41 protein-coding genes and 1 other RNA gene (1 of these 42 cut by a window edge) are annotated in these 55,878 nt (G+C 65.7%); 24 read left to right on the plus strand and 18 right to left on the minus strand.

The features are described 5' to 3' along the window. Positions 1 to 558, minus strand: the start of a protein-coding gene (gene glyA, locus OO12_RS18115; protein ID WP_034160127.1) for a serine hydroxymethyltransferase. The gene continues 759 nt to the left of window position 1, outside the view; only the first 558 of its 1,317 coding nucleotides appear in the window; the start codon lies at positions 556 to 558; the stop codon falls past the left edge of the window. After that, positions 555 to 1,025, minus strand: a complete 471-nt coding sequence (gene rpiB / locus OO12_RS18120; RefSeq protein WP_034160128.1) for a ribose 5-phosphate isomerase B — start codon at positions 1,023 to 1,025, stop codon at positions 555 to 557. Before rpiB ends, glyA begins: the two co-directional genes overlap by 4 nt. Before the next feature lie 152 nt (positions 1,026 to 1,177). Between rpiB and OO12_RS18125 the strand changes: the two genes are divergently transcribed. The 3 genes from OO12_RS18125 (at position 1,178) to OO12_RS18135 (ending at position 3,210) form a co-directional block, all read left to right on the plus strand. Beyond that, positions 1,178 to 1,789, plus strand: coding sequence for a sigma-70 family RNA polymerase sigma factor (locus OO12_RS18125; RefSeq protein WP_082006624.1), 612 nt, complete (start codon positions 1,178 to 1,180; stop codon positions 1,787 to 1,789). Next, a complete protein-coding gene (locus OO12_RS18130; protein ID WP_034160129.1) occupies positions 1,786 to 2,529 on the plus strand; it encodes an anti-sigma factor in 744 nt (247 codons plus the stop codon). The genes OO12_RS18125 and OO12_RS18130 overlap by 4 nt, the downstream gene beginning before the upstream one ends. Before the next feature lie 126 nt (positions 2,530 to 2,655). Next, the gene (locus tag OO12_RS18135; RefSeq protein ID WP_034160130.1) at positions 2,656 to 3,210 is read left to right on the plus strand and encodes a fasciclin domain-containing protein; all 555 of its coding nucleotides are present in this window, start codon (positions 2,656 to 2,658) and stop codon (positions 3,208 to 3,210) included. 230 nt (positions 3,211 to 3,440) lie between these two features. Here OO12_RS18135 and OO12_RS18140 read toward each other — a convergent pair whose 3' ends face one another. From OO12_RS18140 to OO12_RS18165, 5 genes are all read right to left on the minus strand, one after another. Next, the gene (locus OO12_RS18140) at positions 3,441 to 5,441 is read right to left on the minus strand and encodes an AAA family ATPase (RefSeq protein ID WP_034160131.1); all 2,001 of its coding nucleotides are present in this window, start codon (positions 5,439 to 5,441) and stop codon (positions 3,441 to 3,443) included. 280 nt (positions 5,442 to 5,721) lie between these two features. Next, complete coding sequence (gene rtcA / locus OO12_RS18150) at positions 5,722 to 6,735, minus strand: RNA 3'-terminal phosphate cyclase (protein ID WP_034160133.1); 1,014 nt, start codon at positions 6,733 to 6,735, stop codon at positions 5,722 to 5,724. 17 nt (positions 6,736 to 6,752) lie between these two features. Beyond that, on the minus strand, positions 6,753 to 7,226 hold the full coding sequence (locus OO12_RS27065) for a hypothetical protein (RefSeq protein ID WP_052216019.1): 474 nt from the start codon (positions 7,224 to 7,226) through the stop codon (positions 6,753 to 6,755). A gap of 31 nt (positions 7,227 to 7,257) precedes the next feature. Further along, entirely contained in the window at positions 7,258 to 8,484 is a 1,227-nt protein-coding gene (locus OO12_RS18160; protein ID WP_034160134.1) for an RtcB family protein, read from the minus strand. Between the two features lie 721 nt (positions 8,485 to 9,205). Continuing rightward, positions 9,206 to 10,753 carry a TROVE domain-containing protein gene (locus OO12_RS18165; protein WP_034160135.1) on the minus strand — a complete coding sequence of 516 codons (1,548 nt, stop codon included), beginning with the start codon at positions 10,751 to 10,753 and terminating at the stop codon, positions 9,206 to 9,208. A gap of 323 nt (positions 10,754 to 11,076) precedes the next feature. On the opposite strand from OO12_RS18165, the gene rtcR reads away from it, so the two are divergent. The 10 genes from rtcR (at position 11,077) to OO12_RS18215 (ending at position 27,991) form a co-directional block, all read left to right on the plus strand. Beyond that, the gene (gene rtcR / locus OO12_RS18170; RefSeq protein WP_034160136.1) at positions 11,077 to 12,669 is read left to right on the plus strand and encodes an RNA repair transcriptional activator RtcR; all 1,593 of its coding nucleotides are present in this window, start codon (positions 11,077 to 11,079) and stop codon (positions 12,667 to 12,669) included. A 248-nt stretch (positions 12,670 to 12,917) separates the two neighbouring features. Further along, positions 12,918 to 15,632 (plus strand): TonB-dependent receptor domain-containing protein, encoded by a 2,715-nt coding sequence (locus tag OO12_RS18175; RefSeq protein WP_034160137.1) that lies wholly within the window; start codon positions 12,918 to 12,920, stop codon positions 15,630 to 15,632. Between the two features lie 36 nt (positions 15,633 to 15,668). Beyond that, positions 15,669 to 15,938 (plus strand): hypothetical protein, encoded by a 270-nt coding sequence (locus tag OO12_RS18180; RefSeq protein ID WP_034160138.1) that lies wholly within the window; start codon positions 15,669 to 15,671, stop codon positions 15,936 to 15,938. Between the two features lie 81 nt (positions 15,939 to 16,019). Continuing rightward, the gene (locus tag OO12_RS18185) at positions 16,020 to 19,337 is read left to right on the plus strand and encodes a family 78 glycoside hydrolase catalytic domain (RefSeq protein ID WP_052216020.1); all 3,318 of its coding nucleotides are present in this window, start codon (positions 16,020 to 16,022) and stop codon (positions 19,335 to 19,337) included. Then, entirely contained in the window at positions 19,334 to 20,875 is a 1,542-nt protein-coding gene (locus OO12_RS18190) for a carboxylesterase/lipase family protein (protein WP_082006626.1), read from the plus strand. Before OO12_RS18185 ends, OO12_RS18190 begins: the two co-directional genes overlap by 4 nt. Further along, positions 20,872 to 21,798 carry an alpha/beta hydrolase gene (locus tag OO12_RS18195; RefSeq protein ID WP_052216022.1) on the plus strand — a complete coding sequence of 309 codons (927 nt, stop codon included), beginning with the start codon at positions 20,872 to 20,874 and terminating at the stop codon, positions 21,796 to 21,798. Before OO12_RS18190 ends, OO12_RS18195 begins: the two co-directional genes overlap by 4 nt. After that, a complete protein-coding gene (locus tag OO12_RS18200) occupies positions 21,795 to 23,396 on the plus strand; it encodes a tannase/feruloyl esterase family alpha/beta hydrolase (RefSeq protein ID WP_052216023.1) in 1,602 nt (533 codons plus the stop codon). The genes OO12_RS18195 and OO12_RS18200 overlap by 4 nt, the downstream gene beginning before the upstream one ends. Before the next feature lie 7 nt (positions 23,397 to 23,403). Further along, positions 23,404 to 25,116, plus strand: coding sequence for an AMP-binding protein (locus OO12_RS18205; RefSeq protein WP_034160139.1), 1,713 nt, complete (start codon positions 23,404 to 23,406; stop codon positions 25,114 to 25,116). Next, on the plus strand, positions 25,113 to 25,433 hold the full coding sequence (locus OO12_RS18210) for a hypothetical protein (RefSeq protein WP_034160140.1): 321 nt from the start codon (positions 25,113 to 25,115) through the stop codon (positions 25,431 to 25,433). Before OO12_RS18205 ends, OO12_RS18210 begins: the two co-directional genes overlap by 4 nt. Before the next feature lie 8 nt (positions 25,434 to 25,441). After that, complete coding sequence (locus OO12_RS18215) at positions 25,442 to 27,991, plus strand: beta-glucosidase (protein WP_160296842.1); 2,550 nt, start codon at positions 25,442 to 25,444, stop codon at positions 27,989 to 27,991. A gap of 174 nt (positions 27,992 to 28,165) precedes the next feature. On the opposite strand, the gene OO12_RS18220 is transcribed toward OO12_RS18215, so the two are convergent. From OO12_RS18220 to OO12_RS18230, 3 genes are all read right to left on the minus strand, one after another. Beyond that, the gene (locus tag OO12_RS18220; protein ID WP_034160141.1) at positions 28,166 to 28,969 is read right to left on the minus strand and encodes a DeoR/GlpR family DNA-binding transcription regulator; all 804 of its coding nucleotides are present in this window, start codon (positions 28,967 to 28,969) and stop codon (positions 28,166 to 28,168) included. 82 nt (positions 28,970 to 29,051) lie between these two features. Further along, on the minus strand, positions 29,052 to 30,347 hold the full coding sequence (locus OO12_RS18225; protein WP_034160142.1) for a TIM barrel protein: 1,296 nt from the start codon (positions 30,345 to 30,347) through the stop codon (positions 29,052 to 29,054). Between the two features lie 28 nt (positions 30,348 to 30,375). Beyond that, a complete protein-coding gene (locus OO12_RS18230) occupies positions 30,376 to 32,493 on the minus strand; it encodes a bifunctional rhamnulose-1-phosphate aldolase/short-chain dehydrogenase (protein WP_034160143.1) in 2,118 nt (705 codons plus the stop codon). 111 nt (positions 32,494 to 32,604) lie between these two features. On the opposite strand from OO12_RS18230, the gene OO12_RS18235 reads away from it, so the two are divergent. From OO12_RS18235 to rhaT, 3 genes are read left to right on the plus strand one after another with little or no spacing between them, the layout of a single operon-like run. Beyond that, positions 32,605 to 34,014, plus strand: a complete 1,410-nt coding sequence (locus OO12_RS18235) for an FGGY-family carbohydrate kinase (RefSeq protein ID WP_034160144.1) — start codon at positions 32,605 to 32,607, stop codon at positions 34,012 to 34,014. Next, complete coding sequence (gene lldD / locus OO12_RS18240) at positions 34,011 to 35,171, plus strand: FMN-dependent L-lactate dehydrogenase LldD (RefSeq protein ID WP_034160145.1); 1,161 nt, start codon at positions 34,011 to 34,013, stop codon at positions 35,169 to 35,171. The genes OO12_RS18235 and lldD overlap by 4 nt, the downstream gene beginning before the upstream one ends. A 12-nt stretch (positions 35,172 to 35,183) precedes the next feature. Next, complete coding sequence (gene rhaT, locus OO12_RS18245; protein WP_034160180.1) at positions 35,184 to 36,251, plus strand: L-rhamnose/proton symporter RhaT; 1,068 nt, start codon at positions 35,184 to 35,186, stop codon at positions 36,249 to 36,251. A 573-nt stretch (positions 36,252 to 36,824) separates the two neighbouring features. Here the strand turns inward: rhaT and nagE are convergent. The 4 genes from nagE to OO12_RS18265 form a co-directional block, all read right to left on the minus strand. Next, positions 36,825 to 38,507: an N-acetylglucosamine-specific PTS transporter subunit IIBC gene (gene nagE / locus OO12_RS18250; protein ID WP_034160146.1), complete on the minus strand. Its 1,683-nt coding sequence runs from the start codon at positions 38,505 to 38,507 to the stop codon at positions 36,825 to 36,827. Next, positions 38,507 to 40,972 carry a phosphoenolpyruvate--protein phosphotransferase gene (gene ptsP / locus OO12_RS18255; RefSeq protein ID WP_034160147.1) on the minus strand — a complete coding sequence of 822 codons (2,466 nt, stop codon included), beginning with the start codon at positions 40,970 to 40,972 and terminating at the stop codon, positions 38,507 to 38,509. The genes nagE and ptsP overlap by 1 nt, the downstream gene beginning before the upstream one ends. Then, the gene (locus OO12_RS18260) at positions 40,969 to 43,230 is read right to left on the minus strand and encodes a family 20 glycosylhydrolase (protein ID WP_034160148.1); all 2,262 of its coding nucleotides are present in this window, start codon (positions 43,228 to 43,230) and stop codon (positions 40,969 to 40,971) included. The genes ptsP and OO12_RS18260 overlap by 4 nt, the downstream gene beginning before the upstream one ends. A gap of 78 nt (positions 43,231 to 43,308) precedes the next feature. Beyond that, entirely contained in the window at positions 43,309 to 46,002 is a 2,694-nt protein-coding gene (locus tag OO12_RS18265; RefSeq protein WP_034160149.1) for a TonB-dependent receptor, read from the minus strand. 289 nt (positions 46,003 to 46,291) lie between these two features. On the opposite strand from OO12_RS18265, the gene OO12_RS18275 reads away from it, so the two are divergent. Genes OO12_RS18275 through nagA form a run of 3 tightly spaced genes read left to right on the plus strand, consistent with a single transcriptional unit; the run spans position 46,292 to position 49,127 of the window. After that, entirely contained in the window at positions 46,292 to 46,969 is a 678-nt protein-coding gene (locus OO12_RS18275) for a GntR family transcriptional regulator (protein ID WP_082006629.1), read from the plus strand. Continuing rightward, complete coding sequence (locus OO12_RS18280) at positions 46,966 to 48,000, plus strand: SIS domain-containing protein (protein WP_034160152.1); 1,035 nt, start codon at positions 46,966 to 46,968, stop codon at positions 47,998 to 48,000. The genes OO12_RS18275 and OO12_RS18280 overlap by 4 nt, the downstream gene beginning before the upstream one ends. Beyond that, complete coding sequence (nagA, locus tag OO12_RS18285; protein ID WP_034160153.1) at positions 48,000 to 49,127, plus strand: N-acetylglucosamine-6-phosphate deacetylase; 1,128 nt, start codon at positions 48,000 to 48,002, stop codon at positions 49,125 to 49,127. Before OO12_RS18280 ends, nagA begins: the two co-directional genes overlap by 1 nt. Here nagA and OO12_RS18290 read toward each other — a convergent pair. Then, positions 49,124 to 50,938 (minus strand): arylsulfatase, encoded by a 1,815-nt coding sequence (locus tag OO12_RS18290; protein WP_052216026.1) that lies wholly within the window; start codon positions 50,936 to 50,938, stop codon positions 49,124 to 49,126. The two genes, nagA and OO12_RS18290, sit on opposite strands and share 4 nt — an antisense overlap. Next, positions 50,935 to 52,017, minus strand: coding sequence for an MBL fold metallo-hydrolase (locus OO12_RS18295; RefSeq protein ID WP_034160154.1), 1,083 nt, complete (start codon positions 52,015 to 52,017; stop codon positions 50,935 to 50,937). Before OO12_RS18295 ends, OO12_RS18290 begins: the two co-directional genes overlap by 4 nt. 102 nt (positions 52,018 to 52,119) lie before the next feature. Here OO12_RS18295 and OO12_RS18300 point away from each other — a divergent pair, with 102 nt between their 5' ends. Next, a complete protein-coding gene (locus OO12_RS18300; protein WP_034160155.1) occupies positions 52,120 to 52,509 on the plus strand; it encodes a DUF4345 family protein in 390 nt (129 codons plus the stop codon). A 46-nt stretch (positions 52,510 to 52,555) separates the two neighbouring features. Here the strand turns inward: OO12_RS18300 and ssrA are convergent. Further along, positions 52,556 to 52,904: a transfer-messenger RNA gene (gene ssrA, locus OO12_RS27580) on the minus strand. Between the two features lie 48 nt (positions 52,905 to 52,952). Between ssrA and OO12_RS18305 the strand changes: the two genes are divergently transcribed. Continuing rightward, positions 52,953 to 53,384, plus strand: a complete 432-nt coding sequence (locus OO12_RS18305) for an RrF2 family transcriptional regulator (RefSeq protein ID WP_034160182.1) — start codon at positions 52,953 to 52,955, stop codon at positions 53,382 to 53,384. Positions 53,385 to 53,536: 152 nt separating this feature from the next. Here OO12_RS18305 and mscL read toward each other — a convergent pair whose 3' ends face one another. Further along, entirely contained in the window at positions 53,537 to 53,965 is a 429-nt protein-coding gene (mscL, locus tag OO12_RS18310; protein ID WP_034160156.1) for a large conductance mechanosensitive channel protein MscL, read from the minus strand. A gap of 81 nt (positions 53,966 to 54,046) precedes the next feature. Between mscL and OO12_RS18315 the strand changes: the two genes are divergently transcribed. The 3 genes from OO12_RS18315 to OO12_RS18325 form a co-directional block, all read left to right on the plus strand. Beyond that, on the plus strand, positions 54,047 to 54,652 hold the full coding sequence (locus tag OO12_RS18315) for a LemA family protein (RefSeq protein WP_052216027.1): 606 nt from the start codon (positions 54,047 to 54,049) through the stop codon (positions 54,650 to 54,652). A gap of 5 nt (positions 54,653 to 54,657) precedes the next feature. After that, positions 54,658 to 55,161: a TPM domain-containing protein gene (locus OO12_RS18320; protein WP_052216028.1), complete on the plus strand. Its 504-nt coding sequence runs from the start codon at positions 54,658 to 54,660 to the stop codon at positions 55,159 to 55,161. Then, a partial coding sequence (locus OO12_RS18325) for a TPM domain-containing protein (RefSeq protein ID WP_052216029.1) occupies positions 55,158 to 55,878 on the plus strand: 721 nt, incomplete at its 3' end. The genes OO12_RS18320 and OO12_RS18325, both read left to right, overlap by 4 nt.

Below are 55,878 nucleotides of genomic sequence, written 5' to 3' on the forward strand. Positions count from 1 at the left end.
GGCGATGATCAGCTTGGGCTTATGCTCTTGCGCCAGCGCGCGGACCTGGTCGAAATCGATCAGATGCGTGACCGGATCGACGCCATAGGCCACCGCGTTGAACCATTTGCCCGACATCGCCGCCTTGGCACCGTGCGTCAGGTGGCCGCCGGCATCGAGGCTGAGGCCCATGATCGTCTCGCCCGGCTTGACCAGCGCAAGCATCACCGCGCCATTGGCCTGCGCGCCCGAATGCGGCTGGACATTGGCGAAGGCGCAGCCGAACAGCTGCTTGGCGCGCTCGATCGCCAGCGTCTCGACTTCGTCCGACGGGTGGCAGCCCTGATAATAGCGCTTGCCGGGATAGCCCTCGGCATATTTGTTGGTGAAGACCGACCCCTGCGCCTGCAGCACTGCCTTGGAGACGATATTCTCCGATGCGATCAGCTCGATCTGCGTCTGTTCGCGCGTCAGTTCATGCTCGATTCCCGCGAACACGGCCGGGTCGGCCTCGGCCAGGCCGCGGGTGAAGAAGCCATCGGGCTGAACATCGCTCAGGGTGCGCGGATTGGTGCTCATGCTGTGTGCTCCTCGGATGGGGATGGGGACGGAAATGGGGAATGGCCGAGTTTTGCGACCCGGTCGGTGTGGCGGCCACCGGCAAAGCCCGTGGTCAGGAAAGCGGTGATGCAGGCCTTGGCCATGTCCTCGCCGGTCAGGCGCGCGCCGAGCGCAACGACATTGGCGTCATTATGTTCGCGGGCGAGCGCCGCCGATAGCGGTTCGCCGACCAGCGCGCAGCGCACCGCCGGATTGCGGTTGACCGCGATCGAGATGCCGATGCCCGAGCCGCACAAAGCGACACCGCGTTCCGCGTTGCCGGCGGCGACCGCTTCGGTGAGCTTGTAACCGAAATCGGGATAATCGACCCGCGCGTCGCTGTCCGGGCCGAGGTCGATCACCTCATGCCCTTCATCGCGCAGCCAGGCGGCCAGCACGACTTTCAGCGCGAACGCGGCATGATCGGAAGCGATGGCAATGCGCATGAACGGTGCGCGCTCCTCTAGCGGGTGAAGCGGATGCGGCGGCTCTTACGCAATGCGTTCGCGGAACGCCACACCGGAAAACTCCTTGCGGCCGACATAAGCATTCGAGCGGACGTGGCGGCCATTGCGGTGGTCGGGTTTGGACCCTAGGCATGTCGTCTGTGACGGATTCACCATCAGCCATACGCGAGTCCGGGCCGGCGGCATCGTCCGTGGCGGATGCTGCGCGCGCGCAACTTGTCGAGATATTGGTGCGCACCGGCGATGAGGATCGCGCGGCGTTTCGCGACCTCTATTCGCTGACATCGGCGAAACTATTTGGCGTATGCCTCCGTATCTGCGGCGAACGGCAAGCAGCGGAAGATGTTTTGCACGACGTGTATCTCACCATTTGGAAACGGGCGGGTGCCTATGAACCGAGCCGTGCGAGTCCGATAACCTGGCTGTCGACGATCGCGCGCAATCGCGCGATCGATTGGCGCCGCGCCCAGACCATCCGGCGCTCTACCCCGATCGAGGATGCGCCGCCGATCGCCGATGCCGCGCCGCTGGCGAGCGACACGGTGGTCGCCGATCAGGAAGCGCACCGGCTGCATCATTGCCTCGACAGGCTCGAGGCGCGCCAGCGCGGCGCGATCCGTACCGCCTTTTTCGACGGGGTAACCTATGCCGACCTTGCCGAGCGGGAGAATGTGCCGCTCGGCACGATGAAGAGCTGGGTGCGACGCGGTCTGATGAAGCTCAAGGAGTGCCTCGAAAAGTGAGCGAGGACGCGATCCCGACCGGCAAAGATCCCGACGCCGCCGCCGCCGAACTGGCGCTGGGCCTGCTCGAGGGCGAGGAGCGCGTGATCGCTTTGCGTCGCGTGCTCGCCGAGCCCGGCTTCGCGCAGGACGTCGAGCGCTGGCGCGTGCATCTCGGGCAATTGTTCGACATCTGGCCGGAGGTCGCCGCGCCGCCGGGCATGATGGACCGCATTGACCTGGCGCTGGATGGTCCCGCTGCGCCGCCGCCGGTCACGCTGACGCGCACCGGCCGGTTGTGGCCGGGGATCGCGGCGGCATCGAGCCTGATCGCGGCGAGCCTGTTGCTGGTTGTGCTGATCCGGCCCATGCCGCCGGTGCCAGCCGCGATTCCGCCCAAGAAACAGCCGGTTGCCACGGCGCCCGCGCGCATGCTGGTCGCTTCGATCGACCCAAGCGCCGCGGGCAAGCCGGTGACCGTGGTGTATGATCCGGCGTCGGGCAGTCTGCGCCTGACCGAATCCACGCTTGCCGACGCCAATCGCAGTGCCGAACTGTGGGTGATCGCGGGGGATGGCGTGCCGCATTCGCTTGGATTGTTGCATATCAGCGGCGGCACGACCTTCACCGTCACCGGCGACAATCGCGCGCGGCTGTCGGCGGGCGCGACGCTCGCCGTGTCGCTCGAACCGGTTGGCGGCTCGCCGACTGGCCTGCCGACCGGACCGGTGGTCGCGACGGGCGCCCTGTCTCAGGTCTAACTGTCTCAGGTCTAACTGTCTCAGGTTTACCGTCCCGGATTTAACTGCGGCCGACTGCATCCGCAGGCCCGGGATCGCCGTATCTCCCACCGTGTCCGGACCCGGACCAACGTAGGAGAGTATCTCATGCCCCCCATATTCCGTGCGTCGATCGTCGCCATCGCGCTTGTCGCCGGCGGTGCCGCGCTCGCCGGCCCCTCCAAGAACCCGATGGTCGGCGGTGCTGCGATGTATCCGACCAAGAACATCATCGAGAATGCCGTCAATTCGCACGACCACACCACCCTGGTCGCCGCGGTCAAGGCAGCCGGCCTGGTGGAAACGCTATCGGGCCCGGGTCCCTTCACGGTCTTCGCCCCGACCAACGCCGCATTCGCGAAGCTGCCCGCCGGCACGGTCGATACGCTGGTCAAGCCCGAGAACAAGGCGATGCTGACCACCATCCTGACTTACCATGTCGTGCCCGGCAAAATCAGTGCGGCGATGATCGCCGCCAATGCCAAGGCGCATAAGGGTGTCGCAACCTACACCACGGTGCAGGGTGGTACGCTCAGCTTCATGAAATCGGGCAAGGGCTGGGCGATCAAGGATGCCAAGGGCGGCGTGGCGAAGATCACGATTGCCGATGTCAACCAGTCGAATGGCGTCATTCACGTCATCGATTCGGTACTGATGCCGTAGCGTCCGCAAGAAAAATCGAGAAAAATCGCATCGGCCATGCATCGGATTGCGGTGTGGTGCGTATATACGGCGGTCTTTCCCCCAAGCGGAAGACGTGTACGGGCGCCGGTCCCCCCTCCAAAACGGCGCCTTGGCGTAAAAAAGGACCTGCCGGCGCCCCAATGCCGGCAGGTCCTTTTCTTTTTCTCCCGACGCTCCGGACGCATCGCGACCCGAGGCGATCGATCGGGTCAAAAGCCGATCCTCCCCACCGCATCGGGCTTGCACGCCACCTCTCGCGCCAACCGGTCGACCACGGCGCGTGCGTCACTGGCGGGCATATGACGCAGCTGGCGGGCGACCACCGCGAAATCGCCCGGAGTCAGTCCCGACACGTCGGTCAACCCGGCCGGCGCGGGCATGCCGAAGAAGCGCTCGAACGCCCGTTCCGCCCGCTCGGGCCCGAGCGGGCGCAGGTCGAGCTTGAACACGAAACGCCGGAGCGTTGCCGGATCGAGCTTCCAGCCATGGTTGGTCGCCGCCACCACCGGCAAAGGATGGCGGTCGAGCCAGGTGAGCAGTTCATTGACCTGGCTCACTTCCCAGCTGGTCCGCGCGGTGCTGCGGTCGAACAGCAGTGAGTCCGCTTCGTCGAAGAACAACACCGCGCCACGCTGCCGCGCTTCGGCAAAGGCCCCGGCGATCCGCGCCTCGGTCTCGCCGACATAAGGAGACAGGAGATCGGACGCGCGCTTGGTAACCAAGGGTCGGTCGAGCCGCCGCGCGAGATGGTCGGCGAGTGCGGTCTTGCCCGTACCCGGCGGGCCGGTCAGCAGCAACGAGACATCGGTCGCCTCCCCCGCGCCGATCCGCTCGAACAACGGACCGAGCGGGGCGTCGGCCTCGTACAGCTCGAGATCGAGCGGACCGAAGCCGTCGAGCGGCAACTCCCCGCCGCGAAGCGCGCGCACCAGCGCTTCGGCCGAACGAACCCCGCCATCGGTCTCGCCCGCCAGCCGTCCGGCGCGCGCGGCGACCCGCAGGACCGTCGATGCTTCGGGCGCAGCGTCAAGCAACCGCTCGAAGCCATTGCCCGGTGCCACGCCCTCCTCGGTCGCGATGCGATTGAGCATACGCCGTCCCACGACGCGCGACGGCATGTCGAGCTTCAGCACGAAGCTCATTCGCCGCAGAATCGCATCATCGACATTGCCGATCGCGTTGCTGGTCCAGATCACCGGGACCGGGTTCGCCTCCAGCATGCGGTTGACGAAGATCTTGCTGCCCTGACGCCGCGCGACCCAGTCGCCGCTGCTCGGTTGCGCATCGCCGATCAGATCTTCCATCTCGTCGAACAGTAAGGCCGCGCCGCTGCCACGGGCAAGCAGCCGCTGGGCGAGCTGCAGCGCATTGACCCGGTCCCACCGCGTCGGTTCGGTGCCATCGTCATCGACTTCGCCGACCCCATGCAGCGCAAGACCCGCCGCGGCGGCGAGCGTGCGGGCGAGTTCGGTCTTGCCGGTGCCGGGCGGGCCATGGATCAGGATGTTGATCCCCGCCGCCTGCTCGCGCGCCGTGCCGCGCAGCAGGTCGACCATGAACGCGGCATCGGCGACATGCGCGAAGTCGTCCAGGTCGAGCCGCGCCGCCTGGCGGATGCCGATCAGCGTATCGATCATGGCGTCACCCTTGTCCGGCGCACGATCGAGCAAGCGTTCGAGTGTCCAGAAGACGTCGAGTTCCACTTCGCCGCGGCGATTGGCATAGAAGCCGGCAAGGCCGAGCCGCAGCACGGCGCTTTGCCGCACGACGCGCGCGGCCTCATGCGGTTCGGCTCCGGCCAGTTCGCCGAGCAGCGCCGGCAAGTCATGGCCATGGGTGATGGCGATCGATATCAGCCGCTCGACGCGCGGCAGCCGGTCGCACGCCACGACCAGGATCAGCAGCGCGCGATCGATCGGTTCCAGCGCGAGCAGGTCGGCAAGGCGATCGGCCAATTCCAGGACGTGCGGGCGCGCCTCTCCCGTTGGCCGCGCCGTCGCGACCGCCTTGAGCAACACCTTCCATTCCAGCGGCTTTGCTGGCTTGTCGGGCCCCTTCTTGCCTGACCCGGCCTTGCCGGGCTTCGTCGCGGTCAGCCAGGTTCGGTGTGGCTCGGCCCATGTCAGTACCGCCACTGCCAGCGGTGCGGACGCGGATATGCCGCGCCCGATCCGGAGCAACAGGCTCCGGACGATTTCATGTTCTTGCATGATCTTTTCCGTATTCCCGCCCGGACGGCGCGCAGGCGCAACGAAGCGCAGCGCGCGGCCGGGTCGATCGAATCTGTCGGTGTGGGAATACTGCGGCGGCGCGTGCTGCCCCGGCCGCAGCGCTTTACGGAAAAGCGCCTATGGCTGGGAGCGGTCAGCGCCGAACAGAACGCCCATCGTGGCGGTCATATTCAACAATGCATATCTCCGATGCACGACCGTCATTGGGATGTCGCGCGCAGCGGCCCCTAGCCGAAACGACCGCTGCGCGCAACTTGGGTTAGCGGATGTCGACCCGATGGGTGCCGGATGCGCTCTGTTCGAACACGCACTGCCGGCCGAGAAAACGGGCGATGATGTCCGCCGCCGTCAGGCTGTGCTGGCTCGGCTTGACCGTGGTGAACGCACCGCCGCCGGCAAGCGCGAAGGGCAGCAGCAACTGATCGGCGAGATAGGGCCCGGCAAACGCGTCCGATGCCTCATAGCCCGACATTCGCGCCGCCGCGCGCTTCGCGACCTGTTCGGCGGACACGCCGAGCTGGCCGAAACCGCTGACGATTTCGGTGACATGCTCATAGGCCGCCTCGAGCAGCAGAATATTGCCCGGCCCCTGTTCCTCGGGCAGTTGGCGGACCGCGAACGCTTCCTCCGGCCAGTCGAGCAGCGTCTTCGCGGTCACGATCTCGCGATCGGCCACCTCGAAGGGCAGGCCGGCAAACATCGCCAGCGCCGAGCGTGACAGCAATGCGCCCCGTTCGACACACTCGATCGGCCGCAGTGGCGCGGGCATGATGTCGACTTCGATCCGGCCACCGCCGCGCGGGTAGAAGCCGTGGCGCGTCAGCCGCGCTTCGACCCTCGGTCCCATGCGGTTGATCACCGGCAGGAAGGTTCGCGCGATGAAGTCGAACGGCGGCGCCATCATGTTATGCGTGCCGCCTTCGAGCACGAGCCGCGACGGCGCATCGGCGAGGATCAGCGGCATCAGGATCGTCTGCAGCACGAGGCCCGTGCTGCCGGCGGTGCCGACCGCGAAGCGATACTCGCCGGGCACGACCGTTCCAGGCCGGAAGGCGAGGTCGCTCGACCCGACCGCCAGCCCATCGCATTCCGCCCCGCCGATCGCGCACGCGGCCTCCACCGCGGTGACATGCTGGCGCATCAGCCCCGGCTTCGACCGCTTGCCGCGCACATTGCTGATCCGGAACGGCGTGCCCGTAACGAGCGACAGCGCGCACGCATTGCGCACCACCTGCCCCCCGCCTTCGCCTTCCGATCCGTCGATGATGATCACGTGTCTGTCTTTCTTATCTAAAATCGTGTTTTGCCCTGGCGAGGCATCCACCAGAACCATATCGGCGTGGCGGCCTTTTTGTCCTTGGGCCATAATGCGAAGTCGCCCCCGCCTGTGCTGACCTCGACAAAGGCGGATCGCAAATCAGGCAGTTCCTCCTCGCCCACCCTGAGGATCATTCGGCCGTCCGCGATTGACGGCTCGAAATCCGGATAGCCTGGCTCGTACGCTATGCGCAGCGTTCCTGGCTTTTCTCGGATTGGCTCTCCGAAGTTCGGCACACTGAAAATCTCGGGCGACGGGGCGTTCAGGGCAATCGTACGATGATGCCCGACTGCTTCGGCGCTCATCCGATCAAGTAAGTCGGCGATCGACGCACAGCCGTCCCCATCGGCCGTCATGTGCCAGCCGGCATGCTTGCTTCTGCGAGCCGAGTAGCGCCACAGATAGACGTGACCGACTTGCTTCCAGTCGTTGACCTTCAGGGTCATGATGCTCTCCGGTGGCGACGTGCGCCAAGGGCTAACCCTTGACGCACACCACTTGCTTCAGCGTGTGGACGATCTCCACCAGATCGGCCTGGGCGGCCATCACGGCTTCGATCGGCTTGTAGGCGCGCGGACTCTCGTCGATCACACCCACATCCTTGCGGCACGCCACGCCCTCGGTCGCGGCGATATGCTCGGCCAGCGACACCTGCTTCTTGGCCTCGGTACGTGACATCACGCGTCCCGCACCATGGCTGCAGCTGTCGAACGACTCCGCATTGCCCAGGCCCCGGACGATGAACGATTTCGCGCCCATCGACCCCGGGATGATGCCCAGTACGCCCTTTGCCGCGCGCACGGCCCCCTTGCGGGTAACGAGAACATTCTCGCCGAAATGAGTCTCCCGCGTCACATAATTGTGATGGCAGTTGACCGCTTCCAGCTCGGCATCGAACGGCTTGGCGATCACGCCCCGGACCGCGCGGATGACGTTGGTCATCATCATGCGGCGGTTGAGTGCCGCATAATCCTGCGCCCAGCCGACTGCCTCGACATAATCGTCGAAATGGTCGGTCCCTTCCGGGAAATAGGCCAGGTCCTGGTCGGGCAGGTTGATATGCCATTTGCGCATGTCCTGCTTGGCCAGTTCGATGAAGAACGTGCCGATCGCATTGCCCACGCCGCGCGACCCGGAATGAAGCATCAGCCACACCCGCTGCTCGGTATCGAGGCACATTTCGATGAAATGGTTGCCCGTGCCGAGCGTGCCGAGATGCACCAGGTTATTGGTGTTCTTCAGCCGCGGATATTTCGCCGTGATCGCCTCGAACCGGGCGAACAGAGTCGCCCAGGCCTCGACGATCGCCGGTGGCGGATCGCCCCATGAACCAGTGTCGCGGTTGCCGCGTCCGACCGAGCGGCCATGCGGCACGGCACGTTCGATCGCCGCGCGCACGCCCTCAAGATTGTCGGGCAGGTCGCTCGCGACGAGCGAGGTGCGCGCCGCCATCATGCCGCAGCCGATATCGACCCCGACCGCAGCCGGGATGATCGCGCCCTTGGTCGGGATCACCGAGCCCACGGTCGCGCCGATACCGACATGCACGTCCGGCATCGCCGCGACATGCTTGAAGATGAACGGCATCTGCGCCGCACGCGCGAGCTGCGCGCGCGCCTTGTCGTCGACCGGCACGCCGCGCGTCCACATCTTGATCGGCACGCCACCCTCGACATGCTGGTAATCGAAATTCGCTTCGGTCATCACGACCTCCTGTTGCTCTTCTTACTATGGCGCCGGTATCGGGCGACGAGGTATTGGTGAGACAGCGGCCCGTGTCCTGCCCCTCTAGACGACGATCCAATCGGCTGATGCCGCGCTGGATCGGCCGGAATCGAACCGGCGTTTCGGGCGTGCCATATAGTCCCACCGGCATTCGCCATGATCTCGGCAATGTCGGTCCCGGCGACGAGATGTGACGAGACATTTCCCTGAGCTATCCGGTTTCCCGGAGGCGGAGTTGGACCGCCGACCTCCTGCTTGAAGCAGGCGCTCTGACCTGTAGTCCCGCCGGCATTCGCCGGACGTGTCTTGTTGCTGACGACGAATTTTTGGGGGACGGTTTGTGCTCTACCCGCTGAGCTACCCGCTTGCGCGAGGCGGGAATCGAACCCGCGACACCATGTAGTCCCACCGGCATTCGCCAGCTTGAATTGGTTCACGGCGACGAAAAGAAAAGCGCGAGACGTTCCCGAAGGAACATCGTGACAGGATGTAGTCCCGCGCGGCATTCGCCGTGATGTATCGACAGGCCGTGGCGACGAAGAATGGCGAGACGTCAGCGTCCTTAAGCTACGTTCCAGCGGCGGGATTTGAACCCGCATCTCCCCAATCCATTGCTGGGTTGGGGCGCTTTACTCTTCGGACTATCTTGGAGGATGTAGTCCCGCCGGCATTCGCCACAGCCTGTTTCAACTGTTGATCATCATATCTCCGTCTGGTTGACGATGCTGACCCAATCGCGCGTCTCGCCGGTGGCGAATTTCGCGATCGTGTCGAACACCGCGTCGGAGAAGCCCCCGACATTGAGTATTTCCGGGCGGCCCGATGCCTGGGTCGTGCCATGCGTCTGGATGTCGACGCACACCAGCTTCGCTCGTGGATTGCGCCGCACGATCAGGTCCCATTCGCGCATCGTCTGGGTCGCGCCACCGCGAGTCGCATCGACCCACGAGGCATTGTCCGAGACGATCACGACGAGATCGACCGCCGCCCGTTCCGCATTGAGCATCGCCAGCGGCGCCGAGACATTGGTCCCGCCACCCCCGACCGCCGCCAGCTTCGCCGTATTCACGGCAAGGCGGGCAAAAGGATCGAGGTTGATCCGCACGACCTTTTCCTCGAACGGCAGCACCCGAGCGTCGCGGTTGGTGCGCAGCATCGCTGCGGCGACCAGTGCCGCCACGTCGTTGCACGTCACCGTCGACGTGGCGCCCTTGCGATAGCCCGTTGCCGGCGAGCGCATCGATCCCGACACGTCGGGGCAGACGACCACGCGGCCCGCCACTGTCGGCACGCTCGCGACCGAAGCCTCGAGCGCATCCTCCAGTGCGGCCTGCACCTTCAGCGGCACGCCTTCGCCGACCGAGCCCAGTGCCACCATCAGCTGATAGGGCAGGACTCGCGCCTTGGTCAGCGCGTCCGCATCGGACAGCCGGGCGGCAACCGTCGCGGTGACTCCCGTCACACCGAACGCGCCATTGCGCGCCAGCGTGTTGAGATTCATCCGCAGCGCCTGCCAGCCGATCGTGCCGGCGAGCTGCCCCCACTGTTCCGCGGTGAGCGGAACGGCGGTGAGCCATTCGAACGGCACCGGCGGCAGGGCACCCGAAGGATCCCGCTTCCACGCCTCGAACGCGGCGATCTCGATCGGCAGCGCCGCGACATCATAGGGCTTGGCGATCAGCCAGCCATAAAAGGCACGCCGCGCCGCATCCGCGGGCTTGGGGTGAACCATGCGCACGATATCGGCGAGCGACGGATCATTGCCCGTCGCGGCGGCCATCAGGTCGCGCATCGACGCCCGTTCCAGCCAGGTCTTGACCAGCCGCTTCGGCCGCGTGCCGAGTGACGTACGGCCAACCTGGCCCGAACGCATGATCTGCACGAAGCTGCGCAGCATGCGGCCATTATCGATCACCTGGCCGAACACCCGCACCGCGAGATCCGGATCGGCGACGGTCAGATAAGCGGCGAGCAATGCCGGCATATCCTTCATCGCGCCGGCCTTGCGGGCATAGACCGCGGCCTTGGCGACGAACCGCGGATCGACCGCTTTCGCCGCCGCCAGCACTTCGGTGAGGTGCGTCTCGGCCGTTGCATAGGCGCTGTCATTGAGTGTGCCCGTCGCCGCAAGCTGGGCGAGCTTCGCCTCCGCGCCATAGGCATAGGCCGGCGCGCCTTCGCGGTTCAGCGTATCGGCCGCCGGAAGCAGCCTGGCGATCGCCGATGCGAAAAGTCCCTTATTGGCCATCGTTCAACTCCTTCTGGTCGGGGCAGCCGGAGTCGAATCAACGACCCCGGTCTGCGCCTGATAAGAATGCCGTGCGATCCGGGGCGGCTGGCCTATTCCAGCCGCCCCTCACCGCGCCGCCCTGCTGGATGTTCGACGAACCAGCATGACGTGATGGCTATTGCAGTCGGCGTGCCAGTTCGGGCGAGCGCAGCGCGGAAACTGACAAGCTTATGTTATTAGAGGGAATAATTTCGACTTCGGCATTGAGGGAAGTGATCGCCTGATCTGTGCTGGCCGAAATATGGATAGACTGAGCGCGCTTTTTATCCCATGGTATAAACATGAGACCCTTGGTCGTGATCGGATTCCTCGGCTCGACACTCGATGCGAGCAAATATGGCCCGTCGCGCTGGAACCGCTGGCGACCGTCGGTCGGGCTGACCATGCATGAGGATCTGCGCGTCGATCGCTTCGTCATGCTGCACGGCACGCCGCATCGCAGCCTGGCTCAGTATATCGCCGACGATATTGCCAGCGTGTCGCCCGAGACGATGGTCGATCGCCATGTCATCGACTTTCGCGATCCGTGGGATTTCGAGGAAGTCTATGGCAAGCTGCTCGACTTCACGCGCGGCTATCCGTTCGATCCCGATGCCGAGGATTATCTCGTCCACATCACCACCGGCACGCATGTCGCGCAGATCTGCCTCTTCCTGCTGAGCGAAGCGCGCTATTTGCCTGGCCGTCTGTTGCAGACCCAGCCGCAGCGCGGTGCGCCGACCAGCGCGCCGGGCAGCTGGAATGTGATCGACCTCGATCTGTCGCGCTATGACAGTATCGCAACGCGCTTCGCGGCGGTCAGCGCCGAGAGCACGTCGTTCCTGAAATCCGGCATCGACACGCGCAATGACAAGTTCAACCGGCTGATCGACGAAATCGAGCAAGTCGCGGTGCGGTCGACCGCGCCGGTGCTGCTGATGGGCCCGACTGGCGCGGGCAAGAGCCAGCTGGCCCGGCGCATTTATGAACTGAAGCGGTTGAAGCATCAGGTGAAGGGGCCGTTCGTCGAGGTCAATTGTGCGACCCTGAAGGGCGATAGCGCGATGTCGGCGCTGTTCGGGCACCGGAAAGGGGCGTTCACCGGTGCCGCCGCCGATCGGCTCGGGCTGCTGCGGACCGCCGATACCGGCATGTTGTTTCTCGACGAGATCGGTGAACTCGGGCTCGACGAGCAAGCGATGATCCTGCGCGCGATCGAGGACAAGCGCTTCCTGCCGGTTGGGGCCGACAAGGAAAGCGCGTCCGACTTTCAACTGATCGCCGGCACCAATCGCGATCTTGGCCGCGCCGTGTCCGAGGGCCGGTTCCGCGACGACCTGTTCGCGCGCCTCAATTTATGGACCTTCGCGCTGCCCGGCCTTGCCGACCGGCGTGAGGATATCGCGCCCAATCTCGATTATGAACTCGACCGCTTCGCCGAGCGCGAGGGCGCGCGCGTGACGTTCAACAAGGAAGCGCGCGATCGTTATCTCGCCTTTGCGACCAGTCCGGCCGCCTTGTGGCAAGGTAATTTCCGCGACCTCGCCGCCAGTGTCACCCGTATGGCGACCTTCTCGCCCAAGGGGCGGATCGACGCCGATACGGTCGATGCCGAGATTGGCCGGCTGGCGCGGCTCTGGCGCGCGGATGGCGCAGCGCAGCGCGACGCGCTGGATACTCTGCTCGAGCCGGCGGTGGTCGAGGCGCTCGATCCGTTCGATCGGGTACAGCTTGCGCATGTCATTGCCGTCTGCCGGCGCAGTCGCTCCTTGTCGGACGCCGGGCGCAGCCTGTTCGCCATGTCGCGGACGCGGCGCGCGTCATCGAACGACGCCGATCGCTTGCGCAAATATCTCGCACGTTTCGGGTTGGACTGGTCGCAACTGGCGGACTGATCCACGGCCACAGGCCCTCAGACAGATTCTGGCGGTTTTGCGCCCCGGCGACGCAATGTCCGGACTTCCTTGCTCTCCCGTAATGATCGAAGATGATCGTTGACGTGATCGTGAAAGAGCAATAATGCTTGGAGCTGACAAGAGAGTGGTTGTCAGTTTGAGAATGCGTCGGCCGGACTCCGGGAAATCCGGCGCGGCAGTCAGCGAGAACGATCGGGCGCGATGGCCCGGCGATTGGGGAGGATTATATGATCAAGCGGCCTGAGAATAATTTGGTCCTGTCACCAGCGACTTACGCGTTCCGCGCTGGCGTTTCCGCCGCGGCCGTCGCGATCGCCGTGATGGCGGGGCCTGCCTTTGCGCAGACCACGCCCGCAACGCCGGTGGACAGCGCGCAGATCGATTCGGCTTCCGGGCCGGAAGTGATCCAGGACAATAGCGACATCGTCGTTACCGGCACCTTGCTACGCGGCGTCGCGCCGGTGGGCACCAATGTGGTCGGCCTCAACCGCGATGACATTCTGAGATCCGGCGTGGCGTCAGCCAATGATCTGCTCGCGGACATTCCCCAGGTTGGCAATTTCGGCACGCTTCCGGTCGGCACGGGATCGTTCGCGCTCCCGGTCGTCCGGCCCAATATCCGCAATCTCGCGGCTGCGGGCGGGAGCTCCACGCTGGTCTTGCTTAACGGCCACCGCATGGTCGGCGCCGGCGTCCTGCAGACCACGGTCGATCCCTCGATCCTGCCGCCGGAGGTGATCGACCGAGTCGAGATCGTGCCCGATGGCGGCTCGGCGATCTATGGTTCCGATGCGATCGGCGGCGTCGTCAACTTCATCACCCGCCGCCGGTTCAACGGCCTCGCTGCAAACGTCCGCTATGGCTTTGCCGACGATTATCAAACCGTCGATGCCAGCCTGACCGCCGGCAAGGACTGGGGCAGCGGTTCGCTGCTGCTCACCTATGCCTATGCCTGGCACGACAACATCCAGAACCGCGATCGTGCCTATACGGCGGCCGACCACACGGCACGCGGCGGGCAGGATTTCCGTTCGACGGTCTGCCCCGGCGGCAATTTCACCGATCTGTTCACCGGCCTCACCTTTGCCGGACCGACCTTCACGCCGGGATCGGTGAAGAAGTGCGATTCGAGCGCTTATTCCGATCTCTATCCGCGCGAGGAGCGCAACACGGTCTTCGCCTCGTTGACGCAACAATTGTCGGATGCGATCGAATTTTCGGCCACCGCCTATTGGTCGCGCCGCGATACCACGACCCTGAGTCAGACGCCCGGCGTCTCGGGAACAACCAATATCACGGCGATCAATCCCTTCTTCCGGCCGCTTGGCCCGTCGCCGGTACAGCTTGTTTCACTCTCGTTCGACAATGTGTTCGGACCGACGATGACGAGCAATGCCCGGTTCGAATCTTATGGCGTCACGCCCGGATTCAAGGTCGATATCGGCAAGGACTGGCAGGTTCGCGCAGAGGCCAATGTCGGGCGCAGCTATAATCTGGTGCTCGAAAATACGATCAATACCGGTGCAGTGGACGCAGCGCTCGCCAGCTTCAACCCGGCGACCGCGCTCAATCCCTATAATCTGTCGGCAACCAATCCGGCGGTGCTGGCCAAGATCGGCAATTTCCAGAATTACGGTCGCGCAATTCAGGAACTCGCCGAGGCGCGCGTGGTGGTTGACGGCTCGCTGGCCGAACTGCCGGGCGGCAATGTCCGCCTCGCGGTCGGCGCCGAATATCATTACGAAAACCTGGCGTCGCAGATCAGCTTCAATCCGCGCGGCGTGTTCACCAATTCGATCGCCTCCTTCGCGTCGCGTAACGTGAAATCGGCCTTTGGCGAACTGCTCATCCCGATCTTCGGGGAGGGGAATGGCGGCCCGGGCATGCGTGCGCTCTCATTGTCGGGGTCGGTCCGCTACGATGATTACAGCGACAATGGCGGCACGACCAATCCGAAGGTCGGCTTCACTTACAAGCCGGTCGATCAGCTGACGATCCGCGGCAATTACGGCACGTCGTTCCATGCGCCCAGCCTGGCCGACACCACCAGCACATCGGATTCGCGCGCGCAGATCCTTCAGATCAGCCCATTCCGGGCCCAAGGCAGCCTGCCCACTGATTTCAATCGTCCGACGATCATTCTGGCCGGCGGCAATCCCGCTCTCAAGCCGGAAAGGGCCAATACCTGGTCACTCGGCTTCGACTGGAAGCCGACGATCGTGCCTGGCCTGGTCGTCAGCGCGACCTATTATAATGTGCATTTCAAGGATGCGATCCAGGTTCCGCCGCTCACATCGCCGGTGCTGTTCTCGAATCCCGGCTATGCCAGCTATTATATCATCAACCCCACACTGGCTCAGTCGCTTGCCAAGGTCGGCAACCTGCTGCTGAACGGCGCATCGAGCATTCAGTCGCTCTATGGTCCCACGATCACGCCCTATGTGCTGATCGACGCTCGCCGCAGCAATATCGGTGCGATCAAGGTCGACGGGATCGATTTCAACATCAACTATCTGCGCCCAACCGGGTTCGGCTCGATCAATCTTGGGGTCAGCGGCACCTATACGCTCAACCGCACGAACCAGGCGGTGAAGGGTGATCCGTTCATTGATGAACTGAAGAACGGCACCGGGCGGCTGGCGATGGTGGCGACCGCCGGCGGCAAGGTCGGCGACTTCACCGCCCAGGCCAAGCTGAACTACCGGCAAGGCTTCCCGATCCTCGGTCTCGGGGCGCAAAAGCGGGTTGGGGCGTTCGCTCCGGTCGATCTGTTCTTCAGCTACGCGCTGCCGGACAAGGGCGTGCTCAAGGGTACGTTGCTGACGCTCAATGTCGACAATGTGTTCGATCGTGATCCGCCTTATGCCGACATACAGTCCGGCTACACCAATGGCGGCACGATCGGCCGGCTGGTCTCGGTCGGTCTGCGCAAGAAGTTCTGAAGAACGAAAACCGTGTGATTCAAGCAGGAGAGTGACATGAAGCTCGGACGTCTGATGAATGCGAAAAAACTGCCCCGGACATTCGCCGGGTTGATCGCGGCGCTGATGGTGGTTGGGGCTGGCCTTGTCCCGGGCACGGCGCTGGCCTTCAGCCCCCCATCGGTGGCGACGTTCAACTATGGCATGACCGCTTATGGCTATCAGCTGATTTCCATCGACACGGTCTTCTGTGACGGAACCTTTCAGCACGCGCCGCTCCTCTTCGGCGTGATCACTCATACCGAGACGCAAACCTATACGTGCTGACCTTTGCCCGGCCGCCATTCCAGCAATGGGATGGCGGCCGGTTTGATATATTGTTCGAGTTCAGTTTCTGAGGAGAGGCGAGTGCGGCGCCAGCCGGCCTATCGTGTAGCGCGCGGCAATCCGCATATCACCGGCGGCCGTCGTTACGGGTTGCCGGCGCTGTTTGTCCTGTGCGTTGCGCTGACCGGCGCGACGGGCCGGGCCAGCACGCCGGCAAATGTCCCCGACGCGTTGCGGGTCGAATATAGCGCCGCGCCGCTTGGTCTCGATGAGGGTGCGCCACGCCTGGCCTGGCACGCGCCGGTCGCGCGCCAGACCGCATATCGCATCCGCGTCGGTGAAAGTGCGGCGGCGCTGGCGAGCGACCGGGTGCTGTGGGACAGCGGCAAGGTCGCGTCCGCCAATAATGTCCAGATCGCCTATGCCGGTCCTGCGCTCGACTCCGGCAAACGCTATGTCTGGCAAGTCCAGGTCTGGGATCAGGACGGCAAGGCGAGCGGCTGGAGCGCGCCCGGCTGGTGGGAAATGGGTTTGCTCAAGCCCGCCGACTGGACCGCGCAATGGATCGCCGGGCCAAAGCGCACCGATCATGACTGGCGCGATTTCACCTTCACCAGCGAGCTGACCCTGACCGGCAAGTCGGTCGATCTGCTGTTTCGGGCTCAGCCGATCGGCAAGACCTATGGCGAGGCCTATGTCTGGACGCTCGCCCGCACCGACAAGGGGCCGGCGCTGATCGCGCAAGTCCGGCATTATCCCGGCGGCACTTCCTCGGCGGTCAAGGTGACCGAACTGAAGCGCGTGGCGCTGCCGGCCACCGCGCTCCGGGATGGACGGCATATCGTGTCGATCACCGCCAAGGGCGACCGGCTGACCACCGCGCTTGACGGTGTCACGGTCGATACGCTGACCGATGCGTCGGTCACGCACGGGACGGTCGGTTTTACCGCCAGGGATCCCGCCGCTGCGATCGTGCACCGCGTCAGCGTCACCGGCGCGGCGCCGTTCGACACGCGCTTTGCCGGCAATGATAATGCCTTCACCGGCGGTGATGTTACCCGGGATGGGCTGGTCGTACCCGGCGGCGTGCCCAAGGTCGACATTGTCCTGCCGATCGAGGCGCCCGCGCCGCTGGTGCGCCGCGCTTTCACCTTGCCCGCCAAGGCGATCGCGCGCGCGCGCCTTTATGTGGCGGGGGCCGGCTGGCCGCGCCTCAGCCTCAATGGCCAGGTGATCGGCGTCTCGGCGATGGCGAGCGGCTATACCGCCTATGACAAGCGCGTGCTGTACCAGACCTATGATGTGACCGCCGCGCTGCGCCCCGGCGCCAACGCGATCGGCGCGGAGCTCGGGCGCGGCTGGTACGGCCTGACCGATCCCAATGAATGGTATTGGCAACAGGCGCCGTGGCATGGCGATCCGGCGGTCCGCGCCCAGCTCCAGATCGACTTTACCGACGGATCAAGCCAGCGCATCGCGACCGATGCGAGCTGGCGTACCGCTTCCGGGCCGACATTGGCGGACTCGATTTATCGCGGTGAACGCTATGATGCGCGGGTGCATCCCGGCGGTTGGGACAAGCCGGGCTTTGCCGATCGTCGCTGGGCGCCGGCGCGCATCGTCGATGGTCCCACCGGGGCGCTGGTCGCCGCCAATGTCGAACCGATCGCACCGGTCGCCGATCTCAAACCGATCACGATCAAGCAAGTCCGGCCCGGCACCTGGGTGCTGGATTATGGCCGCATCATTGCCGGCTGGCCGGCGCTTCGCGTGACCGGCCCGCGCGGGCAGACGGTGTCGATGCTTTCCAGCGAACGCGTCGGCGACGATGGCCTGGTCATCCCGGCCGCTGGCCTGATCGATACGCAACTGCAGACCGATCGCTACACGCTGGCGGGGGGGCGTGAGGAGCGATGGGAGCCGCGCTTCGGCTATCGCGGTTTCCGCTATGTCCAGCTTGACGGCTTTCCCGGCACGCCTGGTCCCGACGCCCTGACCGCGCGCATCGCGCATAGCGCGGTGGCGGCGACCGGCGATTTCCAGAGCAGCAATGCGCTGTTGATGCAGATCGACGCCGCGGCGATCGCGACGATCCGCAACAATATGCACGGCTTCCAGACCGATACGCCGACGCTGGAAAAGAATGGCTGGACCGGCGACGCGCAGGCCTCGGCCGGGGCGGCGGCGCGCAGTCTTGATGTCGCGCGGGTCTGGACCAAATGGCTCGGCGATTTCCGCGATGCGCAATCGGCCAAGGGTGAGATCCCCGAGATCGTGCCCGCCACGCCGCTTTACGGCTATGAGAACAGCCCGGGCTGGAACATGATCTGGGGCCCGACTCCGCCCTGGGACGTGGCGACCATGATCCTGCCCTGGGAACTCTACACCACCTATGGCGACGCCCGCATCCTGGAGCGGATGCACGACGCGCAGGCGCGATTGGTCGATTATACCGGCGGCTGGTTCAAGGCGCCCGATTATCGTCGCGAGGGCTTCGAACTGAGCGAATGGTCGCCGCCCGGCCCGGCCGATTTCACCAATGAACGCGGCGGCGGGATCGACGCGGTGGCCAGCGCTTATTATTTCCTCGAGGCCGACCTGCTGGCAAAGTCTTCGGCGGTGATCGGCAAACAGGCCGACGCCGCGCGCTATGGGAAGCTCGCGGCCGCCATTCGCGACGCCTATAACCGGCGCTATTGGGACGATGCCGCGCGCCAGTATCGCACCACCGATGCCAAGGGCGTGGCCGGTGCACCGACCCAGATCCAGAATGTCCTGCCCCTGGCGTTCGGCATGGCGCCGGATGGCGCGCAGCAGCAGGTGGCCGACGTCATCGCCGCCGATGTCGGGAAGAACGGCCTGCGGACCGGCGTCTACGCGACGCGCTATCTGCTCGAAATCCTCAGCGATTATGGCCATGCCGACCTAGCCTATAAGGTCGCGACGCGCACTGACGAGCCGAGCTGGGGCTGGTGGATCAGGAACGGGCACGGGACGATGTTCGAGAGCTGGAGCTTGCAGAGCCGCTCGCGCGACCATCATTATTTCGGCTCGATCGCCGACTGGATGCGTCAGCGCCTTGCCGGCTTGCGGCCGGGCCGGCCCGGTTATGCCAGCGTGCTGGTCCGGCCGGAAATCCCCGCCGGTCTCGCCTCGGCCGGCGCGACGATGGACACGATCCGCGGCCGCGCCTCGGCCGGGTGGAAGGTCGATCAGGGCGTATTGACGCTCAGCGTCGAGGTGCCCGCCAACACCACGGGTGAAATCTGGGTCCCGCTGCGCTTCGGGGCGGTGCGGAAAGCCGCAAATGGTGCGACACTGCTGCGCACGACCACTGGCTTTGCGGTCTATTCGGTCGCAGCCGGGCGTCATGTCTTCGAGGCGGGAGCGAGCCAATGAGTATTTACGGCATGTATAAGCGCGGGCTCGCTGCCCTGCTGGCCTCGTGTCTGGCGGTCGCCGCACAGGCGCAGACTCCCGGCGCGCCGACGGCGGTGATCGACACCGGCACGCTTCAGGGCGCCAACGCCAATGGTGTCGCCGTGTTTCGCGGCATTCCCTATGCCGCCCCGCCGGTCGGCGATCTGCGCTGGCGCGCGCCGCAGCCGGTAGCGAAATGGACCGGTCCGCGTGACGCGACCAAATTCGCCAATGATTGCCCGCAGACCTGGATGCCCGGCGATGTCGCGATGAGCGGCCAGCCGATGAGCGAAGATTGCCTCTACGCCAATGTCTGGACGGCAAAAGCCGGCAAACAGGGGAAAGCCCTTCCCGTCATGGTGTGGATCCATGGCGGCGGCTTCGTCAACGGATCGGGCGCTTCGCCGCCCTATGATGGCACGGCGCTGGCGAAACGCGGCGTGGTGGTGGTCAATTTCACTTACCGCATCGGTCGGCTCGGCTTTTTCGCGCACCCGGCGCTGACCGCCGAAGCGAAGGGCGCCCCGACCGGCAATTGGGGCCTGATGGATCAGATCGCCGCGCTCAACTGGGTCAAGCGCAACATCGCGGCGTTCGGCGGCGATCCGGCACAAGTGACGATCTTCGGTGAATCCGCCGGCGGCGCATCGGTCAACCGGCTGATGGCCTCGCCGCGTGCGCGCGGCCTGTTCGTGCGCGGTATCGCCTCTTCGGGCGGCGGCCGCGACAAATGGCCCGACCTTGCCATGGCGGAGGCCAAGGGCGTCGCCTTCGCCAAATCGGCCGGGGCGGGCGATGATGTCGCGTCGCTCCGGGCGCTGCCGACCGATGTCGTGCGCGGCAAGATCGGCTTGCTCAACAATGAAGAGGCGACATTCTCCGGCGGGATCACTGACGGCCAGATCGTTACTGACAGCGTCGATGCGATCTTCGCCGCGGGCAAGGAAGCGCCGGTCGCTTATATCACTGGCGCGAACAGCGATGAGCTCGGCTTCCTGCCGGCGCCGTTCAAGGGGCCGGCCACCGCCGGCATCATCAAGCCGCTCGGCGATGTCAGTGCGCTGCGGGCCGCTTATGGCGCGTCGTTCGACGACCGCATTGCCGGCGACACGGTGTTCATCGAACCATCGCTTGCGCTGGCGAAGCGCCATGCCGCGAACGGCAATCCGACCTGGGTCTATCGCTTCGGTTATGTGCCGGAGGCGAAGCGTGCCGAACTGAAGGGCGCGCCGCATGCGTCCGACGTCAGCTTTGTGTTCGACACGCTCGATGCGCTGAAGCCCGCGCCCAGCGCCGCCGATCGCGCCGCAGCGGCGCAGGTTTCGACCTATTGGAGCGATTTCGCCCGGACCGGCGACCCCAATCGCAAGGGCGCGCCGCGCTGGGATCGCTATACCGCCAGGACGCCGGTCGCGCTGCAGATCGGCAATACCGACACCGCCACGCGTCCGGCCGCCGATGCCGGTCTGGATGCGCTGGCGAAACTTCGTGATGCTTCCGCTGGAGAGAAAAAATGATGCGCCGTTCAATGCGCCGATCGATCCTGGGCGGGGCCATCGCACTTGGCCTGGCCGCGACCTGGAGCCTGGCCGCCTGCGCAAGCGCCGGCACGCCGACCACCATCGACAAGAAAGTGATCCCGCTCTGGCCCAAGGGCGCGCCGGGCAGCCTGCCTGACATGCCGGCTGAGGTCACCGAATTGCGGGCGTCCAATCCGGGCACGATCATGCGCAATGTCACCGTGCCGGGGCTGCTGGTCTATCCGGCCGACCCGAAGATCGCCAATGGCACGGCTATGATCGTCGCGCCCGGCGGCGGCTTTCATCTGCTCAGCATCGAGAATGAAGGCATCGCGGTCGCCAAATGGCTCAACAGCCTGGGCGTGACCGTGATCGTGCTGAAATACCGGCTGATCGCGACCGGTGACGATGTGCAGACCGCGCTGATCGGCCGGCTGATCAACCGCTCGGCGATGATGCGCGCGGTCAACCCGCTCCAGCCTTTGGTCACCGCCGATGGCGAACAGGCGGTGCGCTATGTGCGGGGCCATGCGAAGGAGCTGAAGATCAAGCCGAACCGGGTCGGCCTGATGGGCTTTTCCGCCGGCGGCGCGGTCTCGGTCTGGACGACGCTGGCCAATCATGCCGATAGCCGGCCCGATTTCCTGGTGACGATCTATCCCGGGCTGATTGCGGGTCATGCGGCGGTGCCGGCCAATGCGCCGCCCCTGTTCGACCTGGTCGCCGATGACGATCCGATCGTCCGGCCCGAGGCCGAGGAACTGCAACAGGCATGGAAAGCGGCGGGCGCGGACGCGACCTATGTCACCGTGCCGACCGGCGGCCATGGCTTCGGCATGGCCAAGACCGGCAAGGCGTCCGATGTCTGGCCCGAACGGCTGCAGCAATGGCTCGATGCGAAAGGATACCTCCGCAAATGACCTCCAGATTGAGCCCCGGACTGGGCATCGCGCTGCTTGGCGGCGCGGCCATGGGCATGGCCGCCGTCGCCGTCCTGGCCCCGGTCGAAAGCGTCCGCGCGGCGCCAGCCGGCTCGTGCGAGTCGCTCACCGGGCTGGCGATCAAGGACGGCAAGATCGACAGCGCCGTGATGGTCAAGCAAGGTGAATCGATCAACACCGAAACCGGCAAGCCCGGCCTGCCCGCGCCGGCCCCGTTCTGCCGCGTCCATGCGGTGTTGAAACCCACGCCGCGATCGGAGGTCAAGATCGAGGTCTGGCTGCCTGAAAGCACGGTCTGGAACGGCAAGCTGCTCGGTGCCGGCAATGGCGGTTATGGCGGAACGCTGACCTTGCCGGCGCTGACCATGCGCACCGGCCTGGTCCGGGGCTATGCCGCGACGGGCAGCGACATGGGGCATCTCAGCAACGACGTCGACGCGAAATGGGCGCTGAACGAGCCCGAGAAGATCGTCGATTTCGGTCACCGCGCCAACCATCTCGCGGCACTTCTCGCCAAGCAGGTGGTCGCGTCCTATTATCCGAAACCGCTTGCCGCGGCGTATTTCCATGGCTGTTCCGATGGCGGCCGCGAAGCGCTGAATGAGGCGCAGCGCTACCCGACCGATTATGACGCGGTCATCGCGGGCGCGCCGGCCAATCCCTGGACTCGGTTGATGGTCGGTTTCATGGCCGATCATCAGGCCGCGTTCGGCAAGCCCGAATCGATCATCCCCAATGCCAAGCTGAAGCTGCTGCAGACCGCCGCGCTGGCGAAATGCGATGCGGCGGACGGCGTCACCGACAATGTCATCGACGATCCCCGCAAGTGCAAATTCGATCCCGCCGTCCTGCAATGCAAAGCGGGTGACGGCGCGGATTGCCTGACCGCACCGCAAGTCGAAACGGCGCGCGCGCTGTACCGCGGTCCGGTCGATGCGAAGGGCAAGTCGATCTTGCCCGGCTATATGCCCGGCGCCGAAGCAGTGCCCGGCACCTGGGACCTGTGGCTGACCGGCACGAACGCGCAGCATGGGCGCTTCGGCACCGAATTCTACCGCTACATGGTTCATTCGAAGCCCGACTGGCAGCCGACGGATTATGATCCGATCGCCGATCCCAAGCTGGCGGCGAAGAAGTTCGCCGGCATTCTCGATGGCGGCACCGATCTCAGCGCCTTCTACAAGCGCGGCGGCAAGCTGATCCTCTATCATGGCTGGTACGACGCCGCGATCCCGCCGGAGAACACGATCGACTATTTCAACACGCTGCAACGCGCGCAGCGTCAGGCAGCGTCCTCGACCCGGCTGTTCATGGTGCCGGGCATGTCGCATTGCCTGGGCGGGCCGGGCGCCACCGGCTTCGATCCGCTGGCTGCGCTCGATCAATGGCGGCAGGGCGGCCCCGCGCCGGAGCGGATCATCGCGACTCGCTACGACAACCCGCTGTTCGCCTATTTCGGCTTGCCGGCCAAGGCGCTCGGCACCCGTCCGCTGTGCGCCTATCCCAAGGTCGCGCGCTGGAAGGGGACGGGGTCGACCGACGATGCGGCCAATTTCGACTGCGTCGCGCCAAGCTGAGGTCTGCATGTCGTCATCCCCGTCCGTACCGCTTGCCCTTGCTCATGTCCGGGGCGCCGATGCACCGCCGCTGATCGACCATACGATCGGCACGGCGCTGGCGCTTGCCGCTGAACGCTGGGGCGATCGCGATGCCCTGGTCTCGGTCGCGCAAGGCATACGCTGGAGCTTTGCCGAATTGCTCGAGCGCGCCGATGCGCTTGCGGCGGGCCTGCTCGCGCTGGGCATGGCGCGTGGCGACCGCATCGGTATCTGGGCGCCCAATTGCGCGGAATGGACGCTGACTCAATTCGCCGCGGCGCGCGCCGGGCTGATTCTGGTCACGATCAACCCGGCCTACCGCGTCGAGGAAGCCGGCTTCACCATCGCCAAGGTCGGGCTGCGCGCATTGATCGTCGCGGCCGAGTTCAAGACCAGCGACTATGTCGGCATGGTCGAGACGCTGTGTCCGGAACTGCCCGCCGCGGCGCCCGGGCGCTTGCACGCGCGGACGCTGTCGAGCCTGGCGATCGTCGCCAAGATCGGTGGCGAGGCGCGCGCCGGCTGGCTCGATTTCGACGCGATCCCCGGGCATGCCATTCCCGCCGATCGTGAACAGCTGGCGCGGATCGGCGCGTCGCTCGACGCCCGCGATGCGATCAACATCCAGTTCACCAGCGGCACCACCGGCTTGCCCAAGGGCGCCACGCTGTCGCACCGCAATATCCTCAACAATGGCTATTTCGTCGGCAGCGCGATGGGGCTGGGGCCGGAGGATCGCATCTGCATCCCGGTGCCGCTCTATCACTGCTTCGGCATGGTGATGGGCAATCTGGCGAGCATCACTTTGGGCGCGACCATGGTCTATCCCGGCCCTGCTTTCGATCCCGTAGCGGTATTGCGCACGATCGAGGCTGAGCGCTGCACGGCCTTGTACGGCGTGCCGACGATGTTCATCGCCGAGCTCGCCGAACTCGATCGCACGCCGGCCGATCTGTCGTCGCTGCGCACCGGCTGCATGGCGGGGGCAAGCTGCCCCGAATCGGTGATGCGCCAGGTGATCGAACGGATGAACATGCGCGACGTCACGATCGCCTATGGCATGACCGAGACCAGTCCGGTCAGTTTCCAGACCGCGATGAGCGATGGTCTGGATGCGCGCGTCGGCACGATCGGGCGAGTCCAGCCGCATCTCGAATGCAAGCTGATCGATGAGGCGGGTGACATCGTCGCGGCGGGCGAAACCGGCGAGCTGTGCACGCGCGGCTATTCGGTGATGCTTGGCTATTGGGACGATGCCGAACGCACCGCCGATGTGCTCGATGCTGATGGCTGGATGCACAGCGGCGATCTCGCGGTGATCGACGCCGCTGGCTATGGCCGCATCGTTGGCCGGCTGAAGGACATGGTGATCCGCGGCGGCGAGAATATCTCGCCGCGCGAGATCGAGGAGTTTCTCTATCGCCATCCCGCGATCGAGGATGTGACCGTGGTCGGCGTTCCCGATGCGCGCATGGGCGAGGAGCTTTGCGCCTGGATCCGGTTGCGCCCCGATACGGTGGGCGACGAAGAAGCGATCCGTGCCTTTTGCCGCGACCGCATCGCGCACTACAAGATTCCGCGCCATATCCGCTTCGTCGACGCGTTTCCGACGACCGTGACCGGCAAGATCCAGAAATATCTCATCCGCGCGGCGATGGTCGCCGAGCTCTCCCCATCCCAGCAAAAGGACGTCTCATGAAATACGCCATCGCCCTGATCGCGCTCTCGATCGCCACCGCCGCCACTGCCCAGATTGCCCCGGCTCCTGCGACGCCCGCAGCGCCCGCGACCCCGGCAGCCGGCGCGAAGTTCACGCTCGATACGCCGCTTGCCGATCTCGTTGCCGATCCGGCGGCCAAGGCCGTGCTCGACAAGGATTTGCCTGGCCTGACCACGCTCGAAGGGTTCGATTCCTTCAAGGGCGCCAGCCTCAACCAGGTCGTGCCTTTCTCGAACGGCGCGCTGACCCCTGAGAAGCTGGCACAGGTTGCCGCCGATCTCGCGGCGATCAAATGACCGACAGAATGACCGTATTTCGTTTCTCGTCGCGGGCGGCATTGCTTGCCGCCTGCGCGCTGTTCGCCCTGCCCGCCATTGCCGAAGACAGGGTGCTGTATCTCAATCCCGCCGCGCCGGTCGAGGCGCGCGTCGACGATCTCCTGTCCCGGCTGACACTGGAGGAAAAGGTCTCGCTGATGGGCGGCGCGACCGGCATGACCGGGCAGGCCGTGCCGCGCCTCGGCATTCCGGAGGTCAAGATGACCGATGGACCGACCGGCGTGCGCTCGCCCGAAGGCAAGCCCGCCACCGTCTTCCCGGTCGGCGTGGCGATCGCCGCGACCTGGAATCCGGCGCTGGCGCAGCAGGTCGGCGGCGCGATCGCCGAGGAAGCGCGCGGTTATGGCGCGTCGGTGCTGCTCGCGCCGACCGTCAACATCGTGCGCACCCCGCGCTGGGGGCGCAATTTCGAGACCTATTCTGAGGATCCCTGGCTGACCAGCCGGATGGCGCTCGGCTATGTCCGTGGCGTGCAGGACAAGGGCGTGGGCGTCTCGATCAAGCATTTCGCCGCCAACAACCAGGAAACCAATCGCTTCTTCACCAACTCCGCGGTCGATGAACGGACCATGCGCGAGCTGTATCTGCCTGCCTTCGAAACGGTGGTGAAGACGCTCGATCCCTGGTCGGTGATGGCATCGTACAATAAGCTCAACGGCACCTATGCGGGTGAAAATCCCTGGCTGCTGACTGAGGTGCTGAAAAAGGAATGGGGCTTCAAGGGCTTCGTCGTCTCGGATTGGGGCGCGACGCATACCACGGCGCCGGCGATCAATGCCGGGCTCGACCTGGAGATGCCGGGTCCGCCGCAGCATTTCGGCGACAAATTGCTTGCCGCCGTCAAGGCGGGCGACGTGACTCTGGCGCAAATCGATGAAACCGCACGGCGCATGGTGCGCCTGATCATCCGCAGCGGCGTGGTCGATGGCACGGCCGGCGCCAACGGCATTGTCGGCGGGCCGGCGCATGGCGCGATCGCGCAGCGCGCCGCCGAAGAGGCGATCGTGCTGCTCAAGAACAGCGGCGTGCTCCCGCTCGATCCGTCGATCCGGACGCTGGCGGTGATCGGCCCCAATGCGGCCAAGGCACGCATCCAGGGCGGCGGCAGTTCCGCGGTCCAGCCGTTCGACGCCATCGCCACGCCGCTCGACGCGTTGCGCGCGGCCTTGCCCGGCGTGACGATCGTCTATCAGCCCGGCGTCGATAGCGAGGAAGTGCCGCCGGCGGCCGAAGCGGCGATGTTCAGCCCCGATGCCGGCCGCGGCAAGCCGGGTCTCACGCAAAGCTATTATGCGGCGGCGGACCAGTCGGGCGCGCCCGTCGCCACTGACGTGGCCACCGCGTTCCTCAAGCGGATCAGCGGTAATGTCGCCGGCCCGCAATCGGCCAATTATCTGTCGCTGCGCTGGGAAGGGCTGTTCTGGGCGCCGGTGTCGGGCCGCTACGAATTCAGCATTCGCGGCACCGGCAAGGGCATTTTGCAGTTCGACGGCAAGACGCTGATCGACAAATCGACGCCTGCGGTCCCCGACAATCGGGACGTGATCGGCTTTCCGGTCGGGCGCCGCACCGTTTCGGTCGAGCTCGAAGCGGGTAAATCCTACCCGATCCGGCTCGACTATTCGAACGGCAAGTCGATCTATGAATCGCTGAACTTCGGCGTGCGCGTGCCGCGGCCGTCGCTCGATGCCGCGGTCGCCGCCGCCAAATCGGCGGATGCCGCGATCGTCATCGTCGGTTCGAACAGCCTGACCGAAGGCGAGGGTTATGACCGCAGCTCGATCGACTTGCCCGGCGATCAGGACAAGCTCGTCTCGGCGGTCGCCGCCGCCAACGGCAAGACCGTGGTGGTCGTCAACGCCGGCGCGGCGATGACCATGAAGTGGAAGGACGAGGTGCCGGCGATCGTCGACATGTGGCTGACCGGCCAGTCCGGCCCGGCCGCGCTGGCGGGCATCCTCACCGGCAAGGTCAATCCCTCGGGCCGCTTGCCGGTCACCTTCCCGGCAAGCGATGCCGATGACGTGATCAAGGTCGATGCGGGGACCAGCACTTATGCCGAAGGCTTGCTGGTCGGCTATCGCAGCTTCGACGCGCGCGGGGTGAAGCCGCTCTTCGCCTTCGGGCATGGCCTGTCCTATACCAGCTTCGCTTATGGCAAGGCGGTTGCGCCGCTGCGGCTCAAGGCCGGCGGTGCGGCGAAGGTCACGCTCGACGTGCGCAACACCGGCAAGCGCGACGGCATGGAGGTGGTGCAGCTCTACGTCGCACCGGTCGATCGCGCCGCGACCGAGCCGGTCAAGCAGCTCAAGGCCTTCACCAAAATCGCGATCCCGGCGGGCGGCATGAAGAGCATCGCGCTGCCGCTCGATCCGCGCGCCTTCGCGTCCTATGATGTGGCGGCCAAGGCATGGATGGTGCGGCCGGGCCGTTACCGGCTGATGATCGGCGCGGCGTCCGACGACATCCGCGCGGTGAAGGAGATCGAGATCAGCGGCACCGCACGGGTGCCCTGATCGCCGTCGGAGTATAGCCCTGAGCGGGATTGCCTATCCCGTTCGGGCTGAGCTTGTCGAAGCCCCGTTTTTTCTTGCCACGAAAGAGCGGCCCCTTCGACTACCTGCCAAGGCGGGCGCTCGGGACAGGCTGCGACATGTTCGGCGCGAATGGAAGGGGTGGGTCGATATCCCTCAGCCGGTCGGGGCGACGACCAGCTTGATCCCGGCTTTCTCGATCATCGCCGCGTCGCGGTCGGTGATGCCGTCATCGGTGATGACGATGTCGAGTTCGTCGGCGGTACACACGACATGGCCGGCGGGGGCGCTGAACTTGCTGCTGTCGACCAGCACGATCACTTCATCGGCGCGGTCGAGCAGGCGGCGTTCGGCATGGACCAGCAGCACGTCGGTCTGCATCAGGCCGTGGCGACCGATCGACGCCGCGCCCATGAACAGCTTCGACGCGCGGTAACGGCTCATCCCGTCATCGTCGAACGGCGGCAGCAGGATATTCTGTTCGCGGAACAAGGTGCCGGCGGGCATCGAGATATGCGTGCCGGGCTGGCCGATCAGCGCGCTGACGATGTGCAGCGAATTGGTCAGCACATGAAGCTCGAGCGGGGCGAGCAGCGGGCACATCTGCAAGGTGGTCGAGCCGCCATCGATGATCACCGTCTCGCCGGTGCCGCACAGGGCGGCGGCGGCGCGGCCGATCGCTTCCTTGGCGGCGCGGTTGCGCTCGACATTCTCATGGAACGGCACGCCGCGCAGATGCCCGTCATTGCCGCCGCCACTCGCCCCGGTGCCATCCGGCGCATCGACAAGCCGCGCGCCGCCGCGCACGCGGACGATCTTGCCGCTGGTTTCGAGTCGGTCGAGATCGCGGCGCAAGGTCGCGCCCGATGCTTCGAGTGAGCGATCCAGTTCCTGGAAGGACACGAAGCCGCGTTCGCGCATCAGTTCCAGGATCAGTCGGTCGCGATCTTCTGCGTGCATTAAAAGGCCTTTAACGATACTGTCAGCGTATCAGGCCTGACTTGCGCGGATGCAAGCATATCTGATCATCCATCGCCGATCGTCACACGATTCCCGCGCCAAGCCCCACTGTATCGCGTTCCTGCGCCTTGCGGTCGCGCCAGCCAAGCGTGCGGTACAGCGCCAGCGGATCGATCGCCCCACCCGCTTCGGCGCGCGCGAGCGCGACGATCGGCGCCACATCGGTGTCATAGGCGCGGCGCAAGGCGCGGAACGCGATGATCGCGTCGTTCGATTCCTGCGCCGCGCGCAACGCCTCGCGGTCGACCAGCAATGCGCGAGCGAAGGATCCGACGATCGCTTCGGCCGAACACAGCATGCTTTCGATCGGGTCGGTCACATTGTGCGACTGGTCGATCATATAGGCTGGGTCGAACCCGGTGCGCGGCTCCAGCGCCGCCTCGACCAGCTCGTTGAAGATCAGGAACAGCTGGTGCGGGTTGATCGCCCCGGCATCGAGATCGTCATCGCCATATTTGCTGTCGTTGAAATGGAAACCACCCAGCTTGCCGGCCTTGTGCAGCCGCGCGACGATCTGTTCGATGTTCACATTGGGCGCGTGATGGCCAAGGTCGATCAGGCACATCGCCTTGGGACCCAGCTCCTGCGCCGCCATCAGCGACGATCCCCAGTCGGAAATCACCGTCGAGTAAAAGGCCGGTTCGAACAATTTATGTTCGAGCAGCATGCGCCAGTCGCCGGGCAGCGCGGCATAGACTTCCGCCGCCGCGTCGAGATAGCGGTCGAGCGAGCGGCCGAGATGCTGCTGGCCGGGGAAATTGGTGCCGTCGCCGACCCATACGGTCAGCGCGCGCGAGCCGAGCTGGCGGCCAATCTCGATGCATTCGACATTATGATCGATCGCCTGGGCGCGAACGTCCGCGTCGGTCGAGGACAGGCTGCCGCTGCGATAGCTGTGCGCCTGGCCGGGCTGGTCCTGGAAGGTGTTCGAATTGACCGCGTCGAAGCCAAGGCCAAGCCCCGCCGCCTCTTCGCGCAAGGCGGCATAGTCGCTGACCTTGTCCCACGGGAAATGCGGGCTGACGCGCGGCGTGACCCGGCCGAGCTGCTGGATCAGGCCGCAATCCTCGAGCTTCTCGTGGATATTGGTCGGCTCGCCCGGAATGGGGAATTTGGCGAAGCGGGTGCCGCCGCGCCCGGCGCCCCAGCTCGGCACCGCGACGCTGAAGCCGGCGACCGCCGCCTTCACCTGCGCAATGTCCACGCCGCGCCGCGCCAATTGGCGGTCGAGCGCGGCATAATCCTCCGCCAGCGCATCGATGCGCTCGGCATTATGGCTGCCGATCTGGTCGAGCGTCAGCGCGGGGCCGTTCGCCATCCTTGGTCTCCCTCAAATCATCAATCGATTAGCGCGGAAAGGCCTGCGCATTGCCGGCATCCACGTTAAGCAGGTTACCGGTTGATTTCGCCGATGTCGCGGATGCGAAAAAGGCCACTGCTTCGGCGACGTCGGCGGGCAGCACGTCACGCTTGAGCATCGAACGATTGCGGTAATGCGCCTCCAGCGCCTCACCCGAATCGATGCCATGCGCATCGGCGCGCTCCTGGCGCCAGTCGCCGTCCCAGATGCGCGACCCCTTGATCACCGCATCGGGATTGACCGTATTGACGCGAATGCCATGCGGCGCGCCTTCGAGCGCGAGGCAGCGGGCGAGATGCAACGCCGCCGCCTTGGCCGATGCATAGGCCGAGGCATTGGTCGCCGGGGCGATGCCGTTCTTCGATCCGATGAACACGATCGACCCGCCGCCCGACGCGCGCAGCAGCGGAAAGGCTTCGCGCGAGGTCAGGAAATAACCCTGCGCCAGCACGTCGTAATTGCGGCGCCACATCTCGACGCTGGTGTCCTCGAGCGACGCCGAGGAGGCGATGCCGGCATTGACCACCAATATGTCGAGCCCGCCGAATTCGCGCGCGCAATCGGCAAAGGCCGACGCGATCTGCGTTTCGTCGGTGACGTCGCACAAGGAGGCGCGGACGCGGTCGGCATCGAATTTGCGCTCGAGCGTCTCGCGCGCGCCGGCCAGAGTCTCGGCATCGCGGTCAAGCAGCATGACGCAGGCGCCATCGGCCAGCAACCGCTCGGCACTGGCGATGCCGATGCCGCCCGCGCCGCCGGTGACCAGCGCGATCTTGCCGGCCAGTGATTTGGGCTTGGGCATGCGCTGCAGCTTGGCTTCCTCAAGCAACCAATATTCGATGTCATAGGCTTCCTGCTCGGGCAGGCCGAGATAGCCGCCGATCGCTTCCGCGCCGCGCATCACGTTGATCGCATTGCCGTAGAATTCGCCCGCCAGCCGCGCGGTGGTCTTGTCGGCGGCGAAGGTGATGCGGCCAATGCCGGGGATCAGCACTACCACCGGATTGGGATCGCGCATCGCCGGGTCGCCGGGATGGACGCAGCGCTGATAATAAGCGGCATAGCCTTCACGATAGGCGCTGAGCTGGGCCGAGAGATACGCATCGTCGTCGAGCTGCGCCGGATCGAGCACCAGCGGCGCGATCTTGGTGCGCAGGAAATGATCGGGACAGGAAGTGCCGACCGCCGCGAGCCGGGCGAAATCGGCCGATCCGGCGAATTGCAGCGAGCCGGCATCGTCGGAGAAATGCCCGACTTTCGACTGCGTACCGGTCATCAACCCGCGCAGCCGCGGCATCAGCTTTGCGGCGGCGGCCTTGCGGTCGGCGGCGGGAAGGGTGGGGGCGACTTCGCCGCCAAAGTCCGGGCGCAGCGCGAGCTTGGTATTGAGATAGGCGGCAGCGTCGGCGATCAGCCCGATGGTGCGATCGTAACAGGACCGCGCACTGTCGTCCCAGCAGATCAGGCCATGCCCGGCGAGCACCACGCCGATACAGCCCGGATTGGCCGCGACATGATCGCGCAGCCGCAGGCCGAGGTCGAAGCCCGGGCGCTTCCAGCCGAGCCAGCCGACCTTGCCGCCCCAGATTTCCTGCACCGCGGCCTCGCCATGCTGCGCCGCCGCCAGCGCGATGACTGAATCGGGATGGACATGGTCGACATGCGCGAAGGGCAGGAAGGCATGCAGCGGCGTATCGATCGACGCGGCGCGCGGATTGAGGTTGAAGGTGCAATGCGGGAGATAGCCGACCATCTCGTCCTCATGCTCGACGCCGCGATACAGGCGTTCGAGGCCGAGCAATTTGTCGAGATAGAGCGTGGCGAAGCCGTCGAGCTTCATCGAGCCGATATCGCCGCCCGATCCCTTTACCCACAGCACTTTGCTCGACGCGCCGTTCAGCGGGTCGGTTTCGTCCAGCTTGGCCGATGTGTTGCCGCCACCGAAATTGGTGATGGTCAGGTCGCTGCCCAGCAGATTGGAGCGGTACAGCAGTAAATTCTCCGGCGACAAGCCGGCAGCGGTCTGTTCCGACCAGAGATTGGTCGGCACCGCGAATGCCAGGCTGTGCTGGTCGGCCTGCAGCGGTGATGTACGATCGGCCATGGTCGAATCCCCTCATTCTCGTTTGACGGCGTTCTACAACAGGCTATGGTCGTAAACAATCACGTTCGATAAAAAATGATCAGATTTAATCTAGGAAGAGGGTGGCAAGGCGTGCTGACAGTGGTGCTCGATGTCGGAAAGACGATGTCCAAGCTCACTTTGTGGGAGGGCGGGACGCTGCTCGAGCGGCGCACGCGCGCCAATGAGATCGTCGCCGGACCGCATTATACCGCGCTCGATTCGGACGGAATTGAGGCGTGGATGGTGACGACGCTGCGCGATTTCGCGGCGCTGGGCCGAATCGGCGCGATCGTGCCGGTGGCGCATGGCGCGGCGGTCGCGGTGTTGCGCGACGGGCGGCTGGCGGTGCCGCCGATCGATTATGAGCAGAACCCGCCATCCGCACGCCGCGCGCGCTATGATGCGGGCCGCGATCCCTTTGCCGCGACCGGATCGCCGCGGCTGCCGGCGGGGCTCAATCTTGGCGCGCAGCTCGACCTGCTCGACGATCTTCATCCCGCGCTGCTGATGCGCGGCGCGACGATTCTGCCCTGGGCGCAATATTGGGCCTGGCTGTTGTCGGGTATCGCCGTGTCGGAAGTGACCAGCCTGGGCTGTCATAGCGATTTGTGGCGTCCGGCGGAGGAGCACGCGTCGGACATGGCCGAGCGGCGCGGCTGGGCGGCGTTGTTCGCGCCGATCGCGCGCGCCGGCGATGCGATCGGCAGCATTTCCCCGGCCATGGCGGCGCGGACCGGGCTGCCGGACGATGTGCGCATTCATGCCGGGCTGCACGATTCGAACGCCGCGCTGCACGCCGCGCGCGCCTTTGCCGAGATTGGCGAGCATGAAGCGACGATCCTGTCGACCGGTACCTGGTTCGTGGCGATGCGCTCGCCCGGCCCCGACGCGGCGATCCGTATCGCCGACTTGCCCGAAGCGCGGGATTGCCTGGTCAATGTCGATGTGCGCGGACGCCTTGTGCCGTCGTCGCGCTTCATGGGTGGGCGCGAGATTGAGCTGCTCAGCGGCATCGACACGCGCCGGGTCGATATCAAGCCCGATCAGCCGGCGTTGATCGCCGCGGTCGAACAGGTGGTTGCGGCGGGTGCGATGGCCTTGCCGTCAATGATGCCGGGGGTCGGCCCTTTCCCGTCCGGATCGGGCGAATGGGTGGTGGAGCCCGAGGATCCCTATGCGATCCGCGCGGCGGCGTGCCTCTACGCCGCTCTGGTCGCCGACGCGTCGCTCGACCTGATCGGGTCGCGCGAACGCCTGCTGATCGAGGGGCGCTTTGCCGAGGCGCAGGTGTTCGTGCGCGCGCTGGCGTCGCTGCGGCCCGATACCGCCGTCTATACCGGGGCGGCCCATAATGACGTGTCGTACGGCGCGCTCCGCCTGGTCGACGCGACACTGGCGCCGCCATCGGCGCTTGACCGCGTCGCGCCGCTCGACATCGATCTTTCCGGCTATCGCGATCTGTGGCGTGAGCGGATCGCCGGCCTGGCGGTGGCGGCATGAAAGCGGCCAATATCCTCGACTATCGCGCGCTGGCGCAAGCGCGACTGCCGCGATTCCTGTTCGATTATATCGATGGCGGATCCTATGCGGAGACCACATTGCGCCGGAACGTCACCGATCTTGAATCGGTCGCGTTGCGCCAGCGCGTACTGCGCGATGTCGGCGCGATCGATCTGTCGACCAGCCTGTTCGGGACGCGTCAGGCGCTGCCGGTGGCGCTGGGGCCGATCGGACTGGCCGGAATGAATGCGCGCCGCGGCGAGACCCAGGCCGCGCGCGCCGCCGCCGCGGCCGGCATTCCCTTCACCTTGTCGACCGTGTCGGTGTGCACCGTGGGCGAAGTCGCGGCGGCGAGCCCGGCGCCATTCTGGTTCCAGCTCTACATGATCCGCGATCGCGGCTTCATGCGCGACCTGCTGGCCGTGGCGCGCGAGGCGGGGTGCACCGCGCTGGTCTTCACCGTCGATATGCCGGTGCCGGGCAGCCGTTATGGCGATCTGCGCTCGGGGCTGGCCGGCGCGCCCGGCGTGCGTGGCGCGGTACGGCGCTTCGGGCAGGCGGCGATGCATCCGCGCTGGGCGTGGGACGTCGGCGTGCGCGGACGGCCGCATGGGCTGGGCAATGTCGCTTCGGTGCTGGCGGGCAAGACCGGCCTTGAGGATTTCTTTGCCTGGATGCGGGCGAATTTCGATCCGACCGTGACGTGGCGCGACCTGGAGGCGATCCGCGCCGAATGGTCCGGGCCGCTGATCATCAAGGGCCTGCTTGATGTCGAGGATGCGCGCGAGGCGGCGGCGCTCGGCGCGGATGGGATCGTCGTGTCGAACCATGGCGGGCGGCAGCTCGATGGCGTACCCTCGACCGCGCACGCCTTGCCCGCGATCGCCGCGGCGGTCGGCGACCGGCTCACCGTGCTCGCCGATGGCGGTGTGCGGTCGGGGCTCGACGTGGTGCGCATGCTCGCGCTCGGCGCGCGCGGCGTGCTGCTTGGCCGCGCCTGGGCCTATGCGCTCGCCGGTGATGGCGAGCGCGGCGTCGCGCATGTGCTCGATCTGATCGCCGCCGAGATGCGCGTGGCGATGGCGCTGACCGGGGTGACCAATGTCGCGGCGATCACGCCCGACATTCTCGTCCCCGACTTTCTCGTCAAAGACTGAACGGAGGGGATGATGGACGGAAACCCGTTGCTCGGCGTGCTGTTTCACTGGATCGGGGGATTGTCCTCGGCCAGCTTCTACGTCCCCTATAAACGCATCAAGGGCTGGTCGTGGGAGATTTTCTGGCTCACCGGCGGCGTGTTCAGCTGGCTGGTCATGCCCTGGCTGTTCGCCAGCCTGCAGACGCATGACCTGTTTGGCGTGATCGGCGCGGTGCCGAAGGAAACCCTGTTCTGGTGCTGGTTCTGGGGCGCGGGCTGGGGCTTTGGCGGCCTGACCTTCGGTCTCACCATGCGTTATCTCGGTCTGTCGCTCGGCATGGCGGTGGCGCTTGGGTTGACCACGGTGATCGGGACGCTCGGGCCGCCGATCTTTCGCGGGACATTGCCGGCGCTCGCCGCCACGTCCAGCGGCCAGATCACCTTGCTGGGGATCGTCGTCGCGGTGATCGGCATTCTGGTCGTCGCCCGCGCCGGCCAGGCCAAGGAGCGCGAAACGAGCGGCGACGCGGCGACCGTCGGCGTCGCCGAGTTCAATCTCAAGCGCGGCCTGGCCATCGCCCTGTTCTCCGGGGTGATGTCGAGCTGCTTTGCCTTCGGGCTCGACGCGGGCCAGCCGATCCGCACCCTGACGCTCGCGGCGGGCACCGACCCGCTATGGCAGGGGCTGCCGGTGCTGTGCATCGTGCTGCTTGGCGGCCTGAGCACCAACCTCGTCTGGTGCGCGATCCTGATCCTGCGCAACCGCAGCGCGGGCGAATTCATCGGTCGCACCGCGCCCGGCGCCACCACCGCCACACCGCCGCTTGGCGCCAATTATCTGCTCGCCGCGCTGGGCGGGACGTTGTGGTATTTCCAGTTCTTCTTCTACACGATGGGCGAAAGCCAGATGGGGCGCTTCGGCTTCTCCTCCTGGACGCTGCACATGGCGAGCATCATCCTGTTCTCGACTTTGTGGGGCTTTGCCTTGCGCGAATGGGCGACGGCCAGTGCGCGCACGCGCAATCTCGTGCGGCTCGGCATCGCGATCCTGATCGCGTCGACCGTGATCATCGGGGTGGGCAACGCGCTGGCGACGTAAGGCTGCTGGGGTTGAGTGTTTCGCGGCCGGAATCCCGCGCGCCGCATCGCGCCCAACCCCGCCGGCCGCCGCGAACCCGTTTCTGCCACCCGGCGGCATGTCGGTCTGATTCACATCATGCTCGGGTGGGGTCATCTCTGCTCTCGGCACCATTGCGTGCCCGGTAAAGCCCATTCGACGGACCCGTTGAATCAACCAGACCCGAAACCGAGCCGATCATGACCCTCACGCCCGCTTTTTCCCGTCACTCCCGCAAGCGCCCCGAAAAACTCCCGTGCGGATCCATCAAAACTCCCGCAGCTTTTCCCGCAGACTCCCGCAGACTCCCGCAGAACCCTCAAAAAGCATTTTCCCCCAGAAACTCCCGCAGAAACTCCCGCAGCTGCGGGAGTTTCGCGCGCTGGAAACCGTGCGCCGAATTCGCTGCGGGACACCGACCGGGCCGCCGATTCAATGCTGCCTGCCGGACCTTTAGTGCCGGGCGGACAAGGTCGCATCGCCGACGCCCGCTCTTTGACATGACGAACATCACATTCCCGTCGCTGGTCCAGCGAAACAGGGTGCTGCCGATCGCTATCGATCGCTCAGCGCATGGATCAGGCCCGGCGCGATCTCGCGCCAGCCGCGCGGCGCGGCGCGGTCGATCGCCGGCTTCAGGATCGCGGCCGGATCGGCGACGCGGGCGCGAACGCGGCCGGCGTTGATCGACAATTCCAGCACATTCGCCGCGCCGCCCAGCGCCGCGATCCATGCGTCGTTCGGTTCGGCAACCGGTGGCGCGACTGCCGGCACTTCAGTGGCCGGCTGCGCCCCATGCGCCAGCGCGCGCATTTCTCCGGCGACGCGGTCGGCGATCGGGCCAAGCACGACTTGCAGCGCGGTGCCGCCGGGCCGCACCACACCGCGTGCACCCAGCGCCTTGAGCGCGGCCTCGTCGACCAGCGCCGGATCGACCAGTTTCAGCCGCAGTCGCGTGGTGCAGGCGTCGATCGACGCCAGATTGGCCGATCCGCCAAGTGCGCGAACGATTCCCGCCGCCTGGTCGTCCGACGATAACGGCGCGGCGCCGGAATCGGCGACAAGCTCGGCGTCGCGGCCCGGCGTCTTCAGGTCGAAACGCCGGATGCAAAAGCGGAAGGTGAAATAATAGATCGCGAAATACACCGCGCCGACCGGGAACAGCATCAGCGGCCGGGTCGCGAGCCCATAGTTGAGGACATAGTCGAACAGCCCGGCGGAAAAGCCGAAGCCGAGCCGCACGCCAAGCGCGTCCATCACGACCATCGCCACCCCGGTCAGCACCGCGTGCAGGACGTAGAGCAATGGCGCGAGGAACATGAAGGTGAACTCGATCGGCTCGGTCACCCCGGTCAGCAGCGAGGTCAGCGCGAGGCTGAGCAGCATGCCGCCGACCGCCTTGCGCCGTTCGGGCAGTGCCGAGCGGTACATGGCGAGGCACGCGGCGGGCAGGCCGAACATCATCACCGGGAAATGGCCGCTCATGAACGCGCCCGCGCTCGGATCGCCGGCGAAGAAGCGTTTCAGGTCGCCGGTCGCGCCGTGATAATCGCCGATGATGAACCAGGCGATATTGTTGAGGATATGGTGCAGCCCGGTGACGATCAGCAGCCGGTTGAGCGTGCCATAGACGAACAGCCCGATCGGCCCCGCGCTCACCACCCAGCGGCTGAGCGCGTCGATCGCGCCTTCGAGGATGGGAAAGCCCAGCCCGAAGATCGCCGCGCCGATCAGCCCGGCGAAACCGGCGGCGATCGGCACGAAGCGGCGGCCGCCGAAAAAGGCGAGATAGTCGGGCAGCTTGATCCCGGAATAGCGATTGTACAGCCAGCCCGAGACCAGCCCGGAGAGGATGCCGGCGGGGACGCTGAGCTTGGCCAGTTCCTTGGTCTTCCACGCCGCGGTGGCGAGATCGCGTGCCGCCTGTTCGGCGAACGCCGCCGTCACTTCGGGCGGTACGGTGAGCAGCACCTTGCCGCCCTCGACCGTGACGAGGAAGGCGATCGCGCCGGCCAGCCCCGCCGCGCCATTATTCTCGCGCGCCAGCCCGACCGCGACGCCGATCGCGAAGAGCAGGCCGAGATTGGAGAAGATCGCCTCGCCCGCCGCGGCGATGAAGGCGATGTTCAACATGTCGGGCTGGCCGAGGCGAAGCAGCAGCCCCGCCACCGGCAAGACGGCGATCGGCAACATCAGCGCGCGGCCAAGCGGCTGGAGACGGTCGAGACCGAGGCGCATCAGGCAGCTCCTTCCAGCAGCGCATGGACGTCGGCGGCGGTCGATGCGGCCAGTGCGCGTTCGGCCAGCGCCCGGCAATCGGCCATGGTGAGGTGTCGCACCACTGCCTTGAGCGCGGGGATCGCGGCGGGGGTCGCCGATAATTCGGTCACGCCAAGGCCGATCAGGATCGGGGCGGCGAGCGGATCGGAGGCGATGCCGCCGCATACGCCGATCCAGCGGCCATGCGTCCGCGCGCCTTCCGCCGCGCGCGCGATCAGATGAAGCACGGCCGGGTGGAAGGCGTCGACCTTCGCCGCGACCGCCGGATTGCCGCGATCGGCGGCCAGCGCATATTGCGTCAGGTCGTTGCTGCCGATCGACAGGAAATCGGCGTCGCGCGCCAGGCTCGCGGCCAGCATCGCGGCGGCGGGCGTCTCGACCATCACGCCAAGCGGCACCGGCGTGGCGATGCCGAGCGCGGCGCGTGCCTCGTCGAGGATCGCGCGCGCCGTGGCCAGTTCACCGCCATCGATGATCATCGGCAGCATGATGCGGCATTGCGCCGCCGGCACACCGGCCAGGATGGCGCGGAATTGCTGCGCGAGCAGGTCGGGACGGTCGAGCGAGAAGCGGATGCCGCGATTGCCCAGCGCGGGATTCTCCTCATGCGGGAAGGGCAGATACGCGACCGGCTTGTCGCCGCCAATGTCGAGCGTGCGCACGATCAGCGGGCGTCCGTCGAGTCCGGCGGCGATCGCGGCATAAGCGGCGCGCTGCTCGGCTTCAACGGGTGCCGCATCGCGGTCGAGAAAGAGGAATTCGGTGCGCAGCAGCCCACAGCCTTCGGCGCCAAGCGTGACCGCGTGCGCCGCTTCGGCGGCGTTGGCGAGGTTGGCGAAGATTTCGATGCGCGTGCCATCGGCCATCACGCAGGGGGCGAGCGCGGCGGCGGCTTCGGCGGCGACGCGCTGGGCGCGTTCCGACAGCCGCACATTGCCCGCGTCGATCGCGGCCCGATCCGGGGCGGGGTCGATCGTGCCGCGATCGGCGTCGAGAATGATCTCGCTGCCATCGTTCAGCGCGAGCAATGCCGTCCCGCCCGCGACCAGCATCGGGATCCCGGCCGAGGCGGCAAGGATCGAGGCATGCGCGGTCGGTCCGCCAAACGCGGTGCCGATCCCGGCGATGCCGGCCGATGCGAGTATGGCGAAGTGCGACGGCAGCAATTCGTCGGCAATGACGATCGCGCCCCGGGGCGGTACCGGCAGGGTCGCGTCACTGCCGGTGAGCAGGGCGATGACCTGGCGCTCGATATCCTTCAGGTCAGCGATGCGCTCGATCAGCAACCGGTCGCCGGTCGCCCGGATCGCTTCGGCATGGCCGCGGATGGCGCTGCGCCAGGCAAAAGCGGCGCTCTTGCCCTGCGCGATCTGTGCCTGCGCCGCACCGAGCAATTCGGGATCGTCGACCAGCGCGCGGTGCGCGGCGGCAATGTCGGCGCCGGCGCCCGATGCGCCGTCAGCGGCGGCGATCAGCCTCGCGCGCGCCGTGTCGAGCGCGGCGTTTTCGCTGGCGACGCCATGACCATGTTCGGGCACGGCGACATCGCCGGGGCGGAACTGGAAGACCCGGCCAAGGGCGAAGCCGGGTGCGGCGCGAATGCCGTGGAGCAGGCCGTCGCCGGAGACGGCGGGGGTCGGTGCGGCGGCTGGAGCGGCGGGGGCATGCGCTTCCTCGTCCATGCCCTGTTCGATCAGCTGTGCGATCGTGGCGATCGCGGCGCGGGCATCGGGGCCGCGCGCGCCGATGGCGATTTCGTCGTCATGGCGGATGCCCGCCGACAGCAGGGCGACGATGCTGCGCGCATTGGCCGGGCGGTTGTGCGCGACAATGGTCACTTCCGCGGTGAAGGGCTTCAGCGCGGCGACGATGCGCGCGGCGGGGCGGGCATGGATGCCATTGGCGAGCGGCACGCGGATCGTGCAATGCGCCGTGTCTTCGCCAAGATCGGCGGCGGCGACATCGTTCGCGACCGGCGACACGTCGGCGATGGGATCACCGGCGGTCACGCGCGCTTCGCTCGCCAGCACGGTCACCGCATAGCCGTCGCTGGTTACCGTCACCGGGGTGATCAGGCTTTTCGCCTGCAGCGCGACGGGATCGAGATCGACCAGCAACAGCGGCTGGCCAAGCGTCACCGTCTCGCCATCGCGGACCTGGGCGGTGAAGCCATTGCCCGCCAGCGCGACGGTTTCCAGCCCGACATGGATCAGCAGCTCGGCGCCATTGGCGAGGCGCAGGCTGACCGAATGCCGCGTCGGGGCGACCGCGATCACGGTCGCGTCGCACGGCGCGCGAACCACGCCGTCGAGCGGATCGATCGCGAAGCCGTCGCCCATCATGCGGTCGGCAAAGACCGGATCGGGCACTTGCTCGAGCGGCAGCGCCCAGCCGGTCATCGGGGCGTGGAGCTGGACGATCATGGTTTGGTCACCAGCTGCACCGCGCTGATCGCCCAAAGCGGGTTCACGCCCTTTGCGGTGTAGGTGATGCACAGGTCATGCGCGCCGGTCATCGGCTTGAGCGCCGCGGTCAGGCGCGTCACCGCGGGATTGCGCGCTGCGGGGCCAAGCGGCAGCGTGGCGATATGCGGGCCATTACAGCCATCGCGCACCTCTACTTCGCCGGCGGGCGTGGCGGGGGCCCGGAAACGGATCTTGTCCACGTCATGGCCGATCTGGAAATTGAACGGGATCTGCCCGACATCGATCGCGATCGATCGCACCCCGTCCATCGGCGCGGCCTGATAGATCCAGCACGGATTGGCGATGTCGGTCAGGAACGCCGCGCGCGGACCCTTGGCCGGGGCGTCGTCGATCAGGCGCAGTGCGATGCCCTGGGTGCACAGCTTGAGCTGGGTATCGTCACGGTGACGCAGCGCGGCGGCGGTGACGTTCAGATCGATTGCACCGGGCAGCGCGACGCCGTCGAGCATGCTCGCGACGCGCAGGCGCGTCGGGACCGGCACGGTGAGCGGCGCCGAATAGATCGCCGCACCCGGGCCGGGCGGCGTGCCGTCGATGGTGTAGCGCAACGGCAGCCCGGGCTGGCCGGAGAGCGTGATACGGCCTTGATTCCCCTCGGGAGAGAGCGTCGCGACCGGGCGGAATATGGCCGGGCTCGCGTCGATGCCGAGCGTCGACAGGCGCGTCATTTGCGGCGCGAGGCGGCGCACGAAATCGCCGAAGTCGCGGCGACCGGCCGGCGACCAGCCAAGCTCGGCAATCGCGGCGGCGCGTGGAAACATCGCTTCGGCGGCGCCGGCTTCGGTGCGGACATGCTCGGTCCACAAATTGCCCTGCAGGCCGAGGATATGGCGCTGCTGCTCCGCCGGGATCGAGGCGGGCGCGGGATCGAAGTCATAGACCTGGGCGAGCGTGATCAGCTCGCCGCGCCCGGTGCCCTCGGCGGCGGTCACGCCCTGGCGATGGTTGAGGTAGAGGATCGGCGCGGGCGACAGGATCGCGTCATGCCCGGCCTTGGCGGCGGCGACCGCACCGTCGATGCCGCGCCATGACATCACCGTCGCATCCGGCGTGATCCCGCCGTCGAGGATTTCGTCCCAGCCGATCAGGCGGCGGTCATGCGCGGCGAGATAGCGGCCGATGCGCTGGACGAACCAGCTCTGCAATTTGTCTTCGCTGGTGATGCCGAGCGATGTCATCTGCGCCTGGATTTTGGGCGAGGCCTTCCATTGATCCTTCACCGCTTCGTCGCCGCCGACATGGATGTAGCGCGACGGGAACAGCGGTATGACTTCGTCGAGCACGTCCTGCAGGAAAGCGAAGGTCGTCTCGTCGGTATTGTAGAGCCAGGGGAACACACCCCAGTCGCTCTCGACGCCCTTGGGCAGGGGCACGCCCATGCCGAGCTGGGGATAGGCACGGATCGCACTCAGCGCATGGCCGGGCATTTCGATCTCGGGCACGATGGTGATGCCGCGCTTGCTGGCATAAGCGACGATCTCGCGAATCTGTCCTTGCGTGTAGAAGCCGCCGGTGCGCGGCAATGGCGGCGCGCCTGGCGCCGTCGCCGGCAGCCGCCACGCGCTGACATCGGTCAGCTTCGGATATTTCCTGATCTCGATCCGCCAGCCCTGATCGTCGACCAGATGCCAGTGCAGAGTGTTGAGCTTGTTTGCCGCCATCGCGTCGATCAGGCGCTTGACGAAGTCGGGCGACTGGAAATGCCGCGCGCTGTCGAGCATCAGCCCGCGCCAGCGGAAGCGCGGCGCGTCGACAATCGTGACGGCGGGAATGACGCTGCCGGATCGGGCGGGGCGGGCGAGCTGCCACAGCGTCACCGCGCCGTAGAGCAGGCCGGCATCGTCGCTTGCGCTGATCGTCGCGCCGCTGGACGTGGTGGTGAGGCGATACCCTTCCGCCGCGATGCCGGGCACGCGCTCGAAGCGGATCGTGCCGCCGGCCCTGACGGTGAGTTTCGGGCCGCCGGAGCGCGACAGCAGGTCGGCCAGCCGGTCGGCTGCGTTACGCGCGCCGGCGTCGCTTGCGGGAATGGCGATGCCGCTGGCGGCGGTCAGCGTAAACCCGCCCTCGGCGGCGGTCAGGGATTGCGGCGCGGGCAGCAATGCTACGGGTCGAGCGGTGGTCTGGGCGGGGGCCGGCGCGGCCCATAAAAAACTCCCGACAATCGCCGGGAGAGTCGGGAGGAGCTGGGTCATGCGCGGCACGGGCGGCCCTCGATATGCGTCAAAAGACAAGGACGGCGGACCGGCACCGTGCCGGTCCGCCCGATCAGATCAGAACTTGAAGCGTGCGCCAAAGTAGAACTGACGTCCATTGTCGTAAATTGCGCGCACCCGGTCAGGCGTTCCGGAATATTGCACGATTCTCTTGTTGGTCAGGTTCACCGCATCCGCGGTCAGCGTGATATTCTTGGTCACGTTGATGCCGAGCGATGCATCGAGCGAGGACAGGGCCGCCTGGTTGAGCGGCGCCGAACGATCGATGTCGATGAAGAAGGCGGAGCGATAATTGTACGAGAGCCGGGCAGTGACCAGCTCGTTCTCGTAATAGCCGGTCAGGTTGAACGAGTGCTTGCTGTTGCCGGGGATCGGGTCGCCGTTGCTCGCCTTCGCATCGGAGTAGGTATAGTTGGCGATCGCGCCGAACCCGCCCCAGATCGGCCGCGAGATCTGGAATTCAAAGCCCTGGTTGCGGCCGCCTTCGCCATTCGAGCGGCGGTTGATCGAGAAGGGGCAGTTGAACAGGTTCGGGTTGCCGCCGCCCGCCGGGACGCACGATGCCGGCTGGGTGCCGGGCACGAACTGGCCCGGCAGGATTTCGGTCGATGACCGGTTGACGATGTACGACTGGATATCCTTGTAGAATACCGCCAGCGCGACGATCGTCTCGGCGTCGGGATACCATTCGAGCGACACGTCATATTGATTGGCGCGGTACGGCTTCAGGTTGGGATCGCCGCCGGCCCCGGTCAGCAAGGTGCCGTTGAGATCGACGCCCGGCGTGATGTCGACGAAATCGGGCCGCGTGACCGTCTTGCCTGCGGCGAAACGCAGCACGATCTTGGGCGACAGGTCGACCGACAGGTTCGCGCTTGGCAGCACGTCGGTATAGGTGCGTTTCGACGTGATCGGCGTATAGCCGCCAAAGGGATTGGTGAACTGCGGATTGGCGCCGCCGATCAGGCTGCCGGTCGAGGTCTGGTCGGTCCTGACGACGCGGAGGCCGATATTGGCGCGCCAGCCTTCGCCGCCGAATTTCGCCAGACCGTATCCGCCATAGGTCTTTTCGTTGATCGCATAGGTGTTGCCGGGAACCACGAACTTCGCGGTCAGTGCAGCGGCCTGCGATCCATAGATCTGGCCGAGCTTGGTCGGATCGACGGTCCAGTAACTGTTCAACGTGCCGGTCGTATCAAGGCCGTTGAGGAAATCGTCCGGCGTGTTCTGGCCGCTCGCGAAACTGGCGGCGGTGCACGGCGCGCCACTGCAGATCAAACCGGGCGTGAGCACGCCGCCATTGGTTGCAAGCCGCAGCGCGGTACGGTCATGGTTGGTATATTTGACGCCGAACTTGAGCGCATTCATCGGACCCCAATCGACCTTCTGATCGAGATCGAGATAAGCGTATTTCTCTTCATCCTTGTTGGTGACCGACTGGATGCGCGAGAAATCGATCAGCATGTTCGCCGGCGATGTCGGGTTGGGCGACGTGAACTTCACCTGCGGCGCCTTGCCGCGCAGGTCATAGCTGAACGAGCCGGTGCCGGCCGTTTCGAGGAAATTCTCGTTCGACGTGGCGCCGGTCGCCTTGGTCCAGCCGGCCTTGAAATGGACGGTCAGGTCGTCGGTCGGCTTGTAGTTGACGTCGAGATCGGCCGAATAGGTTTCGGCATAGGCCTGGCGGTCGATCGCGTCATAAACCACGGCGCGGGCGCCGCTGGCGGCATTGTTGCTCGACGTGACGGTGCCGGCCACCGCGACGCCATTGACGATCGTCGGGTTGGTGACCGTCCCGCCGCTGCCGAGCGCGCGCTCGGGCCAGGCAAGATAGTTCAGGTTGAGATTGTTCGCGTTGAAGCGCGAATACAGGCCGGTGACATTGATCTCCAGCGCGTCCGATGGGCGGAACTGGATGCCGATATTGCCGCCGTAACGCTCGCGATCCTGCTTGAACAGCGCCGAGCCGATCAGTGTCGGGAACAGCGCGGTCTGTCCGCCGCCGGCCGCGAAGGGAGCATAGCCGAAGACTTCGATGCCATCGCGGCGCGTCTGGCGCTTCTGATAGATGCCGCCGATCAGGATGCCGAACGTCTCATCGGCGTTCTTCCAGCTGAACAGTCCCGACACTTGCGGGTCGAGTTTGCCCGACAGGTCGGAATAGACGCCCTGCACGGATGCCGACACGGTCAGTGCCTTGAGGTCGAGCGGGTTGCGCGTATGGACGTTGATCGTTCCGCCGACACCGCCTTCTTCCACATCCGCCTGTGGGCTCTTATAGACTTCGAGCTGGCCGACGATCTCCGCCGGCAGCGTCAGATAGTTGAAGCTGCGGGTCGACGCGACCTGATCGAGAATGAACCAGTCGGCGGTCGCAATCGAATGGCCATTGACCAATGTCTTGGTGAGATTGGGCGCGGTGCCGCGCAGCGAGACGCGCTCGCCTTCGCCGAACACGCGATTGACCACGACGCCGGGAATGCGCTGCAGCGCTTCGGCGACGTTCTTGTCGGGAAACTTACCGATGTCTTCCGCGGTGAGAACGTCCGAAATGACGCTCGACTGGCGCTTGGCGGTGATCGAGGCCTGGATCGACTCGCGAATGCCGGTGACGATGATGTCACCTTCGCCGGAGTCGGCCGGTGCGGTCTGCGTCGTGTTGTTGGTTGGAGCGTCGGCGCTCTGCGCCTGCGCGGTGGCGGCCAGAGCGAACGTGCTCACCGATGCTGCCAGAAGTCGTATAACGGTCATTGCCGATCTCCCCATGCCCTTAACCCTGATTGGATCTCGCAATGCCAATTGATGACCAATGCCAGACCAATTGGCAGAACATGTTTCATACCAATGACAGCGTCAAGCATCTTTTTTTCGGTTTGATGTCCAAAATGGTCACTTTATTGTGGAAACTGGTATTTAATTGGTCTTATAAGGATAGCGCCGGGTCAGTCCGGCCCGGGGGAGCGGGGATGCCTAAGTGACCAATCTGGCCGACAAAATCGGCGTGCTGGGCGACAATGTTCGGGCACCGCTTTACCAGCAGATGCAGGATGCATTGCGCCGCGGCATCGAAGTCGGGTCGCTCAAGCCACAGGAAGCATTGCCGCCGGAGCGCGATATCGCGACCGAATTCGGCATTTCGCGAATCACCGTGCGCAAGGCGATCGACGGGCTGGTCGCCGACGGTTTGCTGACTCGCCGCCAGGGTGCCGGCACGTTCGTCGGCGGGCGGGTCGAGAAGCAATTCTCCAAGCTCACCTCCTTTTCCGAGGACATGGCGGCGCGTGGCCGCACGTCACGCAGCGAATGGATCACGCAGACCGAAGGTGCGGTGAATTCGGACGAGTCGCTGACGCTGGGGCTCAGCCCCGGATCGCGCGTGTTCCGCTTCCACCGCATCCGCTACGCTGACGAACAGCCGATGGCGCTGGAATATTCGACCATACCGGGCTTCGGTCTGCCCGGGCTGGAGGCCGTCGGGGTATCGCTCTACGCCGCGCTCGAGGCCGCCGGGCATCGGCCGGTGCGCGCCTTGCAGCGCTTGCGCGCCGTGCTGTTCAATGCCGAACAGGCGAAATTGCTCGACATCCAGGCCGGTGCGCCGGGGCTATTCATCGAACGGCGCAGTTTCCTGGAAGATGGGCGCGCGATCGAGACGACGCATAGCTGGTATCGCGGCGACGCTTATGATTTCGTTGCGGAGTTGAATGCACTGGCATGAGTATCGTCCCTGAATCGACATTGATGTTCGCCGAAGCCGCCGAGGCGACTCTCGTGGTCGCGCGGCAGCGCGGCGCGAATGCGGCGGCGATCGCTCAGCTGGCGACGCGGTTGCGGACCGTACCGCCGCGTGCGGTCGCGACGTGCGCCCGCGGCAGTTCCGATCATGCGGCGACCTTCGCCAAATATCTCATCGAGACGGTGGTCGGTGTGCCGGTGACATCGGCCGCGCCGTCGATCAGCTCGGTCTATCATGCGCCGCAGCAGCTCGACGACACGCTGCTGCTCGCCATTTCGCAATCGGGGCGCAGCCCGGACCTGCTCAGCGTGGTCGAAGCCGGACGCGCGGGCGGCGCGTATCTGGCGGCGATGGTCAACGACGCTACCTCGCCGCTCGCCGAACTGGCCGATGCGCCCTTGCCGCTCCAGGCTGGCCCCGAACGCAGCGTGGCGGCGACCAAAAGCTATATCGCGTCGCTCGCCGCGATCATCGATCTTGTCGCGACCTGGAGCGGGGATGCCGAATTGTCGGCGGCGCTCGACACAGCGCCGGCGTTGCTCGCACAGGCCTGGCAAGCGGACTGGACGCCGCTGGTCGACGGGCTGACCGAATCGCGCGGGCTATATGTGATTGGGCGCGGACTCGGGCTCGGCATCGCGCAGGAAGCGGCGCTGAAATTCAAGGAGACCTGCGGCCTGCATGCCGAAGCGTTCAGCGCGGCCGAAGTGCGGCATGGGCCGATGGCGCTGGTCGGTCCCGATTTTCCGCTACTCGTGTTCCGCCAGGATGACGAGACCGGCGAAGGCGTCGATGCGCTGGTTGCCGAAGCTGTGTCGCGCGGCGGCGCGGTGTTCTGCGCCGGGATGGAGATTGCTGGTGCAGTGACTCTGCCCTCGGTCGCGGCGGCGTCGGCGATCCAGCCAATGCTGCAGATCCAGTCCTTCTACCGCGCGGTCAACGCGCTCTCCGTGCGGCGCGGCCATGATCCGGATCGTCCGCCCAACCTCCGCAAAGTGACCGAAACCATCTGATGCCGATTGCCTTCTTCAACTGCCGTACCCTGATCGACGACATATTGATCGCCGGCCTGGCCGTGATCGTCGAGGGCGAGCATATCGCCGCCATCCTCCCGGAGGCCGAGATACCGGCTTCGGCCGAGCGCCGCGACCTGGAGGGGGCAATCCTCGCACCCGGTTTTATCGATACGCAAGTCAATGGCGGTGGCGGCGTGCTGTTCAACGATGCGCCGACGGTCGCGACGATCGCGACGATCGGCGCGGCGCACCGGCGCTATGGCACGACTGGTTTCCTGCCGACTCTGATCAGCGACGATCTTGCCACCGTGCGCGAAGGCGTGCGCGCGGTCGACGCGGCGATCGAAGCCGGCGTGCCCGGCGTGCTCGGTATCCATATTGAGGGGCCGTTCCTCAATGTCGATCGCAAGGGCATCCATGATCCCGACAAGATCATCGTCCTGGATGAAGCGGGCTTTTCCACCGTCACCGGACTGACACGCGGGCGCACCCTGGTCACGCTGGCGCCCGAACGGACCACGCCGGCGATGGTAGCGCGGCTCGTCGCGGCGGGGGTGATCGTCGCTGCGGGGCATACCGATGGCAGCTATGATCAAATCCGCGCCGCGCTCGACCATGGGCTGACCGGCTTCACGCATTTGTTCAACGCCATGTCGCCGCTGACCTCGCGCGAGCCCGGCGCGGTCGGCGCGGCACTTGACGATGCCGGGTCGTGGTGCGGGCTGATCGTCGATGGGCGTCATGTGCATCCGACGACGATGCGCGTTGCGCTTCGCGCCAAGCAGGATCGCATCATGCTGGTGACCGACGCGATGCCGAGCGTCGGCCAGATCGACAAGAGCTTCATCCTGCAGGGTCACCGCGTCGAGGTGATCGATGGGGTGTGCGTCAATGATGACGGCACGCTCGCCGGATCGGACCTGGATATGGCGCAGGCGGTGCGCAACACGCGCGACATGATCGGCACGACCATGGCCGAGGCGCTGGTCATGGCCAGCCGCAATCCCGCGGACTTCCTGGGGCTTGCGGCAAGCCATGGGCGAATCGCCGCCGGCTGGCGCGCCGATCTGGTTGCGCTCGGCGAGGATGGTCAGCCCCTCGCAACCTGGATCGGCGGCCGCTAGGGTCGTTTTCGCCGCGCGGACCGATCGTCACGGCGATGGCGCCGCCAGGATCGAATCCCCCAGAAAAGCCCGCCGCCGATGGCGGCCAGCAACAGGATGATCATCGGCGCGGCGCGCTTCAGTTTCGGCAGCGCCGTGTTGTGGAAGGCATTGTCGTTGATCTGCTTGTCGGCGGTATAGCCGGCGGGCATCGGCAAGACCTGATCGCGGGCGGCAAAGGCCCGGTAATCGGCCTGCATCGCCTGGAATCGGACGGGTTCGGTCCGGGCGAGATCGCGGGTTTCGCCCGGATCGCGCATAATGTTGAACAATTGCCAGCTGCCGTCGCCGGTCGGCGGCAAGTTGCGGACGAGCTTGTAATCGCCCCTGAACAGTGCGGCATTGCCCGACAATTCATAACCGAGCGGCTGGTCGCGCGCCGGCTCGGCCTGCCCCGCCAGCACCGGCATCAGGTTGGTGCCCGTCATCGGCTCGACTGCCCGGCCGCGATAGCGGGATCCTTGCGGGGCAAGCCCGGCGAGCGCGAGCAAGGTCGGCGGCAGATCGGTGACATAGGTGAAGCCGCCGGCGATCCGGCCCGGCCTGATCGCCGGATTGCCCGGCCAGGCGATGATCAGGGGCACGCGCAGTCCGCCTTCATAAGCGGTGAATTTATAGCCGTTGAGCGGCGCTGCCGCCGCACTTGCCCAGCTCGCGCCAAGATACGTCATCGTGCCGCGTCGCCCGGCATGGGCGGGATCGAAGTCGTAATAGGCGCCGAGCACCAGCCGGTTGAGCCACCGGCTGCGCGGGTTGGTCGGTTCGGGGCCATTGTCGGACAGGAAGACGAAGACGGTATTGTCATACTCGCCAGTCGCTTTCAGATGGTCGATCAGCCGTCCGATCTCATGATCGGCCGCTTCGGCCATCGCGCCATACGCGGCCATGGTACGCGCCTGGGCGCTGCGCTCCGCTGGGGGCAGCGCGTCCCAGTCCCTCGTCTCGGCCATCGTCGCCATCGGCGCCGCGGGCAGGATGCCGAGCTCGATCCCACGCTTGCGCCGCGCTGCGCGGGTGGCGCTCCATCCGTCCCCATAGCGCTGCGCATAGCGCGCGAGATAAGCGTCGGGTGCTTGCACCGGGATATGGTTGGCGAGGAAATTGATCGACGCGAGGAACGGCTTGCCCGTCGCTCGGCCGCCATCGATATAGGCGATCGCCTTGTCGATCACGAAGGTCGAGGAATAATAGCCCTTGGGCAAAGCGGCGGGCACACCGTTTTCGGTCCAGTCGGCCTTGTCGTACAGGCCGTGGATCGGCTTATCCTCGAAATTGTCCGCCCCCGCATCGGCCAGCGCAAAGGCGCGGTCATAACCGCGCGCATGCGGCAATTTGGCCGGCGTCCGGCCGAGATGCCATTTGCCGGTGAAATAGGTGCGGTAATTCGCGTCGTGCAACAATTGCGCGATCGTCACCACGCGGTCGTTGAGCACGGTATCATAGCCGGGCTTGCCGATATGGGCCGGCGGGATCGTCTCGGGCATATTGCCGAGGCCGGCGCGGTGATTGCTGACCCCGGTCTGCAGCATCGCGCGGGTCGGTGAGCAGGATCCGGCGACATGGAAATTGGTGAAGCGAACGCCCTTTGCGGCGAGCATGTCGATATTGGGGGTGCGGATTTCACTGCCGAAGCTGCCGACATCGCTGAAGCCCCAATCGTCGGCGAGCAGCAGGACGATGTTGGGACGCTGCGGCGGGGCGGGTGCGGGACGTGGCGCGGGCGTCGCCGCGGTCAGCATCATCGCGGCGAGCGGGGCGACCGCGCGCCTCACAACAGGCGTTGCTCGGTCATCGACGCGCCGCCGGCGGGCAAAGTGAACATCATGCCATCCTCTCCGATCGTGATCGGGCCACCATAATGTTGCCGCGCGCCGCCGAGAAAGGCGGGATAGGCGAAGCGCAGCGGCAATGGCGGCACGATATGGTTGAACACCAGCGCTTTGGCGCCGGCCAGCCGCGCGGCATCGGCCGCCTGTTCGGGCGTGGTATGATAAGTGAGGATGTCGCGCGTGACCTGGGCAGTGTTCCGGATGTCGCGCGCCTCCAGCGCGGCGGTCAGGCGCTTGACCAGAACGGGTTGCAGCGCTTCATGCACCAGCAAGTCCGTGCCGCGTGCGGCGGTGACCAGCGATGGCGAGAAGATGGTGTCGCCGCTGATCACGACCGATCGGCCCTTGTAGTCGAAGCGATAGCCAACCGCCGGAGATACCGGGGCATGGTCGACGCGGAACGCGGTGACTCTCAGCCCGTCCTTATCGAGAATGACCAGACCTGTGCCGGCCGGGGGCGGGGCGAAGGGAAAGGCGATGGCGCCGGCGCCCGATGGCGGCATGATCGCGGGGCCATGATGCGCGGTGCGATAGCCATTGTCCGCCGCATGCGCGATGTTGAATCCGGCAATGACGGCCTCGACCCCGGTCGGCCCGGCGACCGGCAGCGGCACGGTGGAGGGGGTGCCCGCCCAGCGCAGCAGCATCATCGGCCCGAGCCCGTCGATATGATCGGAATGGAAATGGGTCAGGAACAGGCGCTCGACCCGACCGACCGGCACGCCCATCAGCATCAGGTTGCGCGCGCCGCCTTCACCCGCATCGACCACGAAGAGCCGCTTGCCCGCGACAATTGCAGTGCAGGGGCCGGCCCGGGACGAATCCGGGAAAGGCGACCCCGTGCCGCACAGGATGACGTGCAGCCCATCGGGCAAGCCGGCGGTGACGTCGCGGCCGACACGCTGCTCGACCATCCGGCCAAACAGCGCCGTGGCGATCGGCGCCTGGAATAGCGTCACCAGCCCGGCGCCGATCAGCAGGATCAAGCCGATCCCGATCGCCGTCCTTGTGCGCCCCCTCATCCCCGCTGGCCTCCGATCTGCCTTGCGCGTACCATGCTGCAATAAATCGGCACGAGCAATGCCATAATATTGCCGGCCAGGGTCGAGGGAGAGAGAAGCGATATGAAACAGGCAATTCGTGTGGCGGTGATTCTGGTCGGGCTGTTCAACCTCGTCCTGGGGATCGGCTTTCTGATCATGCCGGCCGATATGGGCGCGAAATTCTTCGTCGCGCCGAACGGGATTCAGGGATTGTCGACGATTCGCGCCGATTTCACCGCGCTGTTCGTCGCGGGCGGGCTGTTTGCACTGTACGGCGGCTGGAAGCAGCGTGCCGCGCCGCTGATGGTGCCGATCATCCTGTTCGCGATCGGGCTGATCGGGCGCTGCGTCACCATCATCATCGACGGGATCGTTCCGACCACCTTCACGCCGATGATCGTCGAGGCGGTGATGATCACCGTGCTGATACTCGGCACGCGCGCCTTCGCCACACGGCAATGGGCCCGATAGGAAGGAAAGTGGGGGGCTTCTGTTGCCCGGTGCCCCCCGTACCGCTGGTTTCCGCTTCTGTTGCCCGGTGCGGTCCCAACCGCGCTTTCGTCCTTAGTAACTTAGACCGTTAGGCCTTGGAGTTACGCGGCAATCGCGAGTGCTTCGTTATCGTTAGCACTTGTGGTTTTGAGCCTTGAACGGGTTACTCAGCCCGGGCAAAAACAGCGCCTTTGAACACACGTCGATCCTGCTTCGGCCCCGTCATGACCGGTCCCGAAGGGCCGGTTGTGGTGGAGCCGCCGGGTACTGCCCCCGGGTCCGTTGCGTCTATTATGCGCCGCAATTTATCACCATAGTCTCAGGCGAACCGTCGACACCCCCAATATAGGGGGTTCAAATGTAATGAAAAGCCCGACTTGGCCTTTCACTCGCCACAAATCGGGTGCATGGACTATAGTATCATGTTGACTCAGCGTTCCCGTTACGCGCTTCGCGCCATGCTTTTCCTAGCTGAAGCCCCCGCTGGAGGGCCGCCGATCCCGATGAACCGGATCGCGGTCGCGGCGAACGTGCCGCGCAAATTCCTCGAACTGATCCTCGCCGATCTGCGCGAAGCGGGCTTCCTGCACAGCCATCGCGGCAAGATGGGCGGATATTGCCTGTCGCGCCCGACTCATCTGATCTCGCTCGGTGAAATCATCCGCGTGATCGAAGGACCGCTGGCGCTCGTGCCCTGCGTCAGCCGCACTGCCTATCGCCCGTGCAAGGATTGCAAGGACGAGACGAGCTGCGCGATCCGCATCGCCATGGCGCGCGTGCGCGACGAAACCGCGCGAATCCTCGACGGCACCAGCCTGGCCGATGCCGTCGCCGAGGATCTGGCGGCCGCTTAAGAGCAGCGTCAGCCGGGTTGACCCATCCCCTCGGTTCGCCCTGAGCTTGTCGAAGCGGGCCGTTCTTCCTCTTTGCCAAGAAGGAACGGGGCTTCGACAAGCTCAGCCCGAACGGGATCGGGTTTTTCGTTCGGGCTAATATTGCCTGGCGCTCAGTTCGGCCGCTTCTTCAACTCGTCCCTGATCTCACGCAGCAGCGCGACATCGGCCGGCTCGGCGGCGGGCGTTTCGTCCGGCTTGGGCACCAGCCTGTTCACCGCGCGGATCAGCAGGAAGATGATGAAGGCAAGGATCACGAAATTGACCGCCGCGGTGATGAACGCGCCATAGCCGAACACCGAAACGCCAGCCTTTTTCAGCCCGGCATAGTCGGACGATCCTACCAGCGCATCGGGCACCTTGCCGAGGATGACGAAATAGCTGGAGAAATCGAGACCGCCGAAGATCTTGCCGATCACCGGCATAATCAGATCGTCGGTCAGCGAGGTGACGATCTTGCCGAACGCCGCGCCGATAATGACCGCGATGGCCAGGTCGAGCACGTTGCCGCGGGCGATGAATGCCTTGAACTCCTTGAACACGGTGCACCTCCATCCGATTTAGCTTCCGCCCGGCAAGGCTAGTCGAGTATGATGGTCGCGCAAGGGCTGGAGAGATTAATCATGAAGTTTCGTGCCGCAATCACCACTGGTGTCCTCGTCGGCCTCGCCGCGATGCTGTCCGCCTGCGGGATCAACAGCGTTCCGACGGCGGAGGAGAATGCCAAGGCGAAATGGGCTGATGTCCAGGCTGCGTATCAGCGCCGCGCCAATCTGATCCCGAATCTGCAGGCGACGGTGAAGGGCGCCGCCGCGTCCGAAAAGTCGATCCTGACCGATGTGATCGAAGCGCGCTCCAAGGCGACGGCGATCCAGGTGACCGGCGCCGACCTGACCGATCCGGCCAAGGTGCAGCAATTCCAGGCGGCACAGAGCCAGCTCAACGGCTCGCTCAGTCGTTTGCTCGCGAATGTCGAGGCCTATCCCGAGCTGAAGAGCCAAGCCAATTTCTCGACCTTCATGTCGCAGATCGAGGGGACCGAAAACCGCATCAACATCGCGGTGGTCGATTACAACAAGGCGGTGCAGGACTATAACACGCGCATCCGCACTTTCCCCGACGCGGTCGGCGCGAAGATTTTCTACGGCTCCAAGCCGCTGGTGCCGTTCCAGGCAACCACGCCGGGTGCCGAAAATGCGCCGACGGTCGATTTCGGGAACAGCAACTGATCCGATTGCTTGCCCTGCTATTGCTGCTCGCCGGGTGCGGAGAGTCCGCCCCGGCGAAGAACGTCGCGCCGCCCGGTTATCAGTTTCCCGCACTGACCGGGCGCGTCGTCGATGCGGCGGCGTTGCTGTCGCCCGCCGACAAGTCGGCGCTTGAGATCAAGTCGGCGACGCTGGAGAAAGCGACCGGGCATCAGCTGGTGGTCGTCACTGTCGCCAGCCTCGGCGGCCATTCGATCGAGATGTACGGCGTGAATCTGGGGCGGACCTGGGGCATCGGCCGGAAGGGCTTTGACGACGGCGTGCTGCTGATCGTCGCGCCCAACGAGCGCAAGGTTCGGATCGAAGTCGGCTATGGCCTCGAATCGGCGCTGCGCGACGAAGAAGCGGGCGCGATCATTCAGTCCGCGATCCTGCCGGCATTCCGCACTGGAGATTATCCGCGCGGCGTGTCGGCCGGGGTCGACGGTATCATCAGAGAAATTGGCATCCCACAAAGGAAGGCCGCGTGAACATCCTTCGGTATCTGGTGGCATCGCTCCTGCTATGCTGTGCGACGCTCGCCTCGGCTCAGACTTTCCCGCCGCTCAGCGGACGGGTGGTCGATGCCGCGAACATACTGGCGCCTGAGCAGGAGGCGCAGCTGAACCAATTGGCTGTCGACATCGAAAAGGCCTCGTCGCGCCAGTTCGTGGTCGCAACGGTACCCGACCTGCAGGGCTATCCGATCGAGGATTATGGCTACAAGCTCGGCCGCGCCTGGAAAATCGGACAGAAGGACGCGAATAACGGCATCATCCTGTTGATCGCGCCGACCGAGCGCAAGGTCAGGATCGAGGTCGGCTATGGGCTTGAGCCGATCATGACCGATGCGCTGTCGGGCATGATCATCCGTGACACGATCCTGCCGGAGTTCCGCAAGGGCGACATGGCGGGCGGCATCGTTGCGGGCGCGAACGCGATCGGCGAGCAGATGAAGCTGCCGCTCGAAGCCGCCGAAGCGCGCGCGCAGAAACTGGCGAGCGAGCGCCCCGCGGCGAAAAGCAGCAGCAGCAGTGGCAATGGCGCCGCGATCGCGATCTTCTGGATCATCATCCTGTTCTTCGTCGTCTTCCCAATGATCTTCGGGCGCGCCCGGGGCAGCCGCTACCGCAACGGCGCCAGCCCGGTGATCATCTGGGGACCGGGCCTTGGCGGCGGGGGTGGCGGTGGATCCTCCTGGGGTAGCA

Origin of the sequence: Sphingomonas sp. ERG5, from assembly GCF_000803065.1 — a bacterium.
In the GTDB taxonomy this organism is placed as follows: Bacteria; Pseudomonadota; Alphaproteobacteria; order Sphingomonadales; family Sphingomonadaceae; genus Sphingomonas.

Coding starts and splice junctions, on each gene's coding strand:
- OO12_RS18225 (WP_034160142.1), bottom strand. CDS start 30,347: ATGGCGAACGGCCCCGCGCTGACGCTCGACCAGATCGGCAGCCATAAT.
- OO12_RS18180 (WP_034160138.1), top strand. CDS start 15,669: ATGAAGCTCGGACGTCTGATGAATGCGAAAAAACTGCCCCGGACATTC.
- OO12_RS18175 (WP_034160137.1), top strand. CDS start 12,918: ATGATCAAGCGGCCTGAGAATAATTTGGTCCTGTCACCAGCGACTTAC.
- OO12_RS18220 (WP_034160141.1), bottom strand. CDS start 28,969: ATGCACGCAGAAGATCGCGACCGACTGATCCTGGAACTGATGCGCGAA.
- OO12_RS18265 (WP_034160149.1), bottom strand. CDS start 46,002: ATGACCGTTATACGACTTCTGGCAGCATCGGTGAGCACGTTCGCTCTG.
- OO12_RS18215 (WP_160296842.1), top strand. CDS start 25,442: ATGACCGTATTTCGTTTCTCGTCGCGGGCGGCATTGCTTGCCGCCTGC.
- OO12_RS18160 (WP_034160134.1), bottom strand. CDS start 8,484: ATGACCGAAGCGAATTTCGATTACCAGCATGTCGAGGGTGGCGTGCCG.
- OO12_RS18230 (WP_034160143.1), bottom strand. CDS start 32,493: ATGGCCGATCGTACATCACCGCTGCAGGCCGACCAGCACAGCCTGGCA.
- lldD (WP_034160145.1), top strand. CDS start 34,011: ATGAAAGCGGCCAATATCCTCGACTATCGCGCGCTGGCGCAAGCGCGA.
- rhaT (WP_034160180.1), top strand. CDS start 35,184: ATGGACGGAAACCCGTTGCTCGGCGTGCTGTTTCACTGGATCGGGGGA.
- OO12_RS18205 (WP_034160139.1), top strand. CDS start 23,404: ATGTCGTCATCCCCGTCCGTACCGCTTGCCCTTGCTCATGTCCGGGGC.
- OO12_RS18140 (WP_034160131.1), bottom strand. CDS start 5,441: ATGCAAGAACATGAAATCGTCCGGAGCCTGTTGCTCCGGATCGGGCGC.
- OO12_RS18195 (WP_052216022.1), top strand. CDS start 20,872: ATGATGCGCCGTTCAATGCGCCGATCGATCCTGGGCGGGGCCATCGCA.
- OO12_RS18275 (WP_082006629.1), top strand. CDS start 46,292: ATGCAGGATGCATTGCGCCGCGGCATCGAAGTCGGGTCGCTCAAGCCA.
- OO12_RS18190 (WP_082006626.1), top strand. CDS start 19,334: ATGAGTATTTACGGCATGTATAAGCGCGGGCTCGCTGCCCTGCTGGCC.
- OO12_RS18315 (WP_052216027.1), top strand. CDS start 54,047: ATGAAGTTTCGTGCCGCAATCACCACTGGTGTCCTCGTCGGCCTCGCC.
- OO12_RS18295 (WP_034160154.1), bottom strand. CDS start 52,017: ATGAGGGGGCGCACAAGGACGGCGATCGGGATCGGCTTGATCCTGCTG.
- OO12_RS27065 (WP_052216019.1), bottom strand. CDS start 7,226: ATGACCCTGAAGGTCAACGACTGGAAGCAAGTCGGTCACGTCTATCTG.
- OO12_RS18305 (WP_034160182.1), top strand. CDS start 52,953: ATGTTGACTCAGCGTTCCCGTTACGCGCTTCGCGCCATGCTTTTCCTA.
- OO12_RS18280 (WP_034160152.1), top strand. CDS start 46,966: ATGAGTATCGTCCCTGAATCGACATTGATGTTCGCCGAAGCCGCCGAG.
- nagE (WP_034160146.1), bottom strand. CDS start 38,507: ATGCGCCTCGGTCTCGACCGTCTCCAGCCGCTTGGCCGCGCGCTGATG.
- OO12_RS18125 (WP_082006624.1), top strand. CDS start 1,178: ATGTCGTCTGTGACGGATTCACCATCAGCCATACGCGAGTCCGGGCCG.
- OO12_RS18260 (WP_034160148.1), bottom strand. CDS start 43,230: ATGACCCAGCTCCTCCCGACTCTCCCGGCGATTGTCGGGAGTTTTTTA.
- OO12_RS18165 (WP_034160135.1), bottom strand. CDS start 10,753: ATGGCCAATAAGGGACTTTTCGCATCGGCGATCGCCAGGCTGCTTCCG.
- OO12_RS18210 (WP_034160140.1), top strand. CDS start 25,113: ATGAAATACGCCATCGCCCTGATCGCGCTCTCGATCGCCACCGCCGCC.
- OO12_RS18300 (WP_034160155.1), top strand. CDS start 52,120: ATGAAACAGGCAATTCGTGTGGCGGTGATTCTGGTCGGGCTGTTCAAC.
- ptsP (WP_034160147.1), bottom strand. CDS start 40,972: ATGATCGTCCAGCTCCACGCCCCGATGACCGGCTGGGCGCTGCCGCTC.
- OO12_RS18135 (WP_034160130.1), top strand. CDS start 2,656: ATGCCCCCCATATTCCGTGCGTCGATCGTCGCCATCGCGCTTGTCGCC.
- OO12_RS18200 (WP_052216023.1), top strand. CDS start 21,795: ATGACCTCCAGATTGAGCCCCGGACTGGGCATCGCGCTGCTTGGCGGC.
- rpiB (WP_034160128.1), bottom strand. CDS start 1,025: ATGCGCATTGCCATCGCTTCCGATCATGCCGCGTTCGCGCTGAAAGTC.
- nagA (WP_034160153.1), top strand. CDS start 48,000: ATGCCGATTGCCTTCTTCAACTGCCGTACCCTGATCGACGACATATTG.
- rtcR (WP_034160136.1), top strand. CDS start 11,077: ATGAGACCCTTGGTCGTGATCGGATTCCTCGGCTCGACACTCGATGCG.